Consider the following 56,922-nt stretch of genomic DNA (forward strand, 5'->3'; position numbering starts at 1 on the left):
AAGAAGAGGCAGGCCCCCACCAGATCGTCCGGGGTACCCATTCGTTTGAGTGGCAAGGTCTTCACCATGTCGGCGACCACGTTTCCGGGGGTTACGGTGCGGGTGGCCTCGGTGTCGATCGGTCCGGGTGCGATCGCGTTGACCCGAATGTTCATCCCGCCGACCTCGTGGGCCAGTTGCTGCGTGATGCCGTTGACCCCGACCTTGGCGAGACCGTAGAACCCGGAGTACAGCCAGGCCGCAGTCGACGACTGGTTGACGATCGAGCCGCCGCCGTTCTCGTTCATGTTCGGCCACACCGCCCGCGTCACGTTGAGTGCCCCGTCGAAGTTCACGCTCATGAACTTCTTGTAGTAGTCCCAGGGGACGGTGATCAACAGATCCAGCTTCATATCGCCATAGATGGCGGCGTTGTTCACCAGATGGTCGATGCGCCCGAACCTCTCGATCGTGAACTCTGCGAGGTCCTTTGCCGACTGCTCGTCGGAGACGTCGACGTCCTTGAAAGCGGCGCTACCGCCGTCTGCTGTGATCTGCTTGGCGACCGTCTCGCCGAGTTCGGCGTTGAGGTCGGCCACCACCACATTCGCGCCCTCGGCCGCCAGGGCCTTGGCATAGATCTCGCCGATTCCCTGAGCTGCGCCGGTGACGATGGCGGTCTTGCCTTCGAAACGTCCCATGTGATTCTCCTGTGTCTATTGCGCGGGAGCCGCTGTGCTTATTGCGCGGGAGCCGCTGTGCTTATTGCGCGGGAGCCGCGACCAGCTTGGTTTCCAGGTACTCCTCGAAACCGGCCACACCCATCTCGCGGCCGATTCCGGACTGCTTGTAGCCGCCGAACGGGGCATCGGCCGAATACCAGACACCACCGTTGACGCTGAGGGTTCCGGTGCGAACGCCTGCGACCACTTTGTCGACCCGCTCGGGATCGGTGCCCCATACGGAACCGGAGAGCCCGTAGGGCGAGTCGTTGGCGATGCGCATCGCGTCGTCGTCGCCGTCGTGGGCCAGGATGACGAGGACGGGACCGAAGATTTCTTCCTGCGCCACGCGAGCATTGTTGGTCAACCCCGAAATCAGTGTGGGGGAGATGAAGAACCCTTTCTCCTTGTCGGCGGGCCGTACGCCGCCGCATTCGATGGTGCCGCCCTCCTCGACCGCCAGTTTCAGGTAGCTCTCGACGCGATCGCGTTGTTTCGCGGAGATCAGTGGCCCACAGATGGTTCCACCGTCGTTCGGGTCGCCGGCCGCCAGACCGGAGAGCGCCTGCGCTGTGGCAGCTACCGCTTCGGCGTACTTGTCACGTGGCACGAGCAGGCGAGTGGTGATGGCGCACCCCTGTCCGGCGTGGGTGGACACGGTGAACGCGGCTATCGAACAGGCGCCACCGATATCGGCGTCGTCGAGAACGATGAATGCCGACTTTCCTCCGAGCTCGAGGAACACCTTTTTGAGCGACTCGGCCGCCGACGCCATCACAGCTTTGCCGGTGGCGGTAGAGCCGGTGAAGGACACGAGGTCGACACGGGGGTCCGTGGAGAGCTGGGCGCCCAGTGCATGGTCGCTGGACGTGACGATGTTGATGACCCCCGGCGGAATATCTGTTTCCTCGGCGATGACCTTGCCGACGAGGGCTGCACACCAGGGTGTGTCCGGTGCGGGTTTGAGGATGACCGTGTTACCGGCGGCCAGTGCCGGCCCGATCTTGGCGAAGTTGATCTGGTGGGGGAAGTTCCACGGGGTGATGGCCCCGACGACGCCCACGGCCTCCTTGAGTACGCGACGGTGGGTCTTGATTCCCATCGGTGACGCGACTCCCAGATCCTGTTCCCACGAATACGAGTCGGCGAGGTCGGCGAAATAGCCGAGGTCGTCGATGGGGCCCTCGAGCTGTGGGCCGCTCGTCAGGAAGCGGGGCGCACCCACTTCGGCGATGGTGATCTCGCGGAGTTCCTCGATGTGGCCCTGCAGCGCGTCTCGCAGCTGGCGCAGGCAACGTGCGCGGAAAGCATGATCGCGCGACCACGACGTGGTGTCGAAAGCCCGGCGGGCTGCATCGATCGCCGAATCCATATCCGCCGCATTCGCGTCGGCTGCCTGGCCGATCACTTCTTCCGTTGCGGGATTCAGGGTGTCGAAGACACCGCCGGACCCGGGGACGAGCTTGCCGTCCACAAGGAGAGCGGAGACAAGGAGTGCAGAACTGTCTGTGGGGTGCAGCGTCATCGGGCACCGCCTTCATTTCTGGACATGTGTCTGGACTCTAGTATGCCCCGCGGTGGGCGGCAATGGTTTGATGGGAAGTCGATCTGTTCGGGTGGGTCTGTTCACCGACACCTCCCGCGATTTACGCTGGTAGCGGCTCGAGTCGCAAACTATTCGGTAAGGCTTCGAGAGGATTTCTCATGCATCAGAGACTGCGTCGCAGTGGAGTCCCGGCAGCGGTGGTCGGGACTTCGGCTTGCGTGATGCTGTTGTTCGCCCCGGTCGCGTCAGCCGAGCCGACCGGGCCGGTCGAGGTGACGCCGGGTCTCCTCGGTTCCATGTCGGCGGACGTCTACGCCGCAGGGTGTGAATATCAGCTGAGCGTGCCCGTGGACTCCGAGGATCCGGTGCAATTTGGGGTGAAGGAGGACGACTTCACTTGGATCGATTACGGCGACCCGGTGGACCCGGTCGACGGAGTGGCGACACTTGCGTGGACACCCGAGGTCATGGGTACGTACTCCTTGGATGCAAAACAGGACGATGGGGATTACAGCCCAGATACGACCATCGAGGTGAACATGGCCGCGGTGGGCGCCGGTCAGCTGTGCTTCCCGATGCCAGGATGATCAGCCGTCCTGATTCCTGACAACCGGCTGCCTGAGGATGGTGCGTAGCTTTTCGGGTGCGACCTTGCGGAAATCGCTGAGGTAGACCTCGTGATGTCTGCCGTCCATCCGCAGGTCGTGGTCGGGAATGAACTGGTGATGTAGTTCCGCCAGCACCTCTGCTTCGTCGTCGAACGATCCAACGTGCAGAGTCTGCACGCACAGGTCTTCGGACAACGTCTCGAAGCGAACGTCGTCGAGACGTGCGGGCCGATTCTTGGCCGCGATGCGCTCGACGGTGTCCGCGAACATGGCGTGGTCGATCCAGTCGGGGACCATGATCATCATGGTCCAGTCCCACTGTGATTTGTCGCGGGCAACGGTGAAGGAGTTCATGTCCTTGGCCCACCACAGTCCTTCCAGCGGCGGGACCACATAGTCCCGGCCGAGGTCACGTTTGCTGGCGAATTTCAGCTTGTACGCAACCGGGTAGAGCGCTTCGAGAGCGTCGACATAAGCAGGTGACGTGTTCGGGTCGCCGTGCCCGTCGATCATCAGGTATTGCATGACGGGCACTTCCACCACCCGGAACTGACCACACCGTGCCCGGTAGGCGTCGAGAGTTTTCTTGAAATCAATCTTGTCTGGCATCGGATACCTGTACCTCTGGTCTGTCTGGGCCATATTAGGTATCACGTCCGTCCTGTAATGGTGATGTCAGGAAATCCCTCGTGGTGCTCGTAGAGATCGGAGGCATGATGGCGAAGTCCGGTGCGCTCGGCGGGCGTGGTGCAGTGGTGACGGGTTCGAGCAGGGGTATCGGTCGCGCAGTGGCGCGCGCCCTCACTGCGGAAGGTGCGTCCGTGGTGGTCAACGGACGAGAAGCCGACGCAGTGGAGGCTGTCGTGACCGAGATCGAGGCGACGGGTGGGCAGGCTGTGGGGGTTGTCGGCGCGGCTGCGGACGAATCGGTGGCAGAGCATCTGGTGGATACCTGCACAGCCGAATTCGGGTCGCTCGACGTTCTCGTGAACTGTGCCGGCGTGAGCGAACCCGCCGGCTCGTCGATCCTCACGATTGCGACGGACGAGTGGCATTCACTCATCGACGCGCACCTGAACACGGCATTCTTCACCAGCAGGGCCGCCGCGCGCGTGATGGCGAAGCGAGGGGCGGGTTCCATCGTGAACACGAGCTCGTTCGCGTTCCTCGGTGACTACGGCGGGACCGGCTACCCTGCAGGGAAAGGTGCAGTGAACAGCCTGACCATGGCGATCGCAGCTGAACTGAAGAGTAGTGGAGTGCGAGCCAATGTGGTGTGTCCGGGCGCGAAGACGCGGCTGTCGGAAGGCAGTGAGTACGCCTCGCACATCGAGAATCTGCACAGGCGAGGGATGCTCGACGATGCAACTCGCCACGGCGCGCTCAATCCCGCTCCGCCCGAGTACGTCGCCCAGCTCTACGCGTTCCTCGCGAGTGATCGCGCATCGGATATCACCGGGCAGATCCTCACTGGATCGGGGTGTTTCCTCGGGAGTTTCGAGCGGCAGAACCCGACCTTGCTGGCGTATCGCGATCACGACACGAACCCGCCGTGGACTCTCGAGGAGATTGGAACTGCCCTCAGCCGGCGATGATTCCGACCGAGTGCAGGGCGCCGTCCCGCACGGCGGTGTAAATGGAGTCCGCATCCATTTCGCCGCCCAGGAAGTCGGTGGCCTCGAGTATGGCGAATCCGTGAAGGGCAGCGAAGATGGCGACCGCTGCCGGTAGCGCGGCGTCCTGCTCGAGTCCGCACGAGCGGAGCATCGCCGTGAGGGCGACGTTGCCGTCGAGTGCCGCGAGTACGAAGGCGTTTCGATCGGCTGGGGTGGCAGTCAACTCGCGGTAGCGCCGAGGATGTTCGGCCGCGAACCGGCGGTGCGCGTCCGCAAGGGCGTGCATGCCGTCGAGTCCGGACCGTCCCATGGCGGCCTCGCGAAGGTCGCGCCCAAGCTCGTGCATTGTGCGGATCTGCACTTCGCCGCGTACGTCGTCGAGATTCTTGACGTGGTTGTACAGCGACGCGACAGCAACTCCGACCTGGGCGGACAGGTTCGTCATCGACAGCTGTTCGCTGCCGTGGTCGTCGATGATCGCGACGGCGGCGTCGGTGATCTTCGTGCGGCTCAATGTGCGTGTCCGCCGCCGAGGCGAATTGGTGCTGCCAGCCGTCATTCGGTCAGTATATCTGCTTTCCAACTAAACGAATGTGTGTAGTTTATAAGGAAGTTCCCTCACTCGACTGGAAGCGGATCGATGAACACCTCCGCATTGCGCGCATCCGGCACGCGACCCGATCTGAAGAACCCCGACGTCTACGCCGAGGGGGTGCCACATCAGTTCTTCGACGAACTGCGAAAGTCGCGCCCTGTCTACTGGCAGCCCGAAACCGAAGGCACGGGATTCTGGGCGGTCACACGGCACGAGGATGTTGTTGCAGTTTCCCGTGATATCGAGACCTTTTCCTGCTCCGCAGGTACCACACAGGTCGACGATTTCGACGAGGAGACCAAGGCAAAGCAGGCTGCGATGCTCATCAACCTCGATCCGCCCGACCACACCCGGTTGAGGAAACTCGTCAGCCGTGGGTTTACTCCGAAGGTGGTCGCGAGCCTCGAAGGTCACATCCGGCAAATTTGTAGTCAGCTTGTGGACTCACTCGTGCAGAAGGGGGAGGTCGAGTTCGTATCCGAGGCGGCCGCCCCGCTACCGCTCGAAGTGATCGCAGCGTTGCTCGGTGCTCCCAGGGAAGACATCGGCAAACTCTACGACTGGTCCAATCGAATGATCGGATTCGACGATCCCGATTTCGCGACCACACAGAGCGATGGTGAGATGGCCGCCGCCGAGATCTTCATGTATGCCAATGATCTTGCTGCACAGCGACGCCTCGAGCCCAAAGACGACATCATCACCGCCCTGGTTGCGAAAGACGAGGATGGTGATGTTCTCACTGAGATGGAGCTCGACATGTTCTTCGTGCTCCTGGTGGTTGCCGGAAACGAGACATCGCGGAACGCCACGGCCGGCGGCATGCAGGCATTCATAGACCACCCCGAGCAGTGGCGTCGGCTTCAGGAGGACCCGGACCTCATCGGCAAGGCCGTCGACGAGATTCTGCGCTGGGTCAGCCCGGTTATGGATTTTCGTCGCACCGCGACCCGGGACACCTACATCGGGGAGCAACAAGTGAAGGCGGGAGACAAGGTGGTTGTCTTCTACCCGAGTGCCAACCGGGACGAGTCGGTGTTCGTCGACCCATACGAGTTCGATATCGAACGGAGCCCGAACTCACACCTAGCGTTTGGTGGAGGTGGGGCCCACTATTGCCTGGGCGTGCATCTGGCGCGGCTCGAGTTGAAGGTTCTCTTCGAGACCATGGCCGAACGAATCGACAAGGTGGAGCCGATCGGACCGGTCCGGCGTCTGCGATCGAACTTCATCAACGGCATCAAGGAGATGCCGGTTCGGATCCACCCTCGTTGAGGTGCCTGTCCTGCAGCCACGCCTTGCCGCGTCTGGCGGAAGCCTGAGCGAGCCACGCGTCCTGGATGATCTCGATCAGCTCGTCACGATCGATTTCGCGCTGCCTGCGGCTGCCGGACCCTCCGAATTCGTCATGTGTCCAGTCTATGGGTTGTGCCTGCTCGCAGGTGATTGCACAAGCCGATCTCTTCGGCATGACGGGTTCCCGATTTCGTTGCCAACCATCGACTGCTGTAGTAGCGTCCAGACACGTGTCCAGTAAAGTGAATTTCGAGTCCACCCGCCGTCGTCTGACCGAAAAGCAGGCCGATACCGTCGACCGTCTGACCAAGGCTGCGGTAGAGGTACTGCGGGCCGAAGGGGGATTCGCTGGACTCACCGTTCGATCAGTCGCGAGTATCGCGGGAGTGGCGCCCGCGACGGCATACACCTACTTCTCGTCGAAGGAGCACCTCGTGGCCGAGGTGTTCTGGCGTCGATTGGCCGCATCGACCCCACCCGCGAACGACAGTTCGGACCGCACAGCTCGCGTTGTTGCAGTCCTCCGTGACACAGCGCTGCTGATGGCGGACGAGCCGGAGCTCGCCGGCGCGGTCACGAGCGCACTGCTCGGCCGGGATCCGGACGTGGAGCATCTACGCGGCCGGATCGGGTTGGAGATACGCAGGCGTCTGTCCGAGGCGCTCGGCCCGGACAGTGATCCCGACGTTCTCGAGGCGCTGGAGTTTCTCTATTCCGGAGGGTTGGTGCGGGCAGGCATGGGCTACGGCACGTACGAGAAATTCGCCGACCGACTGGAAACATCAGCCAAACTGATATTGGAGTAATCGTGATGACAGCAGCGTCCCTGACGTTCAATCCGTACGACTACGACTTTCACGACGATCCGTATGCGATGTACCGCCAACTCCGCGAGGAGTCGCCGCTGTACTACAACCCGGATCTGAAATTCTGGGCATTGTCTCGCCATGCGGACGTGACGGCAGGCTTTCGTGACAGCAAGCGGTTGTCGAGCGCGAACGGGGTTTCGTTGGACCCGGCCGCGTACGGACGGCACGCGCACAAGACCATGTCGTTTCTCGCGATGGACGATCCGCGCCATATGCGCATGCGCCAGTTGGTGTCCCGCGGTTTCACGCCGCGCCGGGTGAACCAACTCGAAGGCCGGATTCTCGAGCTGGCCGACCTCTATCTCGATCCGGCGCTCGAGTCGGGCGAGTTCGACTGGATCACCGAATTCGCCGGCAAGCTACCGATGGATGTGATCTCGGAGTTGATGGGTGTGCCGGAGCCGGATCGCGCCGAGTTGCGCAGGCTCGCAGACTTGGTCGTGCATCGCGAGGACGGGGTGCTGGACGTCCCGCAGGCTGCGATGGACGCTTCACTCCAACTCGTCGTCTATTACGCGGACATGCTCGCGGAGCGACGCACGAAGCCGACCGACGACTTGACGTCGGCGCTGCTCGAAGCGGAAATCGACGGAGACCGGCTCACGGACGACGAGATCATCGGATTCATGTTCTTGATGGTCGTCGCCGGGAACGAAACCACCACGAAGCTTCTGGGCAATGCGCTGTACTGGGGCTCGAAGAACCCCGGCGAGATCCGGCCGATTCTCGATGATTCGGAGGATGTCCCCGGCTGGGTGGAGGAGACCCTGCGGTACGACACCTCCAGCCAGATCGTGGCGCGGACGGCAGCCGTCGACCTCGAGTACTACGGGCAGACCATCCCGGCGGGAGGCAAGGTGCTGATTCTCATCGGATCGGCGAACCGCGACTCCGATGCCTTCGACGACGCCGACGAGTTCCGTATCGGGCGAGACAGTTCCACCAAGATCGCCAGTTTCGGCGGCGGCACTCACTTCTGCCTCGGTGCCCATATGGCCCGCCTGGAAGCAAAGATCGCGCTCACGCGATTCGCGGAGAAGGTCCGCGAATTCGAGGTCGACGAGGCCGGTGCCGAGCGTGTTCATTCCACCAACGTCCGGGGGTTTGCGAAGCTTCCCGTGAAAGTGAAGGTGCGCGATGCCTAGATTCGAACCCAATCCCCAGCGACGCCCGGCCATCGTCAGTGGCGCCTCGTCCGGCATCGGAACGGCGACCGCATACGCCCTCGCGCAGCTCGGGCATCCAGTTGCGCTGGGTGCCCGCCGGGCCTCCGAATGCGAGGCGATAGCGGACAAGATTCGCAGCAACGGTGGCGAGGCATTCGCGCACTTCCTCGACGTGACGGATACCGACTCGGTGGACGAGTTCGTCACTGCTGCAGAGGAAACCCTCGGCGAAACGGAGATCGTGTTGTCGGGGGCGGGGGACCTGGCTTTCGGGCAGGCGCACGCGATGGACCCGGATGACTTTCTCACCCAGGTGAACGTGCACCTGGTCGGTGCGCAGCGTCTCGCGCATCGGATCGTTCCCGGCATGATCGAACGACGCCGCGGCGACGTCGTACTCATCGGTTCGGACTGCGCGGATTCTCCACGACCGCGCACCGGCGCGTACAACGCGGCGAAGACCGGGCTCGAGGCGATGGGCCGGCAGATGCGGATGGAACTGGAAGGCACCGGTGTCCGCGCGTCGATCGTGCGCCCTGGCCCGACCCAGACGGGAATGGGAATGGATACCACACCGGAGATCATCGGCCCCGTCCTCGAAGACTGGTCGAAGTGGGGGTTTGCGCGACACCCGTACTTCCTGCGTGCATCGGCCATCGCCGACGCCGTGGCGGCGACCGTGAGCGCACCGCGCGGCACCCACATCGTGTTGACCGAAGTGCAGCCCGAAGCGCCGTTGGCGTCCGATCACACCGCGAAGGACTGAAGCCATGACGATCACGAAAGCTCCCCGCGTTTCCGGCGGTCAGATGGAACACGGCCACCTCGAAGAACTGCGTACCGACCCCATTGCGCTCATGCGCCGGGTGCGGGAGGAATGCGGGAACGTCGGTGTGTTCCAACTGGCCGACCGTGATGTGGTGCTCCTGTCCGGCGCTGAGGCCAACGAGTTCTTCTTCCGCTCGAGCGACGAAGATCTCGACCAGCAGGCCGCCTATCCCTTCATGAAGCCGATCTTCGGTGACGGCGTGGTGTTCGATGCCAGTCCGGAGCGGCGCAAGGAGATGCTGCACAACCAGGCCCTGCGCGGTGAACAGATGAAGGGTCACGCAGCAACCATTGCCACCGAGGTCGAGAACATGGTCGCCAAATGGGGTGACGAGGGCGAGATCGACCTCCTCGAATTCTTCGCGGAGCTGACCATCTACACGTCGTCTGCCTGTCTGATCGGCAAGAAGTTTCGGGACCAACTCGACGGACGGTTCGCCGGCCTGTACCACGACCTGGAAAAAGGCACGGACGCACTTGCGTTCGTCGACCCGTATGCGCCTATCGAAAGCTTCCGCCGCAGGGACGAGGCGCGCGTCGAACTCGTCGCGCTCGTTCAGGAGATCATGAACGGCCGCATCGCGAATCCCCCCGAGGGAAAAGAAGATCGCGACATGCTCGACGTCCTCGTTTCCATCAAGGACGACCAGGGCCGTGAGCGTTTCAGTGCGGATGAGATCACCGGGATGTTCATCTCGATGATGTTCGCGGGCCACCACACGACGAGCGGCACCGCTGCCTGGACCCTCATCGAATTGCTGCGACATCCGGATTTCATGGAGCAGGTGGTCACCGAATTGGACGAGTTGTATGCGGACGGTTCCGATATCAGCTTCGGCGCTCTCCGGCAGATCCCCATGCTGGAGGCAGGGCTCAAGGAGACGTTGCGACTGCATCCGCCGCTTATCATCCTCCTCCGCCTCGCGCGCGGTGATTTCGAGGTTGGCGGCTACGAGATCGCCGAGAACGACCTAGTCGCCGCCACCCCTGCCGTGTCGAACCGTATCCCCGAGGACTTCCCGAACCCCGATACATTCGATCCGGGTCGGTACATCGACCCGAACCAGGAAGACATCGTCAACCGGTGGACATGGATTCCGTTCGGTGCCGGCCGCCACCGCTGTGTGGGGGCTGCATTCGCGCAGATGCAACTCAAGGCGATCTTCTCGATTCTTCTGCAGGACTGGGAGTTCGAGATGACTCAGCCCTCCGATTCCTACCGCAACGACCACAGCAAGATGGTCGTGCAACTCGCGCAGCCGTGCAAAGTCAGGTACCGGAAGCGGAGCGAGCGATGAAATGGAAAAGGAGCAAGTGATGAAGCTCGAAGCCGACTTGGATCTGTGCCAGGGGCACGCCATGTGCGAGCTCGAAGCTCCCGACGTGTTCGCGGTACCCAAGCACGGCCAGGTCGAGATCCTCGACAGCACTCCACCCGAGTCGGCTCGGGCCGAAGTGGAGAACGCTGTGCGATTCTGCCCCACCCAGGCTCTACGACTGCTCGAATCCGAAGGAGACCACTGATGCCGCAGACCACCCCGCCGTTCGATCGAGCAGAACTCGACGAAATGGTTCAGAAGTGGATCGACGAGAACAAGCGATGCGAATCCATCGGCGACTGGAAACCTTTGGCGCAGATGTACACCGAAGATGCCACATACGGCTGGAACTACGGACCCAAGGACGACTTCATGGCTGTCGGCCGGGACGAAATTCGGGACCTGGCGCTGGGGCAGGAGATGGACGGGCTCGAAGGCTGGCAGTACCCGTATCAGCAATTCGTCATCGACGAGCGGACCGGGGACTGCATCGGGTTCTGGAAGCAGACTGCAGACGAGACCCGCGAGGACGGATCGCACTATCAGGTGCACGGCATCGGTGGCAGTTGGTTCCGGTACGGCGGTGACTTCCAATGGTCCTGGCAGCGAGACTTCTTCGACTTCGGGAACGTCTCGGCACTGTTCCTCGAGATGATCACCAACGATGCGCTGTCGGACGGTATGAATGCGCGTATCCAGAGGTCGTCCGGTGGGCGGCTACCCGGATGGTATCCGGCAGGAAAGGCCCCGGTCTCGCTGTGGTGACCTCATCGTCCTTCGAAGTACTGTCCAGGTCGGAGCTTGCCGTCCTGGTCCGCGAGTTGCTGCTGTGCGGGCATCTGATCGACCGGTCCGGAATGCCGCACCTGATCGGAGCGTTCGGACGCGAGGGTATGACCGCCGTCGCGATCGAAGAATGGATGGCGGCCAGTCCCGTGTACACGAAAAGGATGCAGCGGGCACTGGACTTCGAGGGCGACGGCGTGGACACGTTGTTCAAAGGCATGCAGATCGAGATCGGTGCGCCGCCGCAGTTCATGGACTTCCGATACAGCGTGACCGACCACGATCACGGCGAATTCTCGCTCGACCATTGTGGGGCGCTGATGGATGTCGAGCCGATGGGCGACGAGTACGTCACCGCCATGTGTCACGACGTCGAGGACCCCACGTTCGATGCGACGGCCCTGGCTACCAACCCGCACGCGCAGGTGCGCCCGATTCACCGTCCACCTCGCCGACCTGCCGATCGGCACCCGCATTGTGCGTGGCGAGTCACCATCGATCCCGACAACGAGCCGCAGCCCTACCCGGAGAGGGCCACATTGCTGGGTCGTTCCGCTGCGGCCACGGTCGCACTCACCCCGATCGACGATTCCGAGGACGGCTGGGGGAACTATCGCGGATCCCTGCTCAGCGACCTGAAGTTCGAGGAGTTTTCTCGATCGGCTCTCGTGCGGATTGCGGAGGAAGTGTGTATTCAGCAGCAGTTGCTCGCGCTGGGATTCATGCTCGCCGTGCGCGAACGTTGCGACGAGGCCGAAGCGATTGCGATCGGGCGAAGGCAGCTCACCGGAATCGCAGGCCTGACATCGGAGCGTCTGCGTGACGCACTGCTTCTGCCAGACGACCTCGACGGCTTGGTCACTGTGCTGACCGTTCACCCGGCGTTGAACCCACGACAGTACGTCGATGTCGAGGTAGTCCTGGGTGACAGCGTCCGCCTCGTATTGGGACGTCGCGCCGGCGCCGATCGCGACGGCGCATGGCCGTCCTGGATCACCGTGGATCATCTCGAACCACTGGTGGCGCTGGTTCGGGGAGTGAATCCCGCATTCGATCTCCACGTCGTCGAGGATCTGCCAGAATCCCTGACAGTGGAGGTCGTCGTGAGCGAAGCGCCGTCGAAGGAGGCCCCTGAAGTGGCATTGACCCGATTCAGCACCGGCGCGGACTTCACGTTCTCCGACGATCGAAAATCGCTACCGCTCACCGTCGTTCGGGGCTGAATTCGAAGACCATTCGTCAAGGAGAGGACCCATTCGTGGCGTACAACCTGGCTGACCTGTTCGAGCATGCGGTCGATCGGATGCCCGACCGCATCGCGTTGATCGACCCCGCACGAGAGACGACTTACCGCGAACTCGAAGAACGATCCAACAAGCTCGCCCACTACTTTCTCAGTGTCGGGCTGGGGGAGGGCTCCCACATCGGCATCCACCTCCACAACGCCATCGAAACGATGGAAGCGCTCATCGCCGCGTTCAAAATTCGCGCCGTCGCCATCAACATCAACTACCGCTATACCCGCGACGAACTGCAGTACGTCTACGACAACGCGCAACTCGACGCAGTCGTCCATCACAGAATCTACGCACGTCAGATCGCGGAAGTGCTCCCCTCCCTCCCACGTATTCACACCACTGTCGTGGTCGAAGACGATCTGGGCGGCGCGGATGTCGCCAGCGACAGCACGCCTTACGAGGCCGCGCTGACCGGAATGTCCGTCGAACGGGATTTCGGTGAACGTAGCAGCGAAGACCACTTCATCATGTACACCGGTGGCACCACCGGACGTCCCAAGGGTGTGGTGTGGACGCAAGAGGGTATCTGGCGCGTACTCGGCGGAGGTCTCGACTTCTACACAGGTGAGGCGATCGAGGACGAATACCAGCAGTCGCAGGTGGGTGCCGAGGGTGAACCGGCGCGTTGGTTTGCATTGCCCCCGTTGATTCACGCCGCCGCGATGATGCCGACGTTCTCCGCACTCTTCAGTGGCAATACAGTGCTACTCGACTCCAAGTTCGACCCGGTGCGCACCTGGAAGCTCGTGGCAGAGCACAGGATGCAGATCATGATCATCACCGGTGATGCGATGGGCCGCCCTCTCATCGAAGCTTACCGGGAGATGGACGTCGATGCCTCGAGTCTGATAGTGGTGGCCTCCGGGGCGGCGCTGTTCTCGTCGGCGATCAAGGACTCCTTCCTGGAAGCATTTCCCGGACTCATCGTCTCGGATTCGATCGGATCGTCCGAAACGGGTTTCGGTGGAATCGGGTTCGCGGCAAAGGGGCAGAAGCAGGTCGGTGGACCACGGGTACCGGCAGGCCGGTACGTGATGGTCGTCGACGACGACAACAAGGTGGTGGCGCCGGGTTCGGACGTCGAGGGGTGGTTCGCGAAGGGCGGCTATGTTCCGATCGGCTACTACAACGACCCTGAGAAGACCAAGGAGATCTTCCGTGAGGTCGAGGGCAAGAAGGTCGTCGTGACAGGCGACCGGGCCCGCGTCGAGGAGGACGGCTCGATCCTGCTGTTGGGCCGCGGGAACATGGTAATCAACACCGGAGGCGAGAAGGTGTTCGCCGAGGAGGTCGAGGGCGTGGTGAAGCTCCAGCGCGACATCTACGACGCGATCGTCGTCGGGGTACCCGACGAGCGGTGGGGTCAGCGGGTTGCTGCGGTGGTGCAGCCTCGTCAGGGTGCGGATATCGACTTCGCCGACCTCGAGGCGTACACGCGGGAGAATCTGGCCGGGTACAAGATTCCGCGGCTGGTGTGGGTGGTCGACGTCGTCGAGCGCACGCCCAGCGGGAAGCCCGATTACCGCTGGGCGCACGGTATCGCCGAGAAGTCCGAGCCCACGCACGAGGTGCCCAGCAGCAAGCTCCAAAGCTGACGCCGCTGGGCGTTTCCTAGCTTTCGACCCGTTTGACGAGGCGTTCGTAACGCTGCCGAGCGGCCTGGGTGCTGCCGAGCCCCAGGCCGAAGGCAATCTCTTGCCAGGTCATCCCGCGCTGTCTGGCGACGCCGAGGAACAACGCCTCGAGTTGATCCATCTCTGCGCGGGCTCGTGGCAGGAGGCCGAGGGCGGCCATGATGTCGGCGTCGTCGACGTCCGGTTCCCCCTGCTCGGGTGCGGTGGAACCGCCCGCGAGTGCTGCCACCACGCGGATGGCGCCCAGTGGCTCGAGCATCTCCGGGTGTGACTGACGCGCGCGCTGTTCCGGTGTTGCGCCATGCCTTTCGCCGATACGGAACAGGCCGGCGTACTCGCGGTGCGCGCGTTCGCGGTCAGGGTTGGGTGGAGTGAAGGGATCTGTTGGCATACGCCCAGAGTCCCTGTAAATCACTTAGTTGTCAACTAAACGTTGTGAACAAAATATTCACAACGCTTCTGTGAGTGGTCAAGGAGCCGCTGGACTCGCTGACCACTCACAGGGGAAGTCAGGCAGGAGCGCGTACGACCAGGACCGTCCCGGGGAACTCGGCGGCGAGCTCACGGCGACTGTGCTTGACCGCTGCGGTGCCGTAACCCTTCTGACGGTGTTCGGGCGCGATCCAAATGGCGACGTCGACCTCGTGCCCCGACAGTTCACCGAAAACGAGGCCCACGCGCGCCCCATCCGCAGTGTTCTCTGCGACGAACCACGCCGCGGACTCCTCGTCGACGCGGCTGATGCCGTCGGTGCGTTCCTTCTCGATGCGGTCGTCACCCCATGGTGTGCCTGAATCGTCGGTCTGCTCGGCGCAGCGTTTGCGGAACAGATCGCAATCCTGCGGGCTGCCCGAGAACTTGCGGAGTCGGAAGTGTTCGCCGGTGCTTGCCGGACGATCGACCGCTGTCCACTGCAGTGTGGCGTCGAGGTCGTCGAGTTCGGCTTGCGTCTTGCGGCGCTCCGCCTTGGTCAGACGACGGAACTGCAGGCTCAGGACGGCATCCGCATAGGCCTCGGTCGTGTCGAGGAGTGCTGCGACGGTACGTAGGGCCTCGCCGTGATCTTCACTGTCGACGACTGCGTCCAGAACCTCGTGGCGGCGTTCGAGTGCGCGGATCAGTGCCGCGGTGAGCTCGCGGCGATCGTGGATCTGATCTTGAAGCTGTGTGCTCATGTGTGCGAATCCCTTGGTGTGAGGCCGACCGTACATGTCCATACTGCAAGACGAGAGCCGTCATGGCATCCCCTTGTTGCAACTACTGACGGGTAGGTGTTCGGCTGCTGGTGGGTTGGCAGATCACGACCGGAATCGTGCGATCCGTCCACGATTGGTAGTTGTCGAAATCCGGGTACATCGACGTCAACCGGGGCCACAATTCTTCCCGCTCCACATCGGTCGCGACGCGGGCGCTCATGCCCCGGACGTTGCGTTTGATCTGCACGGTCACGCGGGGGTCGGCCTTGATGTTGTGGTACCACATCGGATGTTTGGGCAGCCCACCCTGGGAGGCGACGAGGACGACGTTCTCGCCGGACTCGAGAAACAACAACGGGGTGGTGCGAGGTTCACCGCTCTTGCGGCCGGTGGTGGTGAGCAGGCACACGGGAAGCCCCCGCGGGAAGGCGCTGCCGACGCGCCACTTGCTGCCGAGCAATCCACCCGTCCGGCGGTATAGGGCCACATTGATTCGTGACATCCATTTCATGATGGACGCGGTTGTGGGGGAGTCGAGATGAGCCGGACGGGTGCTCACGCCGTCAGAGCCGTTCGATGATGGTGCCGGTCGACAGTGCCCCACCGGCGCACATCGTGATGAGGGCGGTCGACTTGTCGGTGCGTTCGAGTTCGTGCAGTGCGGTGGTGATCAGGCGGGATCCGGTGCTGCCCACTGGATGTCCGAGTGCCAGCGCACCGCCGTTGACGTTGACCTTGTCCATGTCGGGGTTGTGAACCGATGCCCAGGAGAGCAGGACCGACGCGAAGGCCTCGTTCACCTCGAACAGGTCGAGGTCGCCCATCTTCATCCCGCTGCGCTCGAGGACGCGCGCCGTTGCCTGCACGGGGCCGTCGAGGTGAAACTCGGGTTCGGCGCCCACCAGTGCCTGGGAGACGATGCGTGCTCGTGGCTTCAGTCCGAGCGCACGGGCCCTCTCCTCGTCCATGAGCATGACGGCGGCTGCACCGTCGGAGATCTGTGACGAGGTGCCGGCGGTGTGGATTCCGCCTTCGATGACGGGCTTCAGCTTGGCCAGGGATTCCGCCGTGGTGTCGCGCAGTCCCTGGTCGCGCGTGACGGTCAGGGTCTCGCCGGTGCGGTTGCCCTCTTTGTCGACCTCGGGTGCCGCCATCGTCAGGACCTCCCGGTCGAAGCGGCCCTCCGCCCATGCCTGCTTTGCGCGCGCCTGGGAGCGAACACCCAGGGCTTCGATGTCCTCCCGGGTGATTCTCCGGCGCTTCGCGATCCGTTCGGCAGCCTCGAATTGGTTCGGCAGGTCGACGTTCCAGTCCGCAGGGCGCCGCGGGCCGGCCGTATCGCCGACGTTCGCGCCCAGCGGAACCTGACTCATGGCTTCGATGCCGCAGGCGATTCCGATGTCGATGGTGTCGGTGGCGATGAGTCCGGCGATCAGGTGGTTGGCCTGTTGTGCGGATCCACACTGGCAATCGATGGTGGTGGCACCGGTTTGCCACGGCAGCCCGGCATGCAGCCATGCCGTTCGCGTGATGTTGTTCGACTGGGCGCCGTGCTGGGTGACGCACCCGCCGATCACCTGCTCGACCAAGGCGGGGTCGATTCCGCTGCGGGTGAGGATGCCGGTCTGCGTAGCGCCGAGGATCTCGGCGGCGTGTAGTCCGGCCAGCCAGCCTCCGCGCTTCCCGATGGGGGTGCGGACGGCCTCGACGATTACTGGTGTGCCCACGGCGGGCTCCTTTCCTGTTACTTCAAAAAGTAGAACACGTTCCTCCCTCGGGGCAAGGCCGGGGAAGTGTTCCTTTGCCAGTGCCACGGCTTGTGCTTCAATGTAAGTAGAACGTGTTCCACATCACTGAGTGATGTATGGCTTAGGGCAGGAGAGACCAGTGGCGCAGCCCAACCTTCTAGAGGGTTTCGATCCCACCGACCCGGACATCTACGAGCAGCGGTTCCCTCTCGAGGAATTCGCCGAACTGCGGAAGACCGCCCCGATCTGGTGGTGCCCGCAGCCCCCCGAGGTCGGCGGATTCCATGACGACGGATATTGGGTGGTCAGCAAGCTCGAAGACGTGAAGGAGGTGTCGCGTCGCAGCGACGTCTTCTCCACACACGAGAACACCGCGATTCCGCGGTTCGCCGACGACATTCCTCGCGAGAACATCGAGATGCAGCGTCCGATTCTCCTGTTCAAGGATGCGCCCGAACACACCAAGCTGCGCAAGCTCATCTCGCGTGGCTTCACCCCGCGGGCGATCAACGGGCTGCGTCAGGAACTGACCGAGCGTGCGGAAAAGATCGTCAAGGCCGCAGCAGAATCGGGTTCCGGTGACTTCGTCACCCAGGTGGCGTGCGAACTTCCGTTGCAGGCCATCGCCGAACTTCTCGGTGTCCCGCAGGAGGACCGCGGCAAGGTCTTCGACTGGTCCAATCAGATGACCGGATACGACGACCCGGAACTCGACATCGACCCGGTCACCGCGTCGATGGAGATCCTCGGATACGCCTACAACATGGCGGACGAGCGCAAGAAATGCCCGGCTGACGACATCGTCACCAAGTTGATCGAAGCCGACATCGACGGCGACGAGTTGTTGCCCGAAGAGTTCGGCTTCTTCGTCATCCTGCTCGCCGTCGCCGGCAACGAGACCACCCGTAACGCCATCACTCACGGCATGGTCGCGTTTCTCGACAACCCGGATCAGTGGGAGACCTTCAAGAAGGATCGCCCCAAAACCACCGCCGACGAGATCGTGCGGTGGGCAACGCCGGTCACGTCGTTCCAGCGCACCGCCCTCGAGGACACCGAACTCGGTGGTAAGCAGATCAAGAAGGGCCAGCGCGTCGTCATGCTGTACGGCTCGGCCAACTTCGACGAGGATGCCTTCGACGAACCGGAGAAGTTCGACATCACTCGCGAGGACAACCAGCACGTCGGCTTCGGCGGCACGGGTGCTCATTTCTGCATCGGTGCGAACCTGGCCCGCCTCGAGATCGATTTGATCTTCAACGCGATCGCCGACCACCTTCCTGACATCACCAGGCTCGGCGATCCGCGCCGACTTCGCTCGGGATGGCTCAACGGCATCAAGGAATTCCAGGTCGACTACAAGACGTCGGGTGGGGGCTGCCCGGTTCAGCACTGAGCGCACATACAAAGAGGGCGGCAGCAAGGTTACCCTGCTGCCGCCCTTCTCGGCTCAGAACCGCTCTGGTGTATTTTTCAGGCCGGTCGGAGTGTCTTCATGGCGCGCTCGACCTCCCAGAAAGCACGCAATGACACGATCTTTCCATCGTCGTTCACTCGGTAGACGAACACACCTTCGGCGTCGATGATCGAGCCGCCGACGGTGCTGCGAATCGTACCGATGTTGACGTTCTCGTTTCCGCAGACGAGGGAGTCGTCTATGAGAAACTCGAGCGATTCGGTGGTCGCAATGGTCATGTCGTAGAACCGGCTGATCGCCTCGGCGCCGCGATGTCCCTTGCCTTCCGGGTCGAAGCCGGAGGGGCCGACAGGGTCCTCGACCACTGCATCGTCGGCGAACAGTGCGAGCCATTCGTCTTTTCGCTTGGCAGACGCCGCCTCACGAGACGCCTGCCCAGCCGCGACAGCGGGATGAACGGTCTCTGTCATCGTCAGCCCTTTCCGATGTAATTGGCGGCGAACTTGCGCATCGAATCCTGCTTCGCTTCGAGTGGTCCGTCGAAACCGATCCCATCGAAAACCCAGGGCACGGTGATGATGTCGGTGACGCCGGCGTCTTCGAGCTGCGAGTATCCGTCCTTACCGAACCGGTCGATGCACACGGTCTGAATCTCGAACGGATCGTTCTGTTTGCCCTGCTCCGCTCGGAGCTCACGCAGCCGCGCGATCACCTGCACCAGATCGTCGTACTTGATCATTGCCGACGTCCAGCCGTCGCCGGCCCGCGCTGCTCGGCGCAGGGCCACGTCGGTATGACCGCCGATGTAGAACGGGACCGGCTTGGACGGTGCCGGACTCATCTGGAGACGTTCGAAGTCGAAGAACTCGCCGTGGTATTCGACCATGCCGCCGCCCAGGATCAGCTTGATGACGTCGATCATCTCGTCGACTCGTTTGCCGCGGCGTTTGTAGGGGGCGCCGCACCATTCGAATTCCTCTGGAGCCCACCCGATGCCGGCGCCGAGACCGAATCGATTTCCGGTCAGATTTGCTACCGAACCCACCTGGCGTGCCAACAACACCGGGTTGCGCGAGCCCAGCTTCAGCACCTGAGTGTAGAACTCGATCTTCGAGGTCACCGCACCCATGGCGGCCGCCGCGATCAATGGGTCGACCCACGGCGTGTTCTCGTCCCACATGCGCGAGCCGTCCGGGGTGTACGGGTAATCGGCCGCTTGCTTCTCCATGTAGAAGAGAGAATCGGGGAGAGCGATCGAGTCGAACCCGCATTCCTCGGCGGTTTGCGCGAGCGCGGGCAGTTCTTCCAGCGGCGTCATGGCCACGCCGACCGTGTACTTCATTGTTCGTCCTTACGTCGAGGGGCGATCGACACCGACCACCCACATGGAGAAGTACTGGGAGCCACCGCCATACGCGTGGCCGAATGCCTTACGCGCATCGGTCACCTGATGGTCGCCGGCCCGGTTCATGACCTGCATCGCGGATTCGGCGAAGCGGATCATCCCGGATGCGCCGATCGGATTGGACGAGAGCACGCCGCCGGATGCGTTGACCGGCAGCTTCCCGCCGATCTCGGTCTCACCGGATTCGGTGAGCTTCCAACCCTCGCCTTCGGGAGTGAACCCGAGATTCTCGAGCCACATCGGTTCGAACCACGAGAACGGCACGTAGATTTCGGCTGCGTCGATCTCTTCGAGCGGATTCGTGATGCCCGCATCGCGCCACAGCGCGGCGGCGGCGTCACGTCCGGCCTGCGGACTCACCTGATCACGGCCGGAGAAGGTGGTCGGCTCGGTGCGCATCGACGTCGCATGGATCCACGCCACGGACCGCCCCGACTTCTCCACCTGAGCGGCGGCCTGTTCGTTTCCGATCACGAGGGCGCACGCACCGTCCGACGACGGGCACGTCTCGTCGAAACGGATCGGGTCCCACAACATCTGCGATGCCTGCACCGACTCGAGGGTGATGTGCGGCTGCTGGAGATGAGCGTAGGGATTCTTGGTCCCGTTCAGACGGTCCTTGACCGCGACCATCGATCCGACGTGATCGGGTGCTCCCGAGCGTCTGATGTACGAACGCACATGCGGCGCGAAGTAGCCTCCGGCACCTGCTCCGACAGGCATGGTGAACGGCACCGGGGTGGAGAGAGCCCACATCGCATTCGACTCGGACTGCTTCTCCCACGACACCGTCAGCACGCGATCGTGCACACCCGACTTCACGAGGCTCGTCGCGACGACTGCGGTGGATCCACCCACCGAACCGGCGGTGTGAACCCGCAGCAGCGGTTTGCCGTTCGCTCCGAGGGCATCCGCCATCGCCAACTCCGGCATCATCGCGCCCTCGAAAAGATCGGGTGCCTTACCGATCACCACGGCATCGATATCGTCCCAACCGACTTCCGCATCGGCCATGGCGCGGTCGATGGCCTCTCGGACCAGACCTGACATCGACACGTCGTGGCGCTTGGCCACGTAATGTGTCTGGCCGGTGCCGAGGACCGCAGCAAGTTGCTTTCCCGAAGCCACCATCAGTTGCGTCCCTCCATCACGGCCACCAGGTTTTGTTGCAGTACCGCGCCGCCCGTCGCGTGCGCAAGCGTGCGCCCGGCGCTCCCGTCGAAGATGGCTCGCGCGGCATACCCGATTCTTTCGAGGCCGCCGGCGAACATCGGATTTCCGGTGAGCGGTCCACCCGACGGATTCACCGTCGTGCTGTCAGGGAGACCGATCGCTTCGCGAAGAATCAGTTCCTGGTGGGTGAACGGGGCGTGGAGTTCGGCGACACCGATCCCTCCGATGTCGCCACCGGTTGCCTTGCGGGCTGCGGCTGTGGTCGACGGGGAGACGGTGAGGTCGCGTGCCCCGAAGTTGGGCGAGTCGATGCGATGGTCGATTCCTGTGATCCAGGCGGGTCGGTCGCTGAGCTCACGTGCCCTGTCGCCGGACGCAAGGACAATGGCTGCTGCCCCGTCGGTGATGGGTGCGCAGTCGTGCTCGCGCAGCGGGTCGGCAATGTACGGGGAATCCAACAATGCTGCGACGCTCGCGTCTCCCGATATCTGCGCATTCGGATTCGAATGTGCGGCAGCCCTACTCCTCACGGCAACCTCGGCCATGTCCTCCGCGGTCCATTTCCCGGAATCCAAACCGAACCGCGCCTGGAGACCCGCAATGGACACCGAGTCGAGTCCGAGTGGCGCAACCAGATAAGGGTCCAACTGCATGGACAACACCTTGCGAAGGTTTCCGGCCGACGACTTACCGAAACCGTAGACAAGTGCCGTCTCCACCTCGCCGGTCATGATCTTGACCCAGGCTTCGTACAGTGCCCATGCCGCGTCCATCTCCACATGCGACTCGTTGATGGGCGGCACCGCACCGATCGCATCGACGGCGGAGATGAACGAGAACGCGCGGCCTGCCAAATAGTCGGACGATCCCGAACACCAGAAGTCGATGTCCGACTTCGTGATACCCAGCTGTTCATAGAGTTCGTGGAAGCACGGGACCAGCATCTCGACGCCGTTCGTCGTCCCCGTGGTCTCGCGGACGTGGGGCGCGTGCGCAAACCCGACGACTGCTATTTCTGTCATTGTCGCCTCACAGATGATGCTTGTAGGTGTCGTACTCCGCGTCGGGTTCTCCTGTCGGACGGAAGTACTCGATGTTCTGCAGGGTGTAGTCCCATTCCGATTCGGGCCGCCATTTCGCCTCGACGCGCATCCCCATCCGCACGTCGGCGGCATCGCACTCGAGGATCAGATGTAGAAACGGGATGTCGGCGCCGTCGAGCAGGATATAAGCAGCGACATACGGGGGCTTGATCTTCTGCCCCATGAACGGAACGTTCACGACGCAGAACGTCGTCACGATGCCCCTGTCCGACAGTTCGACCTGATCGCGGGTGGGAATTCCGTCCGTGGGGCTCGCTCCGCGTGGGGGGATGTACACCTTCCCGCCAGGACCGGTTCGTCCACCGATGAGCTTGCCTGCCGCGAGCCCGCGAAGGTAGTAACTCTCCTCCGCGGATGCGGAATGCATGTAGTCGAGGTCGACAGGGGTGACCAGCATAGACACCGCCTCGTCGGTCGACGGCGGATCTTGAGGGGCTGTCGACGACTCGCCCGGCTCGAAGAACTCGATGTCCTGGATCCGACCGGCGCGCTGCTCCGACCAATGTGCGCGCACCCGCATCCCAGTGCTCATCGCATCCGGTTCGGCGGCATCGACCACGTGCAGAAGCGAGGTGTCCGCTCCGTCCAGCTGGATCAGTGCCCATGCAAAAGGGTGGGTGAGTGGTTGCCCGGCAATCGGTTTGGGCATCCACGTCCAGCTCGTCACCGTCCCGACGTCTGACACGGGCGTGAAGTCGGTGAGAGGTTCCGCCGTGTTCGGGTCGTATTCGGGCGGCGGAACGTACACCCTGCCGTCGGATCCACGCGCGCCGACAACCGTGCCGTCACGCATGGCAGTCAGGAACGCCCCGATGGTGGGACCGACAGATCGGGTGTAATCGAATTGCAGGTTCAGCGGTGCGCTCAACGGCTTGTCTGTCACCGCGCTCTTTCCCAGGCTCACAACTTCGAGTAGAACAGGTTCTAGTGAATGTGGCAAGGGTCACGCCTTGCCCACTCTCGCAAAACTCGGAGGTGCGTGGTGAAGCTCGGATTGCAGTTGGGTTATTGGGGTGCAGGACCGCCGACCAATGTTCCGGAGTTGCTCGCCGCAGCAGAGGATGTCGGCTTCGATGCGATGTTCGCAGCAGAGTCCTGGGGATCGGATGCGTTCACGCCGCTGGCCTGGTGGGGGTCGCGCACGGAGCGCATGCGCCTGGGGACGTCGGTGGTTCAGCTGTCGGCGCGCAGCCCGACGAGCTGTGCGATGCACGCGCTCACTCTCGATCACGTCAGCGGTGGCCGTGCGATTCTCGGACTGGGCGTGTCCGGGCCGCAGGTGGTCGAAGGGTGGTATGGCCAACCCTTCGGGAAACCGTTGGCACGCACCCGCGAATACGTATCGATAGTGCGCAGCGTGCTTGCGAGGCAAGCGCCCGTCACCAACGACGGCCCGCACTACCCGCTGCCGTACGTGGGGGAGGGGGGAACGGAGTTGGGGAAACCACTCAAGCCCATCACGCATCCGCTGCGCTCGGACCTGCCGATCTGGTTGGGCGCGGAAGGGCCGAAGAATGTGGCGTTGACCGCCGAGATCGCGGACGGCTGGTTGGCCATCTACTACTCACCCAAGCTCGCACCCATGTACAACGAATGGCTCGACGAGGGCTTTGCCAGGCCGGGTGCACGTCGTACCCGCGAAGACTTCGAGATCGCCGCGACCTGTCAGGTGATCATCACCGACGACCGTCCGGGGACCGTCGCAGCCTTGAAGCCGACCACCGCGTTGTACGTCGGCGGCATGGGTGCACCGGAACTCAACTTCCATGCGCAGGTGTACACCCGCATGGGCTACGGCGACGCAGTCGAGGAGATCGGACGACTCTTCCGGTCGGGACGCAAGGACGAGGCGGCCGCCGCGGTTCCCGACGAGATGGTCACCGACACCATGATCATCGGTGACGTGGACGAGGTGCGCGCCGGCGTCGCACGCTGGGAAGCCGCCGGAGTGACCATGCTGCTGCTCTCGTGTCGGGACGCGGACCACGTTCGGCAACTTGCCGCCGCACTCCTCTAGCTGCCCCCCGCGCGAATGGGACATCCATCCGATCTGACGGGACGGATGTTCCATTCGTCCCGTCAGTGCATGAGGTAGACGCAGGGCCTGGGCCGCGAAACGGCCAACGCGTAGTGCGCTCGCAGATCCTCGATCACTCGTGCCGGATCGTCACGAACGGCACTGGGCAGAGTTGGTAGGACGATGATGCCGTGATTCTGCATACGGGTACGACGTTCGACAGTCCGCCGGTACTGCTTCGGTGCAAGGTGCCAGTCGAGTGAATCGATGTCCCACGCGAACGCGGCGTCGTCGATCCAGCCGTCGGGCATGGCAATGAAACGACCGTCGCGATCGGCGATCTTTCTGTTGAAGAGCATCGTGGGCAGTCCGCTCTTCTGCCACACCTCACGTGCCTGGATCTCGGCGACAGAATGCACGTTCGCGGCCACCTCGAGGAGCACCCGCCGCACGTGCGCAGCTCCACGCGGGCTGCCGGCATCGAGTTCACGCACCAGTTCGGCGACGGTGACGGCACCGCGCTGGACGACCTCGGCAATGAGCGCGCGAACCTCGTCGACGGTGGTGCTGCGCCGTGCTGCGTCGAGGAGAGCACGGGGGAGTGGAGCGCATTCGACCCCGCCCCGATTCTCCGGCTCGGGTAGCCGTGTCGTCCGTTCGACGAGTACGAATCCGGTGGACTGAACACGACGGTTGGCGTCGACCAGCACGTGTACGGCACCCGACCAGTTGCCGAAGCCATGACAGCGGAGTGCAGCGCGGCCGGTGACTACGGACCGGCGTCCCGAAAAGGCGAGTGCACCGCGGGCTCGGTGCTGATGCGACGGTGTGCTGTTCCGTAGAAGCACGACACCCGGCAACAATCGCTGCCACGGCCCGCCTCGCTCGCACCGGCGCGCAATCGTCGTGCGCGACATTCCCAGTCGTTCGAGGTGATTGCTGCGGACGACGCCATACTGCTCGAGCTGGCCGAGAATCTTCGAATCGTCCGCCCATGGTCCCCGTCTCATCGGGCGATGATGGCATCCCCTGCGTTCGTCGAACAGACCCTGTTCGGCTGCCTGTGGATAACTTCAGCGGGACGAATGGAACATCCGCCCCGTCAGATCGGATGGATGTCCCATTCGCGCAGAGAGCGGTGGAGCTATTTGCCTTGGAAGTGGGGGGTGCGTTTCTCTGCGAAGGCGCGGGGGCCTTCCTTGGCGTCCGCGCTCTTGAACACTTCGGTACCCAGGCGTGCGTCGATCTGGAAGGCTTCTTCTTCCGGCATGCCTTCGGTGGTGCGGATGGTTTCGAGGATGGCCTGGATCGCCAGAGGGCCGTTCGCGGCGATCAGTTCTGCCAGTTCGAGCGCCTTGTCCAGGGCCTTGCCGTCGGGAACCACGTGGCCGATGAGACCGATGTCCTTGGCTTCGGGCGCCAGGATGTGACGCCCGGTGAGCAGAATGTCTGCGGCTATGGTGTACGGAATCTGGCGAACCAGGCGCACCGCGGAACCGCCCAGCGGGAAGAGGCTCCACTTTGCCTCGGACACACCGAACTTCGAGCTCTCGCCGGCGACCCGGATGTCGGTACCCTGCAGAATCTCAGTACCCCCGGCAATCGCGGGCCCTTCGACTGCGGCGATGAGAGGTTTGGTGAGACGCCGACCTTTCAGGAGGGCCTCGATCTTCGACAGGTCCCAGCCGCCGCCGGAGAAGGAATCGCCGGGGTGCGCGGATGTCATCGCCTTGAGATCTGCGCCGGCGCAGAAGGCACCGCCCGCACCCGTCAGGATGGCGACGCGAATGTCGGGATCGGAGTCCACACGGTCCCATGCTTCGCGCATGATCGCCATCATTTCGCCGGACAAGGCGTTGCGCGCCTCGGGGCGGTTCATCGTGACGATGAGGACGTGCCCCCGTTTCTCCACGAGGCAGTGCGACGAATTTTCTGATATGTCCGAATTCTCGGCGGCGATGGTGGACACTGAGGCTCCCGTTGCGTCTGTGAGCTGGCTCTCAAATTGGGTCTTGCCATGAACGGTAACACGTTCTATTTTGTTGACGTGGCCTTAAATATCGCAGACTTCGTCGAGCACTCCATCGATCTGAATCCCGACCGCATCGCGCTTCGGGACTCCGACCGTGAAATGACCTACGCACAGCTGGAGGAGAGGGCGAACAGACTCGCCAACTACCTGCGGGATCGCGGTGTGCAGCCAGGCGACAAGGTCGGTATCTACTGCAGGAACACCATCGAGGCCATCGAGGCCATGGTGGCGGTCTTCAAGGCGCGCGCAGTGATGGTGAACGTCAACTATCGGTACGTCGAGAACGAGTTGCAGTACATCTTCGAAAACTCGGACATGTCGGCCGTCATCGTCGAGCGGCGGTACGCAGACAAGATTGCGGGCGTTGTGCCCAACACGCCGCTCGTCCACACGGTCGTCGTGGTGGAAGACGGCACCGATCTCGACTTCTCCGCCTTCGACGGCATCTCGTACGAGGAAGCCCTGTCCAAAGGTTCGCCGGAGCGCAACTTCGGTGAGCGCAGCGCCGACGACCTCTTCATGCTGTACACCGGCGGCACCACCGGGAAGCCGAAGGGCGTCATGTGGCGTCACGAGGACTGGTGGCGCGTCCTGGGCGGTGGCACGAACTTCGTTACCGGCGAGCTCGTCGCAGACGAATGGGACCTGGCGAAGCTCGGTGCAGACAACCCGGCCATGGTGCGTTTCCCGATCCCGCCGATGATTCACGGCGGTGCGCAGTCGGCCGTGTTCCACAGCCTTTTCGGCGGAGGAACCCTGGTCATGCACCCCGAGTTCGACGCCCACGAGGTGTGGCAGGTCATCGACCACCACAAGGTCAACCTGATCTTCATCACCGGTGACGCCATGGCGCGGCCGATGCTCGATGCCCTCGTGGAAGGTAACCCGAAGACCGGTGAGCCTTATGACCTTTCGTCCCTCTACGTGATGGCGAGCAGTGCCGCCCTTTTCTCACCCGCGTTGAAGGAACAGTTCCTCGACCTGCTCCCGAATCGATTGATCACCGACTCGATCGGGTCATCGGAAACCGGCTTCGGCGGCCTGAGCACCGTCACGAAGGGTTTCGCGCATACCGGCGGTCCGCGCGTGAAGATCGATGCGTCCACAGTCGTTCTCGACGACGAGGGCAACCAGGTGGAGCCCGGGTCGGGCAAGGTCGGCATGCTCGCCCGCAGCGGCAACATCCCGCTCGGTTACTACAAAGACGAAAAGAAGACCGCTGAGACATTCAAGGTCATCGGCGGCGTTCGCTACTCCATCCCCGGCGATTACGCGACCGTGGAGGAAGACGGCACGGTCACGATGCTCGGGCGCGGTTCGGTGTCGATCAACAGTGGTGGCGAGAAGATCTACCCGGAAGAAGTAGAGGGTGCCATCAAGTCGCATCCCGATGTGTTCGACGTTCTCGTCGTCGGCGTACCGGATGAGCGATTCGGTCAGAGCGTCGCCGCAGTCATCGCGCCGCGTGGTTCGGCACGTCCGACCGTCGAGGACATTGCCGAGGCTGCCCGTAAGGAGATCGCGAGCTACAAACTGCCGCGCAGTATTTGGTTCGTGGACGAGATCAAGCGCTCGCCCGCCGGCAAGCCGGACTACCGTTGGGCTCAGGAACTCACGCAGACGCGTGCGGCCGACGATTCGGGAAAGTCGGGGGCAAGCCGGGCCAAGGGCGCATGATGCGCACCGGGCTCAGCGACAAGTTCGGGGTCGAGTACCCGATCTTTGCGTTCACTCCCTCCGAGCACGTAGCGGCCGCCGTCAGCCGGGCGGGTGGTCTCGGCGTGCTGGGTTGCGTGCGATTCAACGATCCGGAGGAGCTAGAAGCTGCTCTGAACTGGATGGACGAGAACACCGACGGTAAGCCGTACGGGGTGGACATCGTGATGCCCGCGAAGGTTCCGACCGAGGGCGCACCGACGGATCTCGAGTCGTTGATTCCGGCCGAGCACCGAGCCTTCGTCGATCGCACTCTGTCGGAACTCGGTGTCCCACCGTTGGACACCGGTATCGAGCACGCAACCGGAGTTCTCGGTTGGCTGCATTCGGTGGCGCGATCACACGTGGACGTCGCCTTGAACCACCGCATCGCGCTGATTGCCAATGCGCTCGGTTCGCCGCCCAAGGATGTGATCGATCAGGCACACGACAAGGGTGTGCCGGTGGCCGCATTGGCCGGCGCAGTGGAGCATGCCAGGCGCCACGTCGCCAACGGTGTGGACGTCGTGATCGCACAGGGTTACGAAGCAGGCGGTCATACCGGTGAGATCGCGTCGATGGTCCTCGTACCGGAAATCGTGGACGCGGTGGGGGATTCGGCTGGTGTACTCGCTGCGGGGGGCGTCGGAAGTGGACGCCAGATTGCTGCTGCACTCGCTCTCGGTGCGTCCGGAGTGTGGATGGGCTCGTATTGGCTGACGGCTGCCGAGTACAAACTCGGTAGTGCCTCCGGTGAAGGTCCGTCGACAATCCAGCGGGCGCTGTTGTCGGCGACCTCGTCGGATACGGTGCGGACTCGGATCTTTTCGGGCAAGCCCGCACGACTGCTGAAGACGAAATGGACCGACGCGTGGGACAAGCCCGAAGCGCCGGACCCGCTGCCGATGCCGTTGCAGAATCTCCTCGTCAGTGATGCTCATCAGCGCATCGTGGCATCGGAGAATCCGGACGTGGTCGCGATGCCGGTGGGCCAGATAGTGGGCCGTATGAACGAGATCAGGCCGGTAGCGGATCTGATGGCAGACCTGGTGAACGGTTACGACGCTTCGCTGAACCGATTGAACTCACTGTCCTGAATAGACCGTAGGAGCTTGCCGTGCCCGGATACGATCCGTTCGATTCCGAGTTCCTGGCCGATCCCTATCCGGTGTACCGGCACCTACGGGAAAACGATCCCGTGCATCGCTACACCGGCAATGAAGTGCCGCCGTTCTGGGCGTTGTCGCGGTTCGACCATGTGTGGGACGCAGTGCGTGACACCGAGACGTTCTCGTCCGCCCAGGGGCTGACGTTCGTGCCCGACGAGATCGGGAAGCTCGGGCTGGCCCCGACGATCGTGATGCTCGATCCTCCACGCCACGGCCAGCTCCGGGGGCTCATCGGTAAGGGTTTCACTCCGCGTCGGATCACAGCACTCGAGGACACGGTCCGACGGTTCGTGAATCAGCGACTCGATCTGTTGGAGGAGAAGAAACGGGCCGGCGAGGAGATCGATCTGCATCGTGATTTCTCTTCCCCGATTCCGACGTTCACTCTTGCCGAACTGCTGGGTGTGCCCGAATCCGACCGGTGGCGATTCGACCCCTGGGTGGAGGCGCTGACTGCGTTGCAGAACAGCGGCTTCGATGTGGCACGAATGTCGGCACCCGATGCGGTGGCGGAAATGTTCGGTTACTTTTCGGATCTCATCACGAAGCGGCGCGCGGACCCGACCGACGATTTGATCGGCACTCTCGTTCGTGTCGAATCCGAAGGCGAGCTCCTCACGGACTGGGAGATTCTGGGATTCTGTTTCGTGATGGTCGCCGGCGGAAACGACACAACGGGCAACCTCATCACTCACACGGTCATGGTCCTCGACGGCGACCACGCACAACGTGAACAGATGCTCGCCGAGCCGGATCTCGTTCCGACGGCGCTCATGGAGGTACTGCGTCTCGAAGGTTCGGTGCAGGGTCTCGCACGTACCGTCACCCGTGATGTCGAGATCGACGGCGTCGCCATCCCCGAGGGGGACAAGGTCATGATGCTGTACGGCTCGGCGAATCGCGACGACCGTGAATTCGGTGAAACAGCAGAACAACTCGACATCACTCGGAAGATCTCCCGTCACCTCGGGTTTTCGAGCGGCCCCCACTTCTGTATCGGATCGCACCTGGCGAAGTTGCAATCACGCGTGGCGATCGAGGAACTGTATCGTCGCTTTCCCACAGTTGGTGTGGATGTCGACCGGGGTGAACGCATCCGATCGTCGTTCACGCGCGGATGGGTCAACCTGCCGGCCGTCCTGTGATCACGATCTGAGGGGCGCAGCCTCCAGCGGACGAAACTCCCTCTCCCCGCGATCACACACCCATACCGGGTCCGAACAGTCCACACCTTGCGCGCTCAATGTTCGGGTGACGATCTTGAACGTAGCGGTGCGCGGTAACTCGGCGGCGATGCGAATCACCGTGGGTCGCTGCTTCGGCCCCAAGTCCGGCTGCCCGCTGAGGAAGCGAGCGAATCCGGCCGGATCGAAATCGGCGGCAGAGCGTTCACCCGACATCACGACGGCTGCCATGACACGGTCGCCGACATCTTCGTCCGGAATCCCGTACACCGAAACCTGGGCGAAGTCGGGGTACCGCAGAAGGATGTGTTCGATCGGCGCCGTACCGAGGTTCTCGCCGTCCACCCGCAACCAGCCCGAACTGCGACCTGCGAAGTACACGAATCCGTCGGCGTCGCAGAATGCGAGGTCGCCACTCCAGTACATGCCGCCGCGCATACGCTCCGCATCGGCTTCCGCATCACCGTAGTACCCCGCGAACGCGCCAGGTCCCGTGACGTTGACCAGCTCGCCGGTCGCTTCGTCGGCGTTGGTGATGCGTCCGGCGGAGTCGAACTCCGCGACGGGACACACTTCGCCTGTCTGCGGGTTCAGCACACGCACCGACTCTGGTAGTGCCCCCAACGAGTCCACCGGCTTTCCCGGAGTCGACGAAATCGCGATGCCGCCTTCGCTGGACCCGAAGGCCTCCACGACCCGTGTGTCGAATCTGCGGGAGAACTCGGTGACCACCTTCGCCGAACCCTCGTTGCCGTACATGATCCGCAGGGGGTTGTCTGCATCGTCGGGCCTTTCCGGTGTGGCAAGCACATATGACAACGGCTTGCCCACGTAGTTCGCATACGTGACCCCGTACTTGCGAACGTCCGACAGGAATTCGGAGGCGGAGAACTTTCGCCGCAACGCGATCGAGCTGCCCGCCGACAGCGCCACACCCCATCCGGCCATCATCGCGTTGGAGTGGAACATCGGCATGGACAGGTAGACGACATCGTCCGGTGTCAGACCGAACCGTTGGGCCAACATCGCGCCAGGAGCTGCGATCTTCTCGTGGGTACACCGAACAGCTTTCGGGTTCCCGCTGGTACCGGAAGTGAAGATGAGCATCAGCAGCTCGTCCGGACTCGGGGTTGCGGCGGTCAGTCGTTGCGGGTCGTGCTGCGCGAGAACCTGTTGCCACTCGCCGGAGTCGACGTCGATCACCCGGACTGCGGTGTCGACCTGATCGAGCAGATCGCCGCACCGACCCTCCGTGAGCACGACCTGGCAGTTCGCCAACGCGATGTCCCGGGCCAATGCGTCGCCACGCCGCGTGGTATTGAGACCGACGATCACCGAACCCGACAGTGCGGCTGCGCCTGCGAGCAACGAGAATTCGGGAACGTTGTCCATGAGCACACCGAAATGCCGCGGTGTAGACGGGTCGAGAAGTGAATTCAACGCGGCCGCCCGTCGGCGGCTTGCCTGCACGTGCTGAGCCCAGGAGATCGCTTGGTCCTCGAAGTGCAGACCCTGCTCGTGGTTGTCGCGTAGGGAGAGCAGGAGTTCGGTGACTGTGGTCGGCATGTCGATCCGGTCAGGCCGGGACGGATGCGAGTGTCGCGCCGAGACGCCGGAGCTGGTGGGTTGTCGACCCGAAACCGAACTCGTGTGCCTTGGCCGCGAGGAAATAGCGGTGCACCGGGTGGTCCTCGTCCAGCCCGACACCACCGTGCACGTGGACCATGGTGTGCGCCACGCGATGCCCTGCGTCCGACGCCCAGAACTTGGCGGTCTGGATGCTGCCCTCGGACACCCGGTGCTCGCTCAATTGCCAGGCTGCTTGCCACAATGTCAGACGGACACCTTTGACGTCGATGTAGGCGTCCGCCAGCCGTTGTGCGACTGCTTGGAACGAACCGATGGGCCGACCGAACTGCACACGTTCACGGGCGTACTCGGCGGTGAGTTCGAGTGCACGGCTGAGCACTCCGTACTGGAAGGCGCACGAGCCGAGTGTGCCGTGGTCGAGAATCCATTGCACGATATCGGCGCCCTGCTCGGCGCGGCCCAGCATGCGATCGGCACCGAGACGGACTTCGTTCAACCCGACTTCGCCGACACTGGCGAAGTCGACGGTGTGCTGCCGTGTGACGGTGACCCCTTCGTCTTGTGGGCGGACCAGGAAGACTGCGACGCCGCCCGACGTGGCGGCGGGAACGAGAATCAGGTCGGCGGTCGGAGCCGCGTCCACGACGATTTTGGTACCGCTCAGGGTCCAGTCATCACCCACGGTGCGGGCAGTAGTGACCGGAGAAGCCGGGTCTGTGCATGCTTCCTCGTCGAGTGCCACAGTCAGGATCTTCTCGCCGTTCGCCGCTGCCGTCCCCCACTCGGAGATCTGCTGTGCGGTACCGAATTCAGCGAGCGCACCCGCCGCCATGACGACGGAGGAAAGGTAGGGGACGGGCGCAACTGCGCGTCCGAGTTCGACGAGTATCGAGCACTGCTCCAGCACACCGAAACCGTCACCCCCGACAGCTTCCGGAAGGGCAGCGCTCAACACGTCCGACGACGCGAGCGACGTCCACAGTCGGTCGTCGAACCTGTCCTCGGTGGCATCGAGTTCGCGGAGCCGTTCGTTGGTGACGAGGTCGTCGAGGATGGCACGGGTGAGGCCGGCCAGATCTTGTTGGGCTTCGGTGAGTGTGAAATCCATGTCTGTGTCGTCTCCTCGGTCATCTCTTGGCCGGCGGCAGGCCGAGTGCTGTCATGCCGATGATGTCGCGCTGTACCTCGTTGGTGCCGCCGCCGAAGGTCAGAATGAGCGCAGAGCGGTGCATGCGTTCGATGCGCCCACGCAGTAATGCGCCGTGCGATCCCTGACGAAGAGTTGCTGCGGGCCCGAGGGTTTCCATCAGGAGTCGGTACGCCTCGGTCGCGAACTCGGTACCGAACACCTTGTTCGCCGACGCAGCCTCGGGGCCCGGTGTTTCGGTGGAGTTGGCGATCTCCCAGTTCATGAGTTTCAGGTACTCGGCTTTGGCGTGGACTCGCGCCAGGTTGATCTGAACCCATTCCTGGTCGATCACACGCCGTCCGTCGGGCAGTTTGGTGTTCTGCGCCCACTCCCTGACCTCGCGCTGTGCGGTCAGGATCGGACCGGCCGAGGTCAACGCCACTCGCTCGTGATTGAGCTGGTTGGTGATGAGCGCCCAACCCCCGTGTTCCGGCCCGACGAGAGCGGATGTCGGTACCCGGACATCCTGGTAGTAGGTGGCGCTCGTATCCGGGCCGGCCATGGTGTGCACCGGGGTGTACGAGAATCCCTCGGCCGTGGTGGGGACGATCAGCATGCTGATTCCCTTGTGCTTCTTGGCTTCGGGATCGGTCCGGCAGGCGAGCCACACGTAATCCGCGTAGGCGATGAGGCTCGTCCACATCTTCTGCCCGTTGATCACATACTCGTCGCCGTCCTTGACGGCAGTGGTGCGTAGCGACGCCAGGTCGGTGCCCGCCTCGGGTTCGGAGTAGCCGATCGAGAAGTGAAGCTCACCGGCGGAGATCTTCGGAAGGAAGAACGACTTCTGCTCGTCGGTGCCGAAGTGCATGATCGTCGGCGCGACGGAGTTGATGGTCAGGAACGGCACCGGTGCGCCCGCGATGGCGGCCTCGTCGGTGAATATCAGTTGCTCCATGGCGGAGCGTTGTTGCCCGCCGAACTCCGTGGGCCACCCGAGAGTCAACCAGCCGTCCTTGCCCATCTGGGCAACCACGTCCCGGTACACCGTGCCCGAACCGTATTCGCCGGTGGTGGCAGCAAGCGCCTCGCGCCGCTCCGGAGTCAGCAGTTGTTCGAAGTAGGCCTGCAGCTCCTTACGTAGCTCTTGCTGCTCCGGCGTATAGGTGATGTGCACGAAAAAGCACCTCTTCGGTCGGTGGTGCCCGAATCATTGCACAGGACTGGAACAGGTTCTAGTGTTGTGGCAGGAATGGTGTGCATCACAGCCCGATCGCACCCGTCCGCTCCTCTTGAATACAACGCGAAGTGAGGTAAGTCGATGGAGGTCAAGGTTGATCTCGATATGTGCGAGGCGAACGGAGTGTGCGTCGGTATCGCCCCCGATATCTTCGACCTGGATGACGACGAGGTGTTGCACATCGCGACCGGTGTAGTTCCGGCGGATCGTGAAGCCGACGTGCGATCTGCAATCTCGCAGTGCCCGCGCGCGGCGTTGTCCGAGCATCCGTGACGAGTCCACTCACCTCATTGCTCAATTCTGTAACACGTTCTACTGTTGCGGCGTCTGAGGAGAAGGCAGGAGAACGTTATTCATGAATGCAGAGAACAACCGGACTGCGGCGAACACTCGCGACGTCGGACTCGAGGGCAAGGTTGCCGTCGTTACCGGCGCAGGTTCCGGCCTGGGTAAGTACGAGGCGCTCGAACTCGCGCGAGCAGGCGCCTCCGTCGTCGTCAACGATCTTTCGGCGAACGACACCGCGCTGGCAACGCTCGACGAACTGCGTGCTTTGGGTGTCGGTGCGGAGTTCGTCGCCGGAGACATCGGCGAGCGAGCCACTGCGGATGCGCTGCTCGACACTGCCGTGAAGAAGTTCGGCAGCCTCGACATCGTCGTCAACAATGCGGGCATCACCCGCGACCGCATGCTGTTCAACATGTCGGACGACGATTGGGATCTGGTTCTCAAAGTCCACTTGCGTGGGCACTTCCTGCTGTGCCGTAATGCCGCGTCGTACTGGCGCGCGAAGTCGAAGGAAGCCGGCCAGCCGGTGTACGGCAGGCTCGTGAACACCTCGTCCGAAGCCGGTCTCCTGGGGCCTGAAGGGCAGGCCAACTACGGTGCGGCGAAGGCCGGCATCACCTCGTTGACTCTGTCTGCAGCTCGGGGGCTGTCGCGGTACGGCGTACGCGCCAACGCGATCTGCCCGCGTGCGCGCACGTCGATGACCGAGAACGTATTCGGGGAAGCGCCGGCGGAGGGCATCGACCCGCTGTCACCCGACCATGTCGCAGCCCTTGTTTCCTACCTCGCGTCGCCCGCGGCGCAGTCCGTGAACGGTCAGGTGTTCGTGGTCTACGGGCCGATGGTGGCGCTCATGGCGGCCCCGGTCGTGGAGCAGCGCTTCGATTCCACGGAAGGGCAGTGGTCTGCCAAGGCGCTGGCTGCGGAGTTGGGTGACTACTTCGACGATCGCGATCCGGCGCGGATGTTCTCGGCATCTGCAGCGCTCACATCACTGGGCTGAGTTACCTGACTGCTTTCGGTATTCGGGCCACGCGCTAAGATTTCTCGGTCGTTCGATGCGACCCCGTCGTAGTTGCTTGGTACAAATACGGGGGTCTTCGCTGCGGCCGGTTCCCATTTCGGGATCCGGCCGTGCGGCGTAGATGGGGTCCGTGGAAGTAGATCACGTTCTAGTTTCAGCGTGAGCGGGGAGGATGAAGAAGTCGGGGGTGGTGTCGACCCAGATGCTGCCGAGCAGCTCTGGGTCAGTCGTGCCCGGGCCCGTCGGCGGAGGCGTCGGCGGTCACGCTTGCGGAGCTGAAATGCATTCGCAGCCAGTGTGTTTCGTCGTGCCCTGTATGTCCTTTCTGTTGTTGTGATCGCAGCCTCGGTCGGGTGGATTCAAGTGCCCGAAAAGCTGGATTGTGCGAGTCGTTGCGGGTACTGTTTGCCCGGAACTTGCAGTGATGTGGACCACCTTTGACAGGTGAACATGTTCTAATTAATATGACCCGAGTCACAGGCCGTTCTGGGGGACTGGACATGAAATTTCGGACGGCTCTGTGCCTGAGCGTGAATGAGGAGGATGGATGGTAGACCTCCTCGAGGTGCCGTTGCGTGCCGTAGGTGGATTCTTCTCGATGTCGGGAGAGACACTGCGCGCAGTGTTCTCCCGGCCGTTTCAGCGCCGCGAATTCGTAGATCAAGCCTGGTTCGTTGCGCGGGTGTCGATGTTGCCCACCGTGCTGGTGGCGATCCCCTTCACCGTCCTGGTGAGCTTCACGATCAATATTCTTCTTCGCGAGATCGGTGCTGCAGACCTCAGCGGTGCCGGCGCGGCGCTCGGCACCGTCACCCAGGTCGGACCGATCGTCACGGTGCTCATCGTTGCCGGTGCCGGTGCGACCGCGATCTGCGCAGACCTCTCCGCGCGAACCATTCGCGAGGAGATCGACGCAATGCGAGTGCTGGGTATCGACCCCATCCATCGGCTCGTCGTTCCTCGCGTCCTCGCGTCGACTTTCGTCGCTCTGCTGCTCAACGGTCTGGTCTGCACGATCGGCATCTTCGGCGGCTTCATGTTCTCCGTGTTCGTTCAGGATGTGAATCCCGGCGCCTTCGTCAACGGAATCACTCTCCTCACCGGATTCGGCGAGCTGATGCTCTCGGAGATCAAAGCCGGCCTGTTCGGAATGATCGCGGGCCTCGTCGCTGCGTATCTGGGATTGAATGTTCGTGGCGGAGCGAAGAGCGTCGGCGACGCCGTCAACCAGACCGTGGTTTTTGCATTCATGGCCCTCTTCGTGGTCAACGTTCTCGTCACAGCTGTCGGCATCAAGCTGACCGGAGGGTGATCGACATGGTGGTGAACACGTGGCACTAGCAGCTGCCGGACGCTTTCCGCGCACGCGACGACGCTTCAACAACGCGTCACGGTCGGTCGACCGTGTCGGCGAACAGGCATTGTTCTTCGCACGGGCAATCGGGCATGCGCCACGCGCGTTGATGCACTACCCGCGCGAGACCCTGCGTCTGATCGCGGAGATCAGCATGGGTACCGGTGCGCTCGCCGTCATCGGCGGCACCGTCGTCATCGTCGGATTCCTGACGCTGTTCACCGGCGGCACCATCGCCGTTCAGGGATACAGCTCGTTGGGAAACATCGGTGTCGAGGCCCTCACCGGATTCTTCGCAGCCTTCATCAACGTGCGCATCGCGGCACCCGTCATCGCGGGTATCGGGCTGGCCGCCACCATCGGCGCAGGCTCCACCGCCCAGCTGGGCGCGATGCGAGTGTCGGAGGAGATCGACGCACTCGAGGTGATGGCTGTTCCGTCTGTTCCGTACCTCGTGAGCACCCGCGTCATGGCCGGGATGATTGCCATCATTCCGCTGTACTCGCTGGCCGTGATCGCTTCGTTCATTGCGAGTCGGTTCGCCACTGTCGTCCTCTACAACCAGTCGGGTGGTGTGTACGACCACTATTTCTCGACGTTCTTGATACCCACGGACATATTGTGGTCGTTTGCGCAGGCCATAGTCATGGCGATAGCGATCATGCTGATCCACACCTACTACGGCTTCACCGCTTCCGGCGGTCCGGTCGGCGTCGGTGTCGCGGTCGGCAACGCGGTGCGCTCTTCCCTGATCGCTGTCGTCACCGTCACCCTGCTCATTTCCCTCGCCGTGTACGGCGGGGCCGGCAGCTTCAACCTTTCGGGATAGGGGCGCGGAGATGACCGATTCGAGTTGGAAGAAAAAGCTGGCCGCACTCGTCCTCGTGGGCAGTCTCGTTGCGCTGGTCGCGGTATCACTGATCATGTTCTCGGGCGGATTCACCAAGTCCGTCCCCGTCACCGTGACGGCTGATCGGGCCGGACTCGTGATGGAACCCGACGCCGACGTGAAACTTCTCGGCGTCGACGTGGGCAAAGTCGGCTCCATCGAACACAGCGAGTCGGGTGCGGTGCTGAATCTCGAGATGAAGCCCGACATGATGTCGTTGATTCCCGCGAACTCACCCGTCGAGATCAAGTCGAAGACGGTGTTCGGTGCAAAGTACGTCAGCTTTCTGATGCCGGAGAATCCGTCGGCCCAGCACCTCACGGCCGGCGCAACCATCGGGTCGAACAGTGTCACGGTGGAGTTCAATACGCTGTTCGAGCACCTGTCCAATGTCCTCGCGCAGATTCAGCCAGAGAAGCTCAACGCCACTCTCGGTGCCGTTTCTTCAGCATTGCGTGGCCGTGGCGAGGAACTGGGCCAGCTTCTCGAACAGGGCGAGCAGTACCTGGGCAAGATGAATCCCAGCCTCGAACAGTTGCAAACCGATCTCGCCAAGGCGGCACAGGTCACCAACCTGTACGCGGACACAGCTCCGGACCTGTTGCGGACCGTCGACAATGCCACTGCGATCGGTGGAACCGTCGTCGACGAGCAGGAGAACCTGAACAATGTGCTGCTCAACGTGATCGGCCTCGCGAACAACGCCAACAGCGTGGTGACCGAGAACGAGGCGAACCTGGTAACCGCGCTCGATCTGCTCGAACCCACGACGGGCCTGCTCGCCGAATACTCGCCGATGTTCACCTGCTTCATCCAGGGGTTGAACAAGGTTCGCCCCATTGGTGAGGCGATCTTCGGTGGTATGCAAGAAGGCATCGCGTTGAACGCCAGCTTCATGTACGGCATGGAGCCGTACACGTATCCGGAGGATCTGCCGAAGGTGAATGCTACTGGTGGTCCAGGTTGCCATGGCCTACCGAATCCAGACCCCAACGTGCACGCCGACTTCGTTGTCACCGATCAGGCCAACGTGCCGTTCGTGCCATCGACCAAGACGGAACTGCAAGTGCCCAAGATCTTCCAGCTCCTCTTTGCCGGCGTCTACCCGGAGCAGGGGGAATAGCCGATGAGAAGTGTGTCGATCAAACTTCTGATCTTCGCCACGGTGATGGCAATGATCTTCGCTGGGCTCGCATTGGTCTTCAGTCAGTACCGGTTTGCGTCGTCCAACGACTATCACGCAACGTTCACCAGCGTGTCCGGTCTGGCACCCGGCGACAAGGTGCGGATTGCGGGCGTCCCGGTCGGTGCGGTCGAGAGCGTGGAGATCAACGACGACAACCTTGCTGCCGTCGATTTCACCGTCGATACCAAACACACCCTTTACGAGGGAACGAAGGCCACGGTCCGCTACCAGAATCTCGTCGGCGACCGATATCTGGAGCTGTTCGACGGAGCCGGTTCCATCACGCCGTTGCAGGATGGAGGTTCGCTTCCGGTCGAGAACACCTCGCCTGCACTCGATCTTGACCTGCTGCTCGGCTCGTTCAAACCGTTGCTCAAGTCGCTGAACCCGGCGCAGGTGAACAAGCTGTCCGAGGCGCTAGTTCAGGTCTTCCAAGGACAGGGAGGCACTCTGGTCTCGTTGCTCGGCAGCACAAGCTCTTTCACGAACACTCTGGCGGACCGGGACCAGTTGATCGGCGACGTGATCAACAACCTCAACGATGTGCTCGGCACGATCAACGACCGAGGTGATCAGTTCCGATCGACCCTGGATCAGCTGCAGCAGTTGATCAGTGGGCTCGCGCAGGACAGTGGTCCCATCGGCGCGGCGATTCCCAAGATGGCCACCGCCACCGGTGATCTCGCACAGCTGTTGCAGGGAGCTCGGCCACCGCTGCAGAGCACCATCGCGGAGGCCAACCGTGTCGCGACACAGCTCAACATGGGTGAGGACGACATCAACGCGGTCTTGGAGCGGTTGCCGGAGGCGTACCGGAAGCTGATTCGCGTCGGATCCTACGGAAGCTTCTTCCAGATGTACGTCTGCAGCACCTCCTTCAAGTTCGCAGCGCCCGACGGGCAGGAAATGGTGATCAACCTGCCAGGTAACCAGGAAACGGGAAGGTGTGCGCCAGAATGAAAGCAGAACGCAATCCCGTACAGATCGGCATCATCGGAGTCGCGATTTCGGCCATGATCGTCATCGCGACCCTGCAATACGACCAGCTTCAGTTCATTTCCGGCGGGACCACCTACCACGCAGAGTTCGCCGATGCCGGCGGGCTGGCCGTGGGTGACAACGTCATGATGGCTGGTGTCGAGGTCGGCACGGTGTCCGAGATCGAACTCGAGGGAAACCATGTTCTCGTCACGTTCTCGATCGAGGACGGAATCGTGGTCGGCGACGCAACCGAGGCGAACATCAAGACCGAGACGGTGCTGGGCAAGAAGGCCTTGCAGGTCGATCCGCTGGGGTACGAGACCATGGATGTCGGCAGCACCATTCCGTTGGAGCGCACCAATTCTCCGTACTCGCTCAACGAGGCGTTGGGTGATCTGACCACCACCGTGTCCGAGCTGGATACGGATCAGTTGAACGAGGCGTTCAATGCGATGGCCGGCGCGTTGGAAAACACGCCCCCGGAACTGCGGACCGCGCTCGAGGGGATGACCCGCTTGTCGCAGAGCATCAACTCGCGGGACGAGAGCCTGCGGGAACTGTTGGAGCGCGCCGAAAGCGTGACCGGGATTCTGGCGGAGCGCAGCGGGCAGATCAATTCGTTGATAGTGGACGGCAACAAGCTGTTCGGTGAGCTCGAGCGGCGCAGCCGAGCCATCAGCCAGTTGATCGTGAACGTGTCCGCGGTGTCACGCGAGTTGACTGGGTTGGTTCAGGACAACCAGGAGCAGATGAAGCCGACGCTCGACCAGTTGAACCATGTGGTGGGCATACTTCAGAAGAACAAGGACAACCTAGCCGAGGCGTTGGACGGGCTGGCTCCCTACGCGACGTCGTTGGGCGAGGCGGTCGGCAGTGGGCCCTTCTTCATGGCGTATCTGCCGAACATCGGTGTCAGCAAGTACCTCCAAACTCTTTCCGACGCGGTGACGTGGCCGGAACATGTGCCCGAGGACTTGCAGGAGTTTCTCAACCCACCACCGTCCGTGGAGTTTAAGGATCCGAACCGATGACAGGGACCAGCGTGATAACGCGTAAGAAGTGGCTCGTCCCGCTCGGGATCGCCGTGTTGATCGTCGTGATCGTGGGTGCGGCAGCGGTGTATTTTCTGCCAGGGCTGGGCAAGAACAAGATCGTCGCGTACTTTCCGGCCACCACCGGTTTGTACGAGGGTGACGACGTGCGGGTGCTCGGAGTGCCGGTCGGAGAGATCTCCACGATCGATCCCGGCGACGAATTCACGAAGGTCACCATGTACGTGGACTCGTCGATGGCGATTCCCGCCGACGCGAAGGCTGTGATCGTCGCGCCGAGTCTGGTATCCGGCCGGTTCATTCAGCTCACGCCCGTGTACGAGGGCGGCGACAAGCTGGGAGATGGTGGACAGATCCCCATCGAACGAACGGCAATCCCCGTCGAATGGGACGAGATCAAGAGCGAGCTGAACAAGCTGTCCGAGGCATTGGGCCCCAAGGGTGCCGACCCGCAGGGCTCACTGGGCAACTTTATCGACGTGGCTGCGGACAACCTCGATGGCAACGGCCAGAGTATCCGCGATACGTTGCGGGAGCTCTCGGACACCATGCGCACTCTGTCGGACGGACGCACGGACCTGTTCGGAACAATCCGTAACCTGCAGACGTTCGTGTCGGCGCTGTCGTCGAGCAATCAGCAGATCGTCCAATTCGAGGGTCGTCTCGCCTCGGTGTCGTCGGTGTTGGCCGACAGCTCCGACGAATTGGGACGGGCGTTGTCGGACTTGGATGTCGCACTCGGAGACGTTCATCGGTTCGTGACCGAAAACCGGGCCGCGCTCACGGAGCAGGTCGGTCGGCTCGCGGACGCCACCCAGGTTCTGGTCGAGAAGCGCCCCGAAATCGAAAGGGTTATGCACGTAGCGCCCACGGCATTGTCGAACTTCAACAACATCTACAAGCCCGCGCAAGGATCCTTGGTCGGGTCCGTGGCATTCCCCAACTTCGGAAACCCGGTGCAATTCATGTGCGGTGCTATCGAGAGTCTCGAAGCCAACGAATCCCAGCGCAGCGCGGACCTGTGCGCTCAGTACCTGGGTCCGGTCCTCAATTCATTGACCAACAACTATCTTCCGATCCTGACGAATCCTGCTACGGGGCTCAACGCGTTCCCCGATCAGATCCAGTACAGCCCACCGAGCTTGGAGGGACAGGTGCCCGAGCGCACCTCCAACATGCCTGAGGTGGCTCCGCTCGAGCTGGCTCCGATCGTCGGTATACCCGATGGGTTGGCCGGATTGCTGCAGCCCGGAGGTGGACGATGACGACACGGCATGATCGCGTTCGTAGGGGCGCAGCCGCAGTCGCGGTGGCGACCGCGTTGACCATGACACTGAGCGGATGCGAGTGGGAGGGCCTCAACTCTCTGCCGTTGCCCGGTACTCAGGGCCAGGGCGAAGATGCCTACACCGTGAAAATCGAGATGCCCAATGTGACGACGCTGTCGGAGAATTCACCGGTGCGTGTCAACGACGTCACCGTGGGCACGGTCACCGATATCGACGTCGAGAACTGGCATGCGCTGGTCACGGTGTCGATCAACCCCGACGTGGAGCTGCCCGCCAATGCCACAGCCAAGATCGGGCAAACCAGCCTCCTCGGCTCTCAACACCTCGAGCTTGCACCGCCCGCGGACACCAGTCCTGAAGGTGTGCTTGCGGACGGAGACACGATTCCGCTCGAGCGCGCCGGTGCATACCCGACGACCGAGCAGACCCTGTCATCTTTGTCGGTGGTGTTGAACGGCGGCGGCATCGCGCAGATTCAGGACATCACGCGCGAACTCAACGACGCTCTCGAAGGAAGGGAGGGGTCGATTCGGAATCTGCTGCCCAGGCTCGACGAGTTGGTGACGAGTCTCGACGAGCAGCGCCACGACATCGTGAATGCGATGGAAGGAATCGACCGGCTTGCCGTCACGGTGAATGCTCAACGGGATGTCCTCACCGAGGCGCTCGACAGCATTCCGCCGGCCTTGGAGGTGTTGGTGGGGCAACGCCAGAACCTGACGAATGCCCTCGTCTCGCTGGGAAATCTCAGTGATACCGCAACCCGGGTGATCGATCAGAGCGGTGAAGATCTGAAGGCGAACCTTCGGAATCTGGCGCCTGTGCTCCGTGAGCTCGCCGATTCGGGGAACGCGCTGACCGAGGTGTTGTGGATCGCCCTCACCTACCCCTTCCCGATGAAGACGATGGACAACGCCATCAAGGGCGACTACGCCAATTTGATGATGAATATCGACATGACTCCAGATCGTATCGACAACAACTTCCTCATCGGCACGGCACTGGGTGGCACTCTGGGCGGTGTTCAGGGTGCGGTCGGATCGTTTGCGGGAACGGCCGGCGATACCGGGAACCCGCTGCAGAGTCCGCCGGCACCCACGCCGCCGGCACCCACGCCGCCGGCTCCGGCGCCACTGCTTCCGGGTCTGCCGCCGCTTCCGGATCTGCCGTCGATTCCCGGTATTCCGGGACTGGGAGGGGCACCGACACCATGAGACTCACGAAATTCGTTCGCGCCCAACTGATCATCTTCTCGATACTGACGGTCATCGGGCTCGTGGTGATGTCATTGCAGTACATCAAGGTTCCGGCGATGCTCGGAGTCGGACGGTACGAGGTCACGGCGCAACTATCGTCCACCGGCGGTCTCTACGAGAACGCGAACGTCGCCTACCGGGGTACCAATATCGGCAAGGTCAAGGCCGTCACGCTTACTCCCAGTGGGGTCGAAGCGAAAATGTCCATCGACAGTGATTACTCGATCTCGTCCGATCTCGATGCGGTCGTCAAGAGTGTTTCGGCGGTGGGCGAGCAATACGTCGATCTCATTCCGCGCTCGTCCGGTGGCGAGGTCCTCGCGGACGGTGACGTGATACCCGAGGACCGGACGGCCATTCCGCAGGACGTCGGTGAGATGCTCGACCAAGCCGACGAACTGCTGGCGAGTATCGAGGACACCAGGCTGCGAACGGTGATCGACGAGGCGTTCCTCGCGTTCAACGGCGCAGGACCGGATCTGCAGAGACTGATCGATTCTGCCCGCCTGTTCGTTCAGGAGGCCGACAAGAATGTCGATGCCACCAAGACTCTGATCGACCAGGTCGGGCCCCTGCTCGACACACAGACCGTCAGCAGTGATGCGATTCGTTCATGGACGAAGGATCTGGTGACGTTCACCGATCAGCTCAGGGAAAGCGATCCTCAGCTCCGGTCCATCCTGCAGAAGGGGCCGGGTGCGGCACAGGAGGCGAATGCACTCTTCCAGGATCTTCGCCCCACACTGCCGCTCCTGCTGGCCAATCTCGTGAGTACCGGTCAGGTCACCTCCATCTACCATGCCGGGATCGAACAGATCCTGGTTCTGTATCCGCCGCTGACGGCAGCGCTCACCACGGCGGCGACGGGCGGTCCGCTGGACGAGGGTGCCATCGTGGACTTCGCGTTGGCGCTGCACGATCCACCGCCGTGCCTGACCGGATTCCTCCCACCGGAGGAGCGCCGTTCGGGGGCCGAGGTCGCGCCGATCGCCACGCCCAGCGATCTGTTCTGCAAGACCGCGCACGACGATCCGAGCGTTGTCCGTGGTGCACGTAACCTGCCGTGCATGGAGTTCCCCGGCCGACGGGCGCCGACTCCGCAAGCGTGCCGTGAAGGTTATGCGCCCGAGGGGAACAATCCACCCTACGGTCCGATCAATCCGCCCGACGTCCCTTCGTACACGCCGGTCCCACTCGCCCCGGCGTCTGTACCCTCGGACACGACAGTTCCCAGTTCCTACGAAGGCTCCTCAGACGTGCCGGCGACGGCGGTGCCGTACGACCCGAGCACAGGTAGCTTCATAGCGCCGGACGGGAAGGCCTACGACCAAGCCGACCTGAAGTCCGGTGTGCCCAGAAAGGACCCGACGTGGCAGACGATGATGACAGCTCAGCAGGGCTGACTCCCACATCTACCGATGCGCAGAACTCGGCCGACGCACAGAAAGACGGTGTCGATAAGGAATCGACGTCACCTGCTGCGTCGGCACCGCGGCAGCGCAGAAGGGCGGTCCGTCGGGCCGGTTCACCCGCAGGGGCTTCTTCGGAGCGTCCATCGGATCTGACTGTGCCGACGCCGGCGAGCCCTGCGGCAATAGCAACTACGCCGGAGTCCACTTCCGACAAGCCGAGTGGCGCCGCTGCGTCAGACAAGCCTGACAAGGCCGGACAGCCGGGCAAGACCGAAAAAGGCAAGAAGGCCGGCAAAGGTCAGCGCGCCGACAAAACGGCGAAGGCGCGTAAACGCTCGTTTCTGCGCGGCCGCTCCAAGAAGTCGGTCGCGGCGGTGGTTGTCGCGGGACTGCTCGTTGCCGGTTTGATTGCCGCGGCGGTGTTCTTGGCCGTCATGCGGTATCAGGCCGAGGCATACAACGACGAACGGCAGGCGTACGTCGATGCCGCGAAACAGTCCGTATTGAACCTGACCACGATTCACCCGGAGTCGGCGCAGAACGACGTCGACCGGATCATCGAGGGATCGACGGGTCCGTTCCGTGCGGACTTCGAGGCTCGTAGGGACCCGTTCATCAGTGTCATTCAGGAAGGCCAGGTGCGCACCGACGGCGAGATCGTTTCCGCCGCCGTCGAGAAGCAATCCGACGAGCTGGCACAGATTCTCGTAGCGGCGAAGACCACCGTGAGCAGTTCCGCGCAGCCCGAACCCTCGGATCGTGCTTTCCGCATGCGGGTGACGATCGTGGACCAGGACGGAAGCTTGAAGGCATCGAATGTGGAGTTCGTCCCGTGACCGAAGAGAATAAGCAAAACCAGGAGTCGAACCCTTCGACTGGGGGCATGAGCCGCGGGCGGAAGATTCTGGCTTCGATTGCCGGTGTCCTGGTGCTCGTGCTGGTGGGGCTGGTCGTGTGGCAGGGCCTCGAATACCGCGAAGATCGGCAGATCGAGCAGGCGCGGGAAGAGGTGGTCGGCGCCGCGAGCGAGCAGGCTATCGAGATGCTGGCCTACAAGTTCGATACTGCCGGCGACAAGTTGTCCAAGGCCGCTGACGGGCTGACCGGATCCTTCCGTGACGATTACAAGAAGTTGATCCAGGACGTGATCGTGCCAGGAGCGGAGGAAAAGCAGCTCACTGTTCAGGTGACGGTGCAGGCCGGCGGGGTGATCTCGGCGCAGCCCGACAGCGCGTCCGTGCTCCTGTATCTGAACCAGGTCACCACCAGTGCGGAGGTGCCCGAGGCGCAGACTGCGGGTAGTCGGGTCATTGTCGACCTGAAGAAGGTCGACGGCAATTGGTTGGTCAGCAGTCTGAAACCGGTGTAGACGTGGTTGCCGAATCTGCTCTGATCGACCTCGTGGAGGGATCGCCCAAGGCGGTCGCCGTGCACGACCGTGCTGCCTGGCTGAATCTTTTCGCACATGATGCGGAAGTGAACGACCCCGTGGGATCTGCTCCGCACGTGGGCATCCCCGCAATAGGACGTTTCTACGACACGTTCATCGGCCCCAACACCATCACCTTCGCGGTGGACCGCGATGTCGTGAGTGGCATGACGGTGGTGCGGGATCTGCACGTGACCACAGTGATGTCCACCGGCGCGACCCTCCGCATTCCGATGCATCTGCGGTACGTCGCAAGCGACGCGGACGGAACATTGAAGATCGCCCGCTTGTACGCGCATTGGGAACTGCCGTCGATGGTCGTCCAGTTGATGCTTGCCGGCGGCAAGGGCCTTCTCGCCTCCGCGAAACTGACTCCTCAACTCGTGTCGAATCTGGGGGTGCGTGGTGTGCTGGGGTTCTGCCGCGGGTTCGTGCGGACCCCCCGCCGCGGCAAGAAATCTGCAACACGTTTTCTTTCTTCTGTGGCTGGTGGGGAAACTGCGAATCTCGAGGCGGTGCTTGCAGACGGGACTGTTCTGGAGTGGAACGGCACCGCGATAGGCGCAGCTGAGTTCGTGGCGCGTGCCGAAGGAATTCGCTGGGAAAAGCTGATCTGTGCTGGTAGGACGATTACAGTGTCCGTCGGGACCGGCAAGGAATCCGGTGTGGCCGTGTTCGATCTCGGCTCCCGGGGGCGTGAGATTCGGGGTGTACAGATGTTGGTGAATTGTAACTAAAGCCTTCCTAGTTGAAACATGTTCTAGTACTCTCGAAGGTGTCAGGCCGGCGTGAGGTGCACAGTGCGGACCGTCCAGGCCAATACCTAGTGCAGGGAGTCGTCAATGAAGGTTGCAGTCACCGGTGCCGCCGGCTTCGTCGGAACCAATCTCGTGAACCGTTTGGTCGATCAGGGCAACGAAGTGATTGCGATCGACCGCACACGCTCGGTCCACGCTCGACAGGACGGTGTCACGTGGGTCGACGGAGACGTTCTCGATCGTGCGTCCATGGAGAAGGCTCTTTCCGGTGCCGAGGTCGTCTACCACCTCGTTGCGATGATCACTCTCGCTCAAAAGGACGAGTTGGCGTGGAATGTCAACACCAAGGGCGTCCGCACGGTCGCCGAAGCGGCACTCGCCGTGGGCGTCCGGAAGATGGTGCACTGCAGTTCCATCCACTCGTTCGATCAGGAGAACTGCAACGGAATCCTGTCCGAGACGTCAGCGCGCTCCCTCGATCCCGGACTGCCGGTGTACGACCGCTCGAAGTGGCAGGGCGAAATCGAACTCCGCGAGGTGATCGACGCCGGCCTCGATGCCGTGATCTGTAACCCCACAGGTGTTTACGGTCCCGCCGACTACGGTCTGTCCCGGGTGAACGGTCTGCTGCGCACTGCAGCACGCGGCCGGATGCCGGTGTTCGTGGGCGGCGGATTCGATTTCGTCGATGTACGTGACGTCGCAGCGGGTCTGATGGCCGCGGCGGAAAAGGGCCGCACGGGCGAGAACTATCTCCTGTCCGGGCACATGCTCGAGCTCACGAAGGCCATGCGGCTGGCCGCCGGTGCGGCGGGTCGTCAAGGACCACTGTTCAGCATTCCGTTGGGGCTCCTGCAGACAATCATTCCGATCCTGGAGCCGATCGGTGCAAAACTCGGCTCCGACGTCTTGTCGAAATCCGCGATGTCGGCGATTCTGGCGGCACCGGCAGTCGACGGCTCGAAGGCGCGTAGCGAACTGGGCTACGCCCCGCGCCCTGCCGAGGAGACGATTCGTGATCTGATCGCCTTCCTGGTGTCGTCCGGTCAGCTCGGTAGCTGACCGGAACCCCGGTCAGCTCCTCTCGTTCGCCTCGCCGGGCGTGACCAGGGCACGCCCGGCGGCGCCGTCCTGAGCGAGGGAATCGAGGAACGAGCGGGCCCATCGGTCGACGTCGTGCGCGAGTACCTGTCTGCGTAGGGCACGCATGCGGCGGCGACCGTCCTCGCGCGGCTGTTCCAGGGCCATCTCCATCGCGTCCTTGACGCCGTCGAGGTCGTGTGGGTTGCACAGATAGGCTTGCCGTAGCTCGGACGCAGCGCCGGTGAACTCGCTCAGCAGCAGTGCTCCTCCGAGGTCACTGCGGCAAGCCACGTACTCCTTGGCCACCAGATTCATGCCATCGCGAAACGGCGTGACCAGCATGAGGTCGGCGGCGACGAAGAACGCGATCAGTTCGTCCCGGGGGATGGGGCGGTGAATGTAGTGAACGACGGGGCGGCCGACTTCGCCGTACTCACCGTTGATGCGTGAGACCTTGCGCTCGATGTCACCGCGCATCTGAACATAGCTCTCGACCCGTTCACGGCTCGGTGTCGCCAACTGCACCATCACCGTGGTCTTCGGATCGACTCTGCCCTCGTCGAGCAACTCGTGAAGGGCCTCGAGGCGGACATCGATGCCTTTGGTGTAGTCGAGGCGGTCGACCCCCAGAATGATGCGTTCGGGGTTCCCGAGTTCCTTCCGGATCTGTTTCGCCCGGTCCCGGATCACTCGGGTCCTGGCCTGCTCGTCCAGCTTTCCGGAGTCGATCGAGATCGGGAACGCGCCCACGCGGACATTCCGGAAGCCCACCTGGACGACGCCGAGCTTCGAGCGAACTCCCACGGTGGCGCGGGAGGTCGGCTGACCGGCCAGTCGTCGTGACAGGTACAGGAAGTTCTGCGCGCCGCCTTGGAGGTGGAAACCGATGAGGTCGGCACCGAGGAGGCCTTCCACGATTTCGGTACGCCAGGGCAACTGCATGAACAGTTCGACCGGCGGGAACGGAATGTGGAGGAAGAAGCCGATCGTCAGGTCCGGCCGCAGCATCCGCAGCATCTTCGGGACCAACTGCAACTGGTAGTCCTGGATCCACACGGTGGCGCCCTGTGCGGCAGCCTTCGACGTCGCCTCGGCGAAACGTCTGTTGACGTCGACGTAGGAGTTCCACCACTCGCGGTGGTACTCGGGTTTGACGATGACATCGTGATAGAGCGGCCACAGCGTGGCGTTGGAGAAACCCTCGTAGTACTGGGCGATGTCGTCGGCGCTGAGGGTTACCGGGTAGAGCTCGAGGCCGTCCTCGACGATCGGGTCGAGTTCTGCGTCCGCGACGCCGGCCCAGCCGACCCACGCGCCGCCCTGGTTACTGCGCAGGATCGGCTCGAGGGCAGTGACCAGGCCGCCGGGGCTGCGCTTCCAGCGCGTGGTTCCGTCGGGGAGTCGTTCGAGGTCGACGGGAAGCCGGTTGGCGACGACAACGAATGTCGCCTGTCCGGATACTGCATCTTGCGACGCTGATGGCGCCGGCTCGGAGCCAGCTGACGTTTCCGGACTGACGGCCACATGCTTCCTTAGAGTCGAGTGAACGAGAACTATCAGTCGATCTTATTCGCGGGGCCGATTCCGAGCATCGAAAGCAACATCCGGCACTCGTCGGCGTCCGAAGCATAGGCAGCGACGACGCGCTGCGCTTGGTGTGCGGTTTCGTCGGCGACGGGTTCGAGTTCTTCGTCCGCGATGTCGTTGTCTGCGGTCGTCTTGGTGGCCATGCATTCCTCTCGAGGTACTGCTGCCCCACGGTCGATGAAACCAGGGCAAGTGATTCGTATGGGCGACTCTATGAGAATCGAGCGGTTCGATGCCAGTCACGGCTGGGTTAGGGTGTGCTTGGTTTTCTCGTCGAACGGCTTGGAGTGCTCGTGCAGCGTGATGGAGCGGCGATTCTGCGCCGTGTGGTGGTGCGAAATCGTCGAAGCCTCCTGATGGGTACTGCGCTGGTGAGCCTGCATCAGCTTGCCGAGACGATGGTACCGATCTCGATCGGTGTGATCATCGATCGAGCAGTGGTGACGGGAGACACTTCGGCACTGTTGGTGTCCGTTGCCGCTCTGGGGCTGCTGTTCGTGGTTCTTACCTCGGCCTGGCGTATGGGGGCGCGCTTCACGGTTCGGGCGATGCAATCCGAGGCGCACGCGTTGCGGGTCGCGGTCGCCCGCCGCATTCTCGATCCACGGGGCGTGCGGACGGACCTTCGGTCGGGCGAATTGCTCACCGTCTCGACGTCGGATGCCGACCAGGCGTCGTGGTTGTGTGACGTGGTCGCGCGCGGTGCGGCAGCACTGACCGCCGCGGTCGCATCGGCGATCGCGCTGCTGATCATCGACGTCCAACTCGGGCTTGCGGTACTGATCGGCACCCCGGTGATCCTGGGGTTGTTGCAGTTGTCGGCGCCGCTGATCACCCGGCGGGCAACAGATCAGCAGTCGGCGATCGCGCGTGTATCGGCGATGGCCACCGACCTCGTGAGTGGGCTTCGGCCGCTGCGCGGAATCGGCGCCGAATCGGCTGCCTCTGCACGGTATCGCGACGCCAGCGGGCAGGCATTGGCTGCGACCCTGCGCACCGCGAAAAGTACCGGCGTCTACACGGGTGTCGCGGCAACGGTCAGCGCTCTGCTCTCGGTGGCCGTCGCCGGACTCGGCGGTTGGTTCGCCCTCGAGGGGCGGATCACCGTCGGTGAGTTGATCACGGTCGTCGGGTTGTCTCAGTTCTTCATCGAGCCGCTCGGCGCGTTGGCGCGCGTGCCGGGTGTCATTGCGATCTGCCGCGGTTCGGCCGACCGGCTCGCACTCGTCCTGGATGCGCAGCCATTGCTTCCCGCGGGGACCGGGGCCGAGCCCGCGAGCAACGAAGTGACACTGCACGGTGTGCACCACCGTTCACTGCAGGGACTCGATCTTTTCGCGGCGCCAGGGGAACTACTCGGCGTGCTCGCATACCGGCCCCAGGATGCCGAGGCGCTGGTCGCTGTTCTCTCGGGTCAGGTTCCGCCGGACACGTACTCCGGTGACGTCCTGCTGGGCGGCACCCGCCTCGAGCACACCGGTCTCGTTCGGGCTCGGCGCGCTCTGCTGGTCGAACCGCACAACGCCGACCTCTTCGCGGGGTCGATCCGGGAAAACGTGACTACGGCGAACCGTCTGGCCCTCGACGAGCAGGTCGAGACCGTCCTCGAAGCGTCCGCCGCCAGTGATGTCGTGGACGCTCATCCTGCCGGTCTCGATCACGAGGTGACCGACCGGGGAGCGTCGCTGTCCGGTGGGCAGCGGCAGCGTGTTGCCCTGGCCCGGGCGTTGGTGGCGAGTTCGCCGGTCCTGGTGTTGCACGATCCGACCACCGCGGTAGACGCGGTGACCGAGCAGACCATCGCCGACGGGATCGCCGACATCAGGCACCGCGGCGCCACGGCGGCGGCACACACCACGGTCCTCGTCACGAGCAGTCCCGCGCTGCTGTCGGTGACCGACCGAGTCGTGGTGATCGACGACGGGATCGCCGTCGCGGAGGGCGCGCACGCTCGCCTCGTCGAATCGGACGACAACTACCGGAAGGCCGTCCTGCGATGAGTGAAATCCTGCCTGTCGCCGATGCCGGCGCTACTTGGGCCTGGTTGAGGGGCGAGTTGTGGAAACGCCGCCTCGCCACTGCCACGACGCTGGTCGTCTCTGCTGTTGCGGCGGCGCTCGCGTTGGTGCCGGTCTACGTTTTCGGCATTTTCGTGGACCGGGTGCGCGCGGGAGCGCAGCCGTCGAGTGTCGTGTGGATGCTGGTCGTCATCGCCGCAGCCGCCGTGGTAGGCGGCCTGTGTACGGGATTTTCGGCGTATCTGATTCGGCGTCTCGGTGAGGCGATGCTGGCGCAGATCCGCGAACGCACGGTCGACCGAGCACTGCGGCTGCCTATCGTCACTGTCGAACGGGTGGGCAAGGGAGATCTCCTGTCCCGTGTGGGGGACGACGTCTCGGTGATCGGCAAGGCCGTGTCCGACGTTGTTCCCAACCTGGTGGCGGCCGCGCTGCTGGTGGTGCTGAGTATCGCCACCATGCTCGGAATCGACTGGCGTCTGGGTCTGGCGGGAATGGCGGCGCTGCCGATGTACGTGTTGGCATTGCGGTGGTACCTGCCCCGCTCCGCGCCGATCTACGCGGCCGAACGGGTGGCGATGGGGGAGCGTTCGCAGGCTCTCATCAGCAGTATGCAGGGTGCGCGCACCGTACGTGCCTACGGGCTCGAGACCGAGCATCTGACTCGGATTGACCAGGCTTCCGGCAAAGCGCGGGACCTGGCAGTGGGGGTGTTCAGTCTGTTCACGAGATTCGCTGGCCGGGGGAACCGGGCCGAATTCGTCGGGTTGACGGCGATTCTGGTGGTCGGATTCTTCCTCGTGAAGAACGACATCGTGACGGTGGGGGAGACGACCGCTGCGGCCCTGCTGTTCCACCGGCTGTTCAACCCCATCGGCATGCTCATGTACACGTTCGACGAAGTGCAGTCGGCCGGTGCCAGCCTGGCACGGTTGGTCGGCGTCATCGGCATCGCCGACGAGTCCCCACAGGGTGGCACCGCTCGCACGCTGGGCGCGGAGGTGGAATTGATCGGTTTGCGACACACCTACGACGGGGAGCACGAAGTCGTCCACGGGGTGAACCTGCACATCGCCGCCGGTGAACGGGTGGCGCTGGTGGGTTCGACGGGTGCGGGAAAGACGACGGTCGCCGCGATTGCTGCCGGGTCGATAGAACCCACCTCTGGTGTGGTGCGTATCGGCGGCGTCCCCCTGAGGGAGTTGGGTGACCTACGCCGTCACGTTGCCATCGTGAGTCAGGAAGTCCACGTGTTCGCCGGTCCTCTCGTGGACGACCTCCGCCTGGCCGCGCCGCACTGCACGGACGAGGACATCACGGCCGCATTGACCTGTGTCGGCGCCCTCGACTGGGTCGAAGCCATGGACGAGGGCGTGAACACCGTCGTCGGTGAAGGTGGACACGACCTGACTGCGGCTCAGGCCCAGCAGTTGGCTCTGGCGCGGTTGGTCCTCGCCGATCCCGCCGTGGCGGTACTGGACGAGGCGACCGCGGAGGCGGGCAGCGCCGGTGCCCGCGATCTGGAGGCGTCGGCAGAAGCGGCCACCCGAGGACGCACCACGCTGGTGGTCGCGCACCGACTCACGCAGGCGGCGTCGGCCGACCGGGTCGTGGTGCTCGAGCACGGACGAGTTCTCGAACGGGGGACGCACGACGAATTGGTCACCAGCGGTGGCCGATACGCCCAGCTGTGGGCAGCGTGGTCGGGAGTCGCCGTCAGTGAGACTGCATTGGGCAGCCGCTGATGTTCTGAGCTGTGCTCGATCCGCAAGGAAATCGTCGAGTACCTGACCGCTCGCCGGATTCAGTGCTGTCGCCGAAGCTTTGACTGCCCGCGCGGCCGAGGTCGCCGACCGGACTTGATCAACGCTGCCAGTGTCAGCTGTAGGTAGCCGTCATGCTGCCGTCCTCACGGCAGTTTTTGCCTCCGGCCAGGTCCTCCTGGAACTCGCCGCGCTTCGCCCGTTCCCGTACGGCGGGGGTTGCCAGCTCGACAGGCGCGACGCCGAGTGCGATCGCAGATGGGCCGTTGGGATCTGGAGGTGAGGTGATGTACGGCTCGGAAGAGTCGATGATGCATGTCGCCAGCACGACGAGAGTCGCTGGGTCGGCCCGGGTGTTGGTCGGTTCCGTCTTCCCCGGTACGTCCTCCAGTGGAGAAAGCAAGAGAACATACCGGTCAACGGGGAGTTCGCCCGGATACCCCAGTATCGCGTAGGCCTCCTCCAAGGAGTGCCCGATCGTCGTGGAGACGTCCACGGTCTTGTGGTCGCCGCAGCTCACCACTGCTGCAAGCACAAACCCCGCACCGATGAGCGTCACCGCGGCCGCCCTCATGATTGGGCCTGTTCCACGGCACTTTCGAGGATCGAAATGAACTCCGCGCGATTTTCCGCGTCAAGTTCGGGCACGGTTTGATTGACGCGAACCATCCCAGCTCCGACCCAGGCGAATCCCTCGCGCTGACCCACAGAGGTCGATGGTGAGGTGTCACCAGGGAGTTCTGTGTTCGTCTCGTTGACCTGCTCGTAGGCGAACCCGTCAATCGGGAGGTCAAGCGTCGTGGTCATCTGGTGTGTCGTATTGATCGCAAGCTCACCGTTGAAGTTGGTCGCGGTGGCATCAGCACAGACGCCACTCACTGCGTCCACCAACAATTCTCGGGGAATCGTTCCATCGAGCACGGCAACGGCATAGCGGTTTCCTGCTGGTGTAACAGCGCGCCGCATTTCCGATGCAATCTCGGCGGATCGGTGTGCGGCCTCGATTCGCGGTCCCTTGCATACTGTGGGTGCAAAGTCCGAAGCTTCGAGGCTCTCTTCGAGGTCCGCGTAGAACTGGCGCGGATCGCTCCATTCCCCGAACCGGGTGCCCTCAGGAAAGATCTCCGCAGAGAACACGAGATCCCCGAACTCCGTTGTGTTGGCCTCCCTGGTGTGCTCGGTACCGCACCCACTTGCTGTGCCAACCATCGCAGCTAAGACGGTAAGAGCGCACAGTATCGTTTTACGTTCCACTGCTTCGGTCATCTCCTTGAAGTTGCGCGGCAACCATTTCCGGCAACGTATGTCCTGCTAGTTGAGGCGAGGCACCGGGACACCCTGTTCCTTTAGTTGTTGGACATCGGCTATCGAAACGTCTGTCCAATCCGAATGGTGCACAACAGCGTTTCCGACGAACGTGTAGACGTACTGGACTTGATATTCGTATCGGTAGTGCACTGCCAGTTCAGGTATGCCACCGTAGTTCACCGTCGACATGGCATAGGGCTCGGCAGCTACGACCCGTAGCTGGGCCCCTTTGACCGCATCAATGTTGATCGAGCCAGGTACCCGTGTCGCCACACCGTTGGATGGCGTCGCACCGCTGGGTGCAGGTTGTCCGGCTTTGAACCCTGGTACGCCCACTCCCGATATGCCGGTCATCGCGTTTGGCGTCAAGGTGTTACCCGAGTATGCGCCTATCGCTCCCGGAGTCTTTTCCGGGTCGATTATGATCCTCTGACCGAATTTGTCCGCGAGCGGAGAGGTCATGTTCGGATCCGAGAACCCGGCGGGAAAGGTTTGGCCCGGGACGATTCGGGTCGTCCCGAATGGATTCTGAGTTGCCGTCCCATCGGTAGCGGGGACCGGAGTACCTGGTAGCAAATCCGTTGGCCCGGCATCGGACGAGCCGCCGACAGGTTGATCGGCGGCACCCGAATCCGTACCCCGGTCGCCGATTCTGTTCCCGCAAGCGCGTACTTCGTCCGCAACCGCGGAGATTCGCGCGGCCGCATTCGCTGCGGCGTCGCAATAGCTGCGGTACCCCTCGTTGATCACGCCCTGGTGCGCCTCCGCGACAGCCGAGTCTTCGTGTTCGACCACCCAGTCGTCGTGCACGACGCAACCTGCGGATTCCGCTCCACCCACCTTGCCGATCAACGCGTCACGCCACGCAACCAACTCGGTACCTGCGTCGAGCATCACGTCTGCGAGATCGACGACTTCGTCCGTGAGTTTCGAGCCGGCATCACGTTCTGCCGAAACACAGTCGTATGCGGCATCGTATGCCGCGCCACTCCATGAACTTCCGGACGAGCGAACGTGGTTGACCATTGCGTCGAGCTCGGCCCCGAACGACTCGTCGCCGCCGTGTATCGCGTTCCCGGCATCGACGAGGGCATGAGGGTTCGACGCATAGAGCATGCTCTTGGTGAGCGTCACGTCCCATGCCCCATTGCTGTGAGACGGTCCAGGAACTCGCCCTCCTGTACGTCATAGTTGCGTGCGTTGCCCTGAGCGATCTGCGAGATCTGACTTATCCGATCTGCGACGCGGAGATAGGCGCCCTCCACGAACTCGCCTGCCTTCGCAGCTGCTGCCCCGAGATCGGTGCCTGGGATCGCGGCCGCAACCGCATCGCACTGCGGCCGAACCTCGATGGCGTCCACCGCAGAACTGACACTCTCGATCTCGGAGCGGCCGTTGAACCATGCCGCTGTCGCGCACAACCAGCACGCGCGCAGTCGCGACTAGCCGAGGTAGCCGCCGCCGTGAGGGAAGAATTCCTTGCCGGGCAGTTCGGTGCCGTCGTCGAGACGGACCCGTTCTATGCGCAGACCCTTGTTGCGGCCGGTGCGGGCGTCGGGGCCGGCGACGATGACCATGCCGTCACCTTCGTGGATGAACACGCGGCCGGGGGTGCCACCGAAGTTACCCTCGGAGACGGAGGCTTTCAGGACGCGGATGCGCTGACCCTTGAAGTGGGTGAACGCGTTGGGGTAGGGGTCGGACTGGGCGCGCACGAGGCGCTCGATCGCGTCGGCCGGCCACGTCCAGTCGATGCGGCTGTCTTCTTCGGCTCGCTTGTGGAAGAAGGTGGCCTGCGAGCGATCCTGCGGCGTCCAATCGGTGCGTCCGGACTCGATGAGTTCGAGTGCGTCGATGGCGATGGGGCCGATCATGTCGACCGTGC

At 63.0% G+C, this 56,922-nt stretch carries 57 protein-coding genes (2 of these 57 cut by a window edge); 32 read left to right on the top strand and 25 right to left on the bottom strand.

Translation table 11 applies throughout. The features are described from left to right. Window positions 1-680, bottom strand: the 5' portion of a protein-coding gene (locus tag ACZI8Q_RS11555; protein ID WP_463373667.1) for an SDR family oxidoreductase. The gene continues 73 nt to the left of window position 1, outside the view; only the first 680 of its 753 coding nucleotides appear in the window; it begins with the start codon at window positions 678-680; its stop codon lies off the left edge, out of view. Window positions 681-741: 61 nt separating this feature from the next. Next, window positions 742-2,226: an aldehyde dehydrogenase gene (locus ACZI8Q_RS11560; protein WP_463373668.1), complete on the bottom strand. Its 1,485-nt coding sequence runs from the start codon at window positions 2,224-2,226 to the stop codon at window positions 742-744. 179 nt (window positions 2,227-2,405) lie between these two features. Here ACZI8Q_RS11560 and ACZI8Q_RS11565 point away from each other — a divergent pair, with 179 nt between their 5' ends. Further along, window positions 2,406-2,834: a hypothetical protein gene (locus ACZI8Q_RS11565; protein WP_463373669.1), complete on the top strand. Its 429-nt coding sequence runs from the start codon at window positions 2,406-2,408 to the stop codon at window positions 2,832-2,834. Here ACZI8Q_RS11565 and ACZI8Q_RS11570 read toward each other — a convergent pair whose 3' ends face one another. Beyond that, a complete protein-coding gene (locus ACZI8Q_RS11570; RefSeq protein ID WP_463373670.1) occupies window positions 2,835-3,464 on the bottom strand; it encodes a GyrI-like domain-containing protein in 630 nt (209 codons plus the stop codon). It lies immediately after the preceding gene. Window positions 3,465-3,568: 104 nt separating this feature from the next. On the opposite strand from ACZI8Q_RS11570, the gene ACZI8Q_RS11575 reads away from it, so the two are divergent. Continuing rightward, entirely contained in the window at window positions 3,569-4,450 is an 882-nt protein-coding gene (locus tag ACZI8Q_RS11575) for an SDR family NAD(P)-dependent oxidoreductase (RefSeq protein WP_463373774.1), read from the top strand. Here the strand turns inward: ACZI8Q_RS11575 and ACZI8Q_RS11580 are convergent. Next, entirely contained in the window at window positions 4,437-5,030 is a 594-nt protein-coding gene (locus ACZI8Q_RS11580; protein ID WP_463373671.1) for a TetR/AcrR family transcriptional regulator, read from the bottom strand. The genes ACZI8Q_RS11575 and ACZI8Q_RS11580 overlap by 14 nt on opposite strands. A gap of 81 nt (window positions 5,031-5,111) precedes the next feature. Between ACZI8Q_RS11580 and ACZI8Q_RS11585 the strand changes: the two genes are divergently transcribed. The 9 genes from ACZI8Q_RS11585 to ACZI8Q_RS11625 all read left to right on the top strand — a co-directional run bounded on the left by ACZI8Q_RS11585 (window position 5,112) and on the right by ACZI8Q_RS11625 (window position 14,223). Next, entirely contained in the window at window positions 5,112-6,341 is a 1,230-nt protein-coding gene (locus ACZI8Q_RS11585; protein ID WP_463373672.1) for a cytochrome P450, read from the top strand. Window positions 6,342-6,604: 263 nt separating this feature from the next. Then, window positions 6,605-7,168, top strand: coding sequence for a TetR/AcrR family transcriptional regulator (locus tag ACZI8Q_RS11590; RefSeq protein WP_463373775.1), 564 nt, complete (start codon window positions 6,605-6,607; stop codon window positions 7,166-7,168). A gap of 5 nt (window positions 7,169-7,173) precedes the next feature. Next, window positions 7,174-8,376: a cytochrome P450 gene (locus ACZI8Q_RS11595; RefSeq protein WP_463373673.1), complete on the top strand. Its 1,203-nt coding sequence runs from the start codon at window positions 7,174-7,176 to the stop codon at window positions 8,374-8,376. Beyond that, window positions 8,369-9,163 (top strand): SDR family oxidoreductase, encoded by a 795-nt coding sequence (locus ACZI8Q_RS11600; protein ID WP_463373674.1) that lies wholly within the window; start codon window positions 8,369-8,371, stop codon window positions 9,161-9,163. The genes ACZI8Q_RS11595 and ACZI8Q_RS11600 overlap by 8 nt, the downstream gene beginning before the upstream one ends. A gap of 4 nt (window positions 9,164-9,167) precedes the next feature. Next, on the top strand, window positions 9,168-10,523 hold the full coding sequence (locus tag ACZI8Q_RS11605) for a cytochrome P450 (protein WP_463373675.1): 1,356 nt from the start codon (window positions 9,168-9,170) through the stop codon (window positions 10,521-10,523). Window positions 10,524-10,542: 19 nt separating this feature from the next. Further along, the gene (locus ACZI8Q_RS11610) at window positions 10,543-10,749 is read left to right on the top strand and encodes a ferredoxin (RefSeq protein WP_463373676.1); all 207 of its coding nucleotides are present in this window, start codon (window positions 10,543-10,545) and stop codon (window positions 10,747-10,749) included. Next, window positions 10,749-11,309, top strand: coding sequence for a Cif family virulence factor (locus ACZI8Q_RS11615; protein WP_463373677.1), 561 nt, complete (start codon window positions 10,749-10,751; stop codon window positions 11,307-11,309). The genes ACZI8Q_RS11610 and ACZI8Q_RS11615 overlap by 1 nt, the downstream gene beginning before the upstream one ends. Beyond that, on the top strand, window positions 11,270-12,553 hold the full coding sequence (locus ACZI8Q_RS11620; protein ID WP_463373678.1) for a hypothetical protein: 1,284 nt from the start codon (window positions 11,270-11,272) through the stop codon (window positions 12,551-12,553). Before ACZI8Q_RS11615 ends, ACZI8Q_RS11620 begins: the two co-directional genes overlap by 40 nt. 35 nt (window positions 12,554-12,588) lie before the next feature. Then, window positions 12,589-14,223: an acyl-CoA synthetase gene (locus ACZI8Q_RS11625; RefSeq protein ID WP_463373679.1), complete on the top strand. Its 1,635-nt coding sequence runs from the start codon at window positions 12,589-12,591 to the stop codon at window positions 14,221-14,223. A gap of 16 nt (window positions 14,224-14,239) precedes the next feature. On the opposite strand, the gene ACZI8Q_RS11630 is transcribed toward ACZI8Q_RS11625, so the two are convergent. From ACZI8Q_RS11630 to ACZI8Q_RS11645, 4 genes are all read right to left on the bottom strand, one after another. Further along, window positions 14,240-14,653 carry a DNA-binding protein gene (locus ACZI8Q_RS11630; RefSeq protein WP_463373680.1) on the bottom strand — a complete coding sequence of 138 codons (414 nt, stop codon included), beginning with the start codon at window positions 14,651-14,653 and terminating at the stop codon, window positions 14,240-14,242. Window positions 14,654-14,771: 118 nt separating this feature from the next. Continuing rightward, window positions 14,772-15,437, bottom strand: a complete 666-nt coding sequence (locus ACZI8Q_RS11635; RefSeq protein WP_463373681.1) for a GNAT family N-acetyltransferase — start codon at window positions 15,435-15,437, stop codon at window positions 14,772-14,774. Window positions 15,438-15,519: 82 nt separating this feature from the next. Beyond that, window positions 15,520-15,960, bottom strand: coding sequence for a nitroreductase family deazaflavin-dependent oxidoreductase (locus ACZI8Q_RS11640; protein WP_463373682.1), 441 nt, complete (start codon window positions 15,958-15,960; stop codon window positions 15,520-15,522). Between the two features lie 61 nt (window positions 15,961-16,021). Beyond that, window positions 16,022-17,185, bottom strand: a complete 1,164-nt coding sequence (locus ACZI8Q_RS11645) for a steroid 3-ketoacyl-CoA thiolase (protein ID WP_463373683.1) — start codon at window positions 17,183-17,185, stop codon at window positions 16,022-16,024. Between the two features lie 160 nt (window positions 17,186-17,345). Between ACZI8Q_RS11645 and ACZI8Q_RS11650 the strand changes: the two genes are divergently transcribed. Continuing rightward, window positions 17,346-18,602: a cytochrome P450 gene (locus tag ACZI8Q_RS11650; RefSeq protein WP_463373684.1), complete on the top strand. Its 1,257-nt coding sequence runs from the start codon at window positions 17,346-17,348 to the stop codon at window positions 18,600-18,602. Between the two features lie 77 nt (window positions 18,603-18,679). Here the strand turns inward: ACZI8Q_RS11650 and ACZI8Q_RS11655 are convergent, their stop codons facing one another. Genes ACZI8Q_RS11655 through ACZI8Q_RS11675 form a run of 5 tightly spaced genes read right to left on the bottom strand, consistent with a single transcriptional unit; the run spans window position 18,680 to window position 23,208 of the window. Further along, window positions 18,680-19,093 (bottom strand): nuclear transport factor 2 family protein, encoded by a 414-nt coding sequence (locus ACZI8Q_RS11655; RefSeq protein ID WP_463373685.1) that lies wholly within the window; start codon window positions 19,091-19,093, stop codon window positions 18,680-18,682. Between the two features lie 2 nt (window positions 19,094-19,095). Continuing rightward, window positions 19,096-19,965, bottom strand: coding sequence for a TIGR03619 family F420-dependent LLM class oxidoreductase (locus ACZI8Q_RS11660; RefSeq protein WP_463373686.1), 870 nt, complete (start codon window positions 19,963-19,965; stop codon window positions 19,096-19,098). A 9-nt stretch (window positions 19,966-19,974) separates the two neighbouring features. Then, entirely contained in the window at window positions 19,975-21,159 is a 1,185-nt protein-coding gene (locus tag ACZI8Q_RS11665; RefSeq protein ID WP_463373687.1) for a thiolase domain-containing protein, read from the bottom strand. Continuing rightward, window positions 21,159-22,223 carry a thiolase domain-containing protein gene (locus tag ACZI8Q_RS11670; RefSeq protein WP_463373688.1) on the bottom strand — a complete coding sequence of 355 codons (1,065 nt, stop codon included), beginning with the start codon at window positions 22,221-22,223 and terminating at the stop codon, window positions 21,159-21,161. Before ACZI8Q_RS11670 ends, ACZI8Q_RS11665 begins: the two co-directional genes overlap by 1 nt. Window positions 22,224-22,230: 7 nt before the next feature. Continuing rightward, window positions 22,231-23,208, bottom strand: a complete 978-nt coding sequence (locus tag ACZI8Q_RS11675; protein WP_463373689.1) for a Zn-ribbon domain-containing OB-fold protein — start codon at window positions 23,206-23,208, stop codon at window positions 22,231-22,233. Between the two features lie 78 nt (window positions 23,209-23,286). Between ACZI8Q_RS11675 and ACZI8Q_RS11680 the strand changes: the two genes are divergently transcribed. Further along, window positions 23,287-24,321, top strand: a complete 1,035-nt coding sequence (locus ACZI8Q_RS11680) for an LLM class F420-dependent oxidoreductase (protein WP_463373690.1) — start codon at window positions 23,287-23,289, stop codon at window positions 24,319-24,321. A gap of 62 nt (window positions 24,322-24,383) precedes the next feature. Here ACZI8Q_RS11680 and ACZI8Q_RS11685 read toward each other — a convergent pair whose 3' ends face one another. Continuing rightward, window positions 24,384-25,331, bottom strand: a complete 948-nt coding sequence (locus ACZI8Q_RS11685; protein ID WP_463373691.1) for a hypothetical protein — start codon at window positions 25,329-25,331, stop codon at window positions 24,384-24,386. Window positions 25,332-25,465: 134 nt separating this feature from the next. Then, window positions 25,466-26,290, bottom strand: coding sequence for a crotonase/enoyl-CoA hydratase family protein (locus tag ACZI8Q_RS11690; protein WP_463373692.1), 825 nt, complete (start codon window positions 26,288-26,290; stop codon window positions 25,466-25,468). Window positions 26,291-26,368: 78 nt separating this feature from the next. Here ACZI8Q_RS11690 and ACZI8Q_RS11695 point away from each other — a divergent pair, with 78 nt between their 5' ends. From ACZI8Q_RS11695 to ACZI8Q_RS11705, 3 genes are read left to right on the top strand one after another with little or no spacing between them, the layout of a single operon-like run. Continuing rightward, window positions 26,369-28,030 carry an acyl-CoA synthetase gene (locus tag ACZI8Q_RS11695; RefSeq protein WP_463373776.1) on the top strand — a complete coding sequence of 554 codons (1,662 nt, stop codon included), beginning with the start codon at window positions 26,369-26,371 and terminating at the stop codon, window positions 28,028-28,030. Then, window positions 28,030-29,145 carry an NAD(P)H-dependent flavin oxidoreductase gene (locus tag ACZI8Q_RS11700; RefSeq protein WP_463373777.1) on the top strand — a complete coding sequence of 372 codons (1,116 nt, stop codon included), beginning with the start codon at window positions 28,030-28,032 and terminating at the stop codon, window positions 29,143-29,145. The genes ACZI8Q_RS11695 and ACZI8Q_RS11700 overlap by 1 nt, the downstream gene beginning before the upstream one ends. Window positions 29,146-29,165: 20 nt before the next feature. Then, window positions 29,166-30,362 carry a cytochrome P450 gene (locus tag ACZI8Q_RS11705; protein ID WP_463373693.1) on the top strand — a complete coding sequence of 399 codons (1,197 nt, stop codon included), beginning with the start codon at window positions 29,166-29,168 and terminating at the stop codon, window positions 30,360-30,362. Here ACZI8Q_RS11705 and ACZI8Q_RS11710 read toward each other — a convergent pair whose 3' ends face one another. From ACZI8Q_RS11710 to ACZI8Q_RS11720, 3 genes are read right to left on the bottom strand one after another with little or no spacing between them, the layout of a single operon-like run. Next, window positions 30,363-31,967: a long-chain-fatty-acid--CoA ligase gene (locus tag ACZI8Q_RS11710; protein WP_463373694.1), complete on the bottom strand. Its 1,605-nt coding sequence runs from the start codon at window positions 31,965-31,967 to the stop codon at window positions 30,363-30,365. 10 nt (window positions 31,968-31,977) lie between these two features. Then, window positions 31,978-33,099, bottom strand: coding sequence for an acyl-CoA dehydrogenase family protein (locus ACZI8Q_RS11715; protein ID WP_463373695.1), 1,122 nt, complete (start codon window positions 33,097-33,099; stop codon window positions 31,978-31,980). 19 nt (window positions 33,100-33,118) lie between these two features. After that, complete coding sequence (locus ACZI8Q_RS11720; protein WP_463373696.1) at window positions 33,119-34,297, bottom strand: acyl-CoA dehydrogenase family protein; 1,179 nt, start codon at window positions 34,295-34,297, stop codon at window positions 33,119-33,121. 144 nt (window positions 34,298-34,441) lie between these two features. Between ACZI8Q_RS11720 and ACZI8Q_RS11725 the strand changes: the two genes are divergently transcribed. The 14 genes from ACZI8Q_RS11725 (at window position 34,442) to ACZI8Q_RS11790 (ending at window position 48,340) form a co-directional block, all read left to right on the top strand. Beyond that, complete coding sequence (locus ACZI8Q_RS11725) at window positions 34,442-34,633, top strand: ferredoxin (RefSeq protein WP_463373697.1); 192 nt, start codon at window positions 34,442-34,444, stop codon at window positions 34,631-34,633. Between the two features lie 82 nt (window positions 34,634-34,715). Further along, window positions 34,716-35,651, top strand: a complete 936-nt coding sequence (locus ACZI8Q_RS11730) for a 3-oxoacyl-ACP reductase (protein WP_463373698.1) — start codon at window positions 34,716-34,718, stop codon at window positions 35,649-35,651. A gap of 568 nt (window positions 35,652-36,219) precedes the next feature. Next, window positions 36,220-36,984 (top strand): MlaE family ABC transporter permease, encoded by a 765-nt coding sequence (locus tag ACZI8Q_RS11735; protein WP_463373699.1) that lies wholly within the window; start codon window positions 36,220-36,222, stop codon window positions 36,982-36,984. Between the two features lie 19 nt (window positions 36,985-37,003). Next, the gene (locus ACZI8Q_RS11740) at window positions 37,004-37,855 is read left to right on the top strand and encodes an MlaE family ABC transporter permease (protein ID WP_463373700.1); all 852 of its coding nucleotides are present in this window, start codon (window positions 37,004-37,006) and stop codon (window positions 37,853-37,855) included. 10 nt (window positions 37,856-37,865) lie between these two features. After that, on the top strand, window positions 37,866-39,038 hold the full coding sequence (locus ACZI8Q_RS11745) for an MCE family protein (protein WP_463373701.1): 1,173 nt from the start codon (window positions 37,866-37,868) through the stop codon (window positions 39,036-39,038). A 3-nt stretch (window positions 39,039-39,041) separates the two neighbouring features. Next, window positions 39,042-40,061: an MCE family protein gene (locus ACZI8Q_RS11750; protein ID WP_463373702.1), complete on the top strand. Its 1,020-nt coding sequence runs from the start codon at window positions 39,042-39,044 to the stop codon at window positions 40,059-40,061. After that, window positions 40,058-41,113: an MCE family protein gene (locus ACZI8Q_RS11755; RefSeq protein WP_463373703.1), complete on the top strand. Its 1,056-nt coding sequence runs from the start codon at window positions 40,058-40,060 to the stop codon at window positions 41,111-41,113. The genes ACZI8Q_RS11750 and ACZI8Q_RS11755 overlap by 4 nt, the downstream gene beginning before the upstream one ends. Next, window positions 41,110-42,399 carry an MCE family protein gene (locus ACZI8Q_RS11760; RefSeq protein WP_463373704.1) on the top strand — a complete coding sequence of 430 codons (1,290 nt, stop codon included), beginning with the start codon at window positions 41,110-41,112 and terminating at the stop codon, window positions 42,397-42,399. The genes ACZI8Q_RS11755 and ACZI8Q_RS11760 overlap by 4 nt, the downstream gene beginning before the upstream one ends. Further along, window positions 42,396-43,637, top strand: a complete 1,242-nt coding sequence (locus tag ACZI8Q_RS11765) for an MCE family protein (protein ID WP_463373705.1) — start codon at window positions 42,396-42,398, stop codon at window positions 43,635-43,637. Before ACZI8Q_RS11760 ends, ACZI8Q_RS11765 begins: the two co-directional genes overlap by 4 nt. Continuing rightward, on the top strand, window positions 43,634-45,082 hold the full coding sequence (locus tag ACZI8Q_RS11770) for an MCE family protein (protein WP_463373706.1): 1,449 nt from the start codon (window positions 43,634-43,636) through the stop codon (window positions 45,080-45,082). Before ACZI8Q_RS11765 ends, ACZI8Q_RS11770 begins: the two co-directional genes overlap by 4 nt. After that, window positions 45,049-45,927, top strand: coding sequence for a hypothetical protein (locus tag ACZI8Q_RS11775; RefSeq protein ID WP_463373707.1), 879 nt, complete (start codon window positions 45,049-45,051; stop codon window positions 45,925-45,927). Before ACZI8Q_RS11770 ends, ACZI8Q_RS11775 begins: the two co-directional genes overlap by 34 nt. 47 nt (window positions 45,928-45,974) lie before the next feature. After that, window positions 45,975-46,460, top strand: a complete 486-nt coding sequence (locus ACZI8Q_RS11780) for a h domain protein (protein ID WP_463373708.1) — start codon at window positions 45,975-45,977, stop codon at window positions 46,458-46,460. Window positions 46,461-46,462: 2 nt separating this feature from the next. Beyond that, window positions 46,463-47,257 (top strand): nuclear transport factor 2 family protein, encoded by a 795-nt coding sequence (locus tag ACZI8Q_RS11785; RefSeq protein ID WP_463373709.1) that lies wholly within the window; start codon window positions 46,463-46,465, stop codon window positions 47,255-47,257. A 105-nt stretch (window positions 47,258-47,362) separates the two neighbouring features. Continuing rightward, window positions 47,363-48,340, top strand: coding sequence for an NAD-dependent epimerase/dehydratase family protein (locus ACZI8Q_RS11790; RefSeq protein WP_463373710.1), 978 nt, complete (start codon window positions 47,363-47,365; stop codon window positions 48,338-48,340). 12 nt (window positions 48,341-48,352) lie between these two features. Here the strand turns inward: ACZI8Q_RS11790 and ACZI8Q_RS11795 are convergent, their stop codons facing one another. Continuing rightward, complete coding sequence (locus tag ACZI8Q_RS11795) at window positions 48,353-49,885, bottom strand: alpha,alpha-trehalose-phosphate synthase (UDP-forming) (RefSeq protein WP_463373711.1); 1,533 nt, start codon at window positions 49,883-49,885, stop codon at window positions 48,353-48,355. Window positions 49,886-49,917: 32 nt separating this feature from the next. After that, a complete protein-coding gene (locus ACZI8Q_RS11800) occupies window positions 49,918-50,091 on the bottom strand; it encodes a hypothetical protein (protein WP_463373712.1) in 174 nt (57 codons plus the stop codon). A gap of 150 nt (window positions 50,092-50,241) precedes the next feature. On the opposite strand from ACZI8Q_RS11800, the gene ACZI8Q_RS11805 reads away from it, so the two are divergent. Further along, window positions 50,242-51,948, top strand: a complete 1,707-nt coding sequence (locus ACZI8Q_RS11805; RefSeq protein ID WP_463373713.1) for an ABC transporter ATP-binding protein — start codon at window positions 50,242-50,244, stop codon at window positions 51,946-51,948. Continuing rightward, complete coding sequence (locus ACZI8Q_RS11810; RefSeq protein WP_463373714.1) at window positions 51,945-53,711, top strand: ABC transporter ATP-binding protein; 1,767 nt, start codon at window positions 51,945-51,947, stop codon at window positions 53,709-53,711. The genes ACZI8Q_RS11805 and ACZI8Q_RS11810 overlap by 4 nt, the downstream gene beginning before the upstream one ends. Window positions 53,712-53,844: 133 nt before the next feature. Here the strand turns inward: ACZI8Q_RS11810 and ACZI8Q_RS11815 are convergent, their stop codons facing one another. The 5 genes from ACZI8Q_RS11815 to ACZI8Q_RS11835 form a co-directional block, all read right to left on the bottom strand. After that, on the bottom strand, window positions 53,845-54,303 hold the full coding sequence (locus ACZI8Q_RS11815) for a hypothetical protein (protein ID WP_463373715.1): 459 nt from the start codon (window positions 54,301-54,303) through the stop codon (window positions 53,845-53,847). Beyond that, on the bottom strand, window positions 54,300-55,016 hold the full coding sequence (locus tag ACZI8Q_RS11820; protein WP_463373716.1) for a hypothetical protein: 717 nt from the start codon (window positions 55,014-55,016) through the stop codon (window positions 54,300-54,302). The genes ACZI8Q_RS11815 and ACZI8Q_RS11820 overlap by 4 nt, the downstream gene beginning before the upstream one ends. 24 nt (window positions 55,017-55,040) lie before the next feature. Further along, entirely contained in the window at window positions 55,041-56,171 is a 1,131-nt protein-coding gene (locus ACZI8Q_RS11825) for a hypothetical protein (RefSeq protein ID WP_463373717.1), read from the bottom strand. Continuing rightward, window positions 56,168-56,398 carry a hypothetical protein gene (locus ACZI8Q_RS11830; RefSeq protein ID WP_463373718.1) on the bottom strand — a complete coding sequence of 77 codons (231 nt, stop codon included), beginning with the start codon at window positions 56,396-56,398 and terminating at the stop codon, window positions 56,168-56,170. Before ACZI8Q_RS11830 ends, ACZI8Q_RS11825 begins: the two co-directional genes overlap by 4 nt. 81 nt (window positions 56,399-56,479) lie before the next feature. After that, window positions 56,480-56,922 carry the 3' portion of a methionyl-tRNA formyltransferase gene (locus tag ACZI8Q_RS11835; protein ID WP_463373719.1) on the bottom strand. It continues 493 nt past the right edge of the window, so the window shows 443 of its 936 coding nt (coding positions 494-936); its start codon lies beyond the right edge, outside the window; it ends in the stop codon at window positions 56,480-56,482.

It is taken from the genome of Rhodococcus quanlei (assembly GCF_055231015.1).

Excerpts from the sequence above, each read along its gene's own strand:
- ACZI8Q_RS11780 (WP_463373708.1), top strand. The coding sequence starts at position 45,975 with ATGAGCCGCGGGCGGAAGATTCTGGCTTCGATTGCCGGTGTCCTGGTG.
- ACZI8Q_RS11580 (WP_463373671.1), bottom strand. The coding sequence starts at position 5,030 with ATGACGGCTGGCAGCACCAATTCGCCTCGGCGGCGGACACGCACATTG.
- ACZI8Q_RS11790 (WP_463373710.1), top strand. The coding sequence starts at position 47,363 with ATGAAGGTTGCAGTCACCGGTGCCGCCGGCTTCGTCGGAACCAATCTC.
- ACZI8Q_RS11755 (WP_463373703.1), top strand. The coding sequence starts at position 40,058 with ATGAAAGCAGAACGCAATCCCGTACAGATCGGCATCATCGGAGTCGCG.
- ACZI8Q_RS11685 (WP_463373691.1), bottom strand. The coding sequence starts at position 25,331 with ATGAGACGGGGACCATGGGCGGACGATTCGAAGATTCTCGGCCAGCTC.
- ACZI8Q_RS11600 (WP_463373674.1), top strand. The coding sequence starts at position 8,369 with ATGCCTAGATTCGAACCCAATCCCCAGCGACGCCCGGCCATCGTCAGT.
- ACZI8Q_RS11725 (WP_463373697.1), top strand. The coding sequence starts at position 34,442 with ATGGAGGTCAAGGTTGATCTCGATATGTGCGAGGCGAACGGAGTGTGC.
- ACZI8Q_RS11585 (WP_463373672.1), top strand. The coding sequence starts at position 5,112 with ATGAACACCTCCGCATTGCGCGCATCCGGCACGCGACCCGATCTGAAG.
- ACZI8Q_RS11745 (WP_463373701.1), top strand. The coding sequence starts at position 37,866 with ATGACCGATTCGAGTTGGAAGAAAAAGCTGGCCGCACTCGTCCTCGTG.
- ACZI8Q_RS11565 (WP_463373669.1), top strand. The coding sequence starts at position 2,406 with ATGCATCAGAGACTGCGTCGCAGTGGAGTCCCGGCAGCGGTGGTCGGG.
- ACZI8Q_RS11665 (WP_463373687.1), bottom strand. The coding sequence starts at position 21,159 with ATGGTGGCTTCGGGAAAGCAACTTGCTGCGGTCCTCGGCACCGGCCAG.
- ACZI8Q_RS11735 (WP_463373699.1), top strand. The coding sequence starts at position 36,220 with ATGGTAGACCTCCTCGAGGTGCCGTTGCGTGCCGTAGGTGGATTCTTC.
- ACZI8Q_RS11595 (WP_463373673.1), top strand. The coding sequence starts at position 7,174 with ATGACAGCAGCGTCCCTGACGTTCAATCCGTACGACTACGACTTTCAC.
- ACZI8Q_RS11620 (WP_463373678.1), top strand. The coding sequence starts at position 11,270 with ATGGTATCCGGCAGGAAAGGCCCCGGTCTCGCTGTGGTGACCTCATCG.
- ACZI8Q_RS11630 (WP_463373680.1), bottom strand. The coding sequence starts at position 14,653 with ATGCCAACAGATCCCTTCACTCCACCCAACCCTGACCGCGAACGCGCG.
- ACZI8Q_RS11715 (WP_463373695.1), bottom strand. The coding sequence starts at position 33,099 with ATGGATTTCACACTCACCGAAGCCCAACAAGATCTGGCCGGCCTCACC.
- ACZI8Q_RS11760 (WP_463373704.1), top strand. The coding sequence starts at position 41,110 with ATGACAGGGACCAGCGTGATAACGCGTAAGAAGTGGCTCGTCCCGCTC.
- ACZI8Q_RS11660 (WP_463373686.1), bottom strand. The coding sequence starts at position 19,965 with ATGAAGTACACGGTCGGCGTGGCCATGACGCCGCTGGAAGAACTGCCC.
- ACZI8Q_RS11800 (WP_463373712.1), bottom strand. The coding sequence starts at position 50,091 with ATGGCCACCAAGACGACCGCAGACAACGACATCGCGGACGAAGAACTC.
- ACZI8Q_RS11605 (WP_463373675.1), top strand. The coding sequence starts at position 9,168 with ATGACGATCACGAAAGCTCCCCGCGTTTCCGGCGGTCAGATGGAACAC.
- ACZI8Q_RS11750 (WP_463373702.1), top strand. The coding sequence starts at position 39,042 with ATGAGAAGTGTGTCGATCAAACTTCTGATCTTCGCCACGGTGATGGCA.
- ACZI8Q_RS11560 (WP_463373668.1), bottom strand. The coding sequence starts at position 2,226 with ATGACGCTGCACCCCACAGACAGTTCTGCACTCCTTGTCTCCGCTCTC.
- ACZI8Q_RS11810 (WP_463373714.1), top strand. The coding sequence starts at position 51,945 with ATGAGTGAAATCCTGCCTGTCGCCGATGCCGGCGCTACTTGGGCCTGG.
- ACZI8Q_RS11575 (WP_463373774.1), top strand. The coding sequence starts at position 3,569 with ATGATGGCGAAGTCCGGTGCGCTCGGCGGGCGTGGTGCAGTGGTGACG.
- ACZI8Q_RS11635 (WP_463373681.1), bottom strand. The coding sequence starts at position 15,437 with ATGAGCACACAGCTTCAAGATCAGATCCACGATCGCCGCGAGCTCACC.
- ACZI8Q_RS11570 (WP_463373670.1), bottom strand. The coding sequence starts at position 3,464 with ATGCCAGACAAGATTGATTTCAAGAAAACTCTCGACGCCTACCGGGCA.
- ACZI8Q_RS11765 (WP_463373705.1), top strand. The coding sequence starts at position 42,396 with ATGACGACACGGCATGATCGCGTTCGTAGGGGCGCAGCCGCAGTCGCG.
- ACZI8Q_RS11655 (WP_463373685.1), bottom strand. The coding sequence starts at position 19,093 with ATGACAGAGACCGTTCATCCCGCTGTCGCGGCTGGGCAGGCGTCTCGT.
- ACZI8Q_RS11615 (WP_463373677.1), top strand. The coding sequence starts at position 10,749 with ATGCCGCAGACCACCCCGCCGTTCGATCGAGCAGAACTCGACGAAATG.
- ACZI8Q_RS11640 (WP_463373682.1), bottom strand. The coding sequence starts at position 15,960 with ATGTCACGAATCAATGTGGCCCTATACCGCCGGACGGGTGGATTGCTC.
- ACZI8Q_RS11710 (WP_463373694.1), bottom strand. The coding sequence starts at position 31,967 with ATGCCGACCACAGTCACCGAACTCCTGCTCTCCCTACGCGACAACCAC.
- ACZI8Q_RS11815 (WP_463373715.1), bottom strand. The coding sequence starts at position 54,303 with ATGAGGGCGGCCGCGGTGACGCTCATCGGTGCGGGGTTTGTGCTTGCA.
- ACZI8Q_RS11770 (WP_463373706.1), top strand. The coding sequence starts at position 43,634 with ATGAGACTCACGAAATTCGTTCGCGCCCAACTGATCATCTTCTCGATA.
- ACZI8Q_RS11670 (WP_463373688.1), bottom strand. The coding sequence starts at position 22,223 with ATGACAGAAATAGCAGTCGTCGGGTTTGCGCACGCGCCCCACGTCCGC.
- ACZI8Q_RS11730 (WP_463373698.1), top strand. The coding sequence starts at position 34,716 with ATGAATGCAGAGAACAACCGGACTGCGGCGAACACTCGCGACGTCGGA.
- ACZI8Q_RS11700 (WP_463373777.1), top strand. The coding sequence starts at position 28,030 with ATGCGCACCGGGCTCAGCGACAAGTTCGGGGTCGAGTACCCGATCTTT.
- ACZI8Q_RS11610 (WP_463373676.1), top strand. The coding sequence starts at position 10,543 with ATGAAGCTCGAAGCCGACTTGGATCTGTGCCAGGGGCACGCCATGTGC.